This is a genomic window from Devosia sp. (assembly GCF_048261455.1).
Classification (GTDB): Bacteria; Pseudomonadota; Alphaproteobacteria; order Rhizobiales; family Devosiaceae; genus Devosia_A.
The window spans coordinates 1-57,191 of sequence record NZ_JBLXGA010000018.1 but is presented as its reverse complement, the minus strand read 5'-3'; the positions used below and the strand labels follow the sequence as shown (position 1 = coordinate 57,191).

General features: G+C 63.8%; 51 protein-coding genes and 1 pseudogene (1 of these 52 running past the window's edge). 32 read left to right on the top strand and 20 right to left on the bottom strand.

Annotation, left to right across the window (positions count from 1 at the left end; all coding sequences use genetic code 11):
• Positions 1 to 495, bottom strand: the start of a protein-coding gene (gmd, locus tag ACN0TK_RS16120; protein ID WP_417310554.1) for a GDP-mannose 4,6-dehydratase. 567 nt of this gene lie to the left of the window's left edge; only the first 495 of its 1,062 coding nucleotides appear in the window; it begins with the start codon at positions 493 to 495; the stop codon falls past the left edge of the window.
• 185 nt (positions 496 to 680) lie between these two features.
• Here gmd and ACN0TK_RS16115 point away from each other — a divergent pair, with 185 nt between their 5' ends.
• Genes ACN0TK_RS16115 through ACN0TK_RS16105 form a run of 3 tightly spaced genes read left to right on the top strand, consistent with a single transcriptional unit; the run spans position 681 to position 3,999 of the window.
• The gene (locus ACN0TK_RS16115; protein WP_417310553.1) at positions 681 to 2,003 is read left to right on the top strand and encodes a UDP-N-acetylglucosamine 1-carboxyvinyltransferase; all 1,323 of its coding nucleotides are present in this window, start codon (positions 681 to 683) and stop codon (positions 2,001 to 2,003) included.
• 26 nt (positions 2,004 to 2,029) lie between these two features.
• Positions 2,030 to 3,037, top strand: a complete 1,008-nt coding sequence (gene murB, locus ACN0TK_RS16110) for a UDP-N-acetylmuramate dehydrogenase (RefSeq protein ID WP_417310552.1) — start codon at positions 2,030 to 2,032, stop codon at positions 3,035 to 3,037.
• Positions 3,038 to 3,039: 2 nt separating this feature from the next.
• Complete coding sequence (locus ACN0TK_RS16105; RefSeq protein WP_417310551.1) at positions 3,040 to 3,999, top strand: glycosyltransferase family 2 protein; 960 nt, start codon at positions 3,040 to 3,042, stop codon at positions 3,997 to 3,999.
• On the opposite strand, the gene ACN0TK_RS16100 is transcribed toward ACN0TK_RS16105, so the two are convergent.
• The gene (locus ACN0TK_RS16100) at positions 3,973 to 4,983 is read right to left on the bottom strand and encodes a hypothetical protein (RefSeq protein WP_417310550.1); all 1,011 of its coding nucleotides are present in this window, start codon (positions 4,981 to 4,983) and stop codon (positions 3,973 to 3,975) included. The two genes, ACN0TK_RS16105 and ACN0TK_RS16100, sit on opposite strands and share 27 nt — an antisense overlap.
• Before the next feature lie 274 nt (positions 4,984 to 5,257).
• Here ACN0TK_RS16100 and ACN0TK_RS16095 point away from each other — a divergent pair, with 274 nt between their 5' ends.
• Complete coding sequence (locus ACN0TK_RS16095) at positions 5,258 to 6,457, top strand: glycosyltransferase (RefSeq protein WP_417310549.1); 1,200 nt, start codon at positions 5,258 to 5,260, stop codon at positions 6,455 to 6,457.
• Here the strand turns inward: ACN0TK_RS16095 and ACN0TK_RS16090 are convergent.
• Positions 6,441 to 7,235, bottom strand: a complete 795-nt coding sequence (locus ACN0TK_RS16090; protein ID WP_417310548.1) for a hypothetical protein — start codon at positions 7,233 to 7,235, stop codon at positions 6,441 to 6,443. The two genes, ACN0TK_RS16095 and ACN0TK_RS16090, sit on opposite strands and share 17 nt — an antisense overlap.
• Positions 7,236 to 7,444: 209 nt before the next feature.
• On the opposite strand from ACN0TK_RS16090, the gene ACN0TK_RS16085 reads away from it, so the two are divergent.
• The 4 genes from ACN0TK_RS16085 to hpt all read left to right on the top strand — a co-directional run bounded on the left by ACN0TK_RS16085 (position 7,445) and on the right by hpt (position 11,858).
• Positions 7,445 to 9,571, top strand: coding sequence for a GumC family protein (locus tag ACN0TK_RS16085; protein WP_417310547.1), 2,127 nt, complete (start codon positions 7,445 to 7,447; stop codon positions 9,569 to 9,571).
• 65 nt (positions 9,572 to 9,636) lie between these two features.
• Complete coding sequence (locus tag ACN0TK_RS16080) at positions 9,637 to 9,900, top strand: spike base protein, RCAP_Rcc01079 family (RefSeq protein ID WP_417310546.1); 264 nt, start codon at positions 9,637 to 9,639, stop codon at positions 9,898 to 9,900.
• Between the two features lie 238 nt (positions 9,901 to 10,138).
• Complete coding sequence (locus ACN0TK_RS16075) at positions 10,139 to 11,302, top strand: glycosyltransferase (RefSeq protein WP_417310545.1); 1,164 nt, start codon at positions 10,139 to 10,141, stop codon at positions 11,300 to 11,302.
• A 19-nt stretch (positions 11,303 to 11,321) separates the two neighbouring features.
• Positions 11,322 to 11,858 carry a hypoxanthine phosphoribosyltransferase gene (gene hpt / locus ACN0TK_RS16070; protein ID WP_417310544.1) on the top strand — a complete coding sequence of 179 codons (537 nt, stop codon included), beginning with the start codon at positions 11,322 to 11,324 and terminating at the stop codon, positions 11,856 to 11,858.
• A gap of 7 nt (positions 11,859 to 11,865) precedes the next feature.
• On the opposite strand, the gene ACN0TK_RS16065 is transcribed toward hpt, so the two are convergent.
• The 5 genes from ACN0TK_RS16065 to ACN0TK_RS16045 form a co-directional block, all read right to left on the bottom strand.
• Positions 11,866 to 14,046 (bottom strand): ATP-binding protein, encoded by a 2,181-nt coding sequence (locus ACN0TK_RS16065; RefSeq protein WP_417310543.1) that lies wholly within the window; start codon positions 14,044 to 14,046, stop codon positions 11,866 to 11,868.
• 178 nt (positions 14,047 to 14,224) lie between these two features.
• The gene (locus tag ACN0TK_RS16060) at positions 14,225 to 15,298 is read right to left on the bottom strand and encodes an HD domain-containing phosphohydrolase (protein ID WP_417310542.1); all 1,074 of its coding nucleotides are present in this window, start codon (positions 15,296 to 15,298) and stop codon (positions 14,225 to 14,227) included.
• Between the two features lie 76 nt (positions 15,299 to 15,374).
• Entirely contained in the window at positions 15,375 to 16,592 is a 1,218-nt protein-coding gene (locus tag ACN0TK_RS16055; protein ID WP_417310541.1) for an ROK family transcriptional regulator, read from the bottom strand.
• A 136-nt stretch (positions 16,593 to 16,728) separates the two neighbouring features.
• Entirely contained in the window at positions 16,729 to 17,211 is a 483-nt protein-coding gene (locus ACN0TK_RS16050) for a chemotaxis protein CheW (protein WP_417310540.1), read from the bottom strand.
• Complete coding sequence (locus tag ACN0TK_RS16045) at positions 17,211 to 18,998, bottom strand: methyl-accepting chemotaxis protein (RefSeq protein ID WP_417310539.1); 1,788 nt, start codon at positions 18,996 to 18,998, stop codon at positions 17,211 to 17,213. Before ACN0TK_RS16045 ends, ACN0TK_RS16050 begins: the two co-directional genes overlap by 1 nt.
• Before the next feature lie 399 nt (positions 18,999 to 19,397).
• Between ACN0TK_RS16045 and ACN0TK_RS16040 the strand changes: the two genes are divergently transcribed.
• The 6 genes from ACN0TK_RS16040 to recQ all read left to right on the top strand — a co-directional run bounded on the left by ACN0TK_RS16040 (position 19,398) and on the right by recQ (position 26,091).
• Positions 19,398 to 20,729 carry a sensor histidine kinase gene (locus tag ACN0TK_RS16040; protein WP_417310538.1) on the top strand — a complete coding sequence of 444 codons (1,332 nt, stop codon included), beginning with the start codon at positions 19,398 to 19,400 and terminating at the stop codon, positions 20,727 to 20,729.
• A complete protein-coding gene (fixJ, locus tag ACN0TK_RS16035) occupies positions 20,716 to 21,339 on the top strand; it encodes a response regulator FixJ (protein ID WP_417310537.1) in 624 nt (207 codons plus the stop codon). The genes ACN0TK_RS16040 and fixJ overlap by 14 nt, the downstream gene beginning before the upstream one ends.
• Positions 21,340 to 21,461: 122 nt before the next feature.
• Positions 21,462 to 21,821 (top strand): hypothetical protein, encoded by a 360-nt coding sequence (locus ACN0TK_RS16030; protein ID WP_417310536.1) that lies wholly within the window; start codon positions 21,462 to 21,464, stop codon positions 21,819 to 21,821.
• Between the two features lie 59 nt (positions 21,822 to 21,880).
• On the top strand, positions 21,881 to 23,230 hold the full coding sequence (gene hemN, locus ACN0TK_RS16025; RefSeq protein WP_417310535.1) for an oxygen-independent coproporphyrinogen III oxidase: 1,350 nt from the start codon (positions 21,881 to 21,883) through the stop codon (positions 23,228 to 23,230).
• 101 nt (positions 23,231 to 23,331) lie between these two features.
• Complete coding sequence (locus ACN0TK_RS16020) at positions 23,332 to 23,979, top strand: helix-turn-helix domain-containing protein (RefSeq protein WP_417310534.1); 648 nt, start codon at positions 23,332 to 23,334, stop codon at positions 23,977 to 23,979.
• A gap of 297 nt (positions 23,980 to 24,276) precedes the next feature.
• Positions 24,277 to 26,091 (top strand): DNA helicase RecQ, encoded by a 1,815-nt coding sequence (gene recQ / locus ACN0TK_RS16015; RefSeq protein WP_417310533.1) that lies wholly within the window; start codon positions 24,277 to 24,279, stop codon positions 26,089 to 26,091.
• Positions 26,092 to 26,097: 6 nt separating this feature from the next.
• On the opposite strand, the gene hrpB is transcribed toward recQ, so the two are convergent.
• The 6 genes from hrpB to ACN0TK_RS15985 all read right to left on the bottom strand — a co-directional run bounded on the left by hrpB (position 26,098) and on the right by ACN0TK_RS15985 (position 33,665).
• A complete protein-coding gene (hrpB, locus tag ACN0TK_RS16010; protein WP_417310532.1) occupies positions 26,098 to 28,554 on the bottom strand; it encodes an ATP-dependent helicase HrpB in 2,457 nt (818 codons plus the stop codon).
• A gap of 43 nt (positions 28,555 to 28,597) precedes the next feature.
• Complete coding sequence (locus ACN0TK_RS16005) at positions 28,598 to 29,491, bottom strand: PAS domain-containing protein (RefSeq protein WP_417310531.1); 894 nt, start codon at positions 29,489 to 29,491, stop codon at positions 28,598 to 28,600.
• A gap of 188 nt (positions 29,492 to 29,679) precedes the next feature.
• Positions 29,680 to 30,918, bottom strand: coding sequence for an aminopeptidase (locus ACN0TK_RS16000; protein WP_417310530.1), 1,239 nt, complete (start codon positions 30,916 to 30,918; stop codon positions 29,680 to 29,682).
• A gap of 89 nt (positions 30,919 to 31,007) precedes the next feature.
• Positions 31,008 to 32,417: a Si-specific NAD(P)(+) transhydrogenase gene (gene sthA, locus ACN0TK_RS15995; RefSeq protein WP_417310529.1), complete on the bottom strand. Its 1,410-nt coding sequence runs from the start codon at positions 32,415 to 32,417 to the stop codon at positions 31,008 to 31,010.
• Positions 32,418 to 32,531: 114 nt separating this feature from the next.
• Positions 32,532 to 33,164, bottom strand: coding sequence for a cyclic nucleotide-binding domain-containing protein (locus tag ACN0TK_RS15990; RefSeq protein ID WP_417310528.1), 633 nt, complete (start codon positions 33,162 to 33,164; stop codon positions 32,532 to 32,534).
• A gap of 90 nt (positions 33,165 to 33,254) precedes the next feature.
• Positions 33,255 to 33,665, bottom strand: coding sequence for a cupin domain-containing protein (locus ACN0TK_RS15985; protein WP_417310527.1), 411 nt, complete (start codon positions 33,663 to 33,665; stop codon positions 33,255 to 33,257).
• Between the two features lie 566 nt (positions 33,666 to 34,231).
• Here ACN0TK_RS15985 and ACN0TK_RS15980 point away from each other — a divergent pair.
• From ACN0TK_RS15980 to ACN0TK_RS15935, 10 genes are all read left to right on the top strand, one after another.
• Positions 34,232 to 35,545, top strand: coding sequence for an ABC transporter substrate-binding protein (locus ACN0TK_RS15980; RefSeq protein ID WP_417310526.1), 1,314 nt, complete (start codon positions 34,232 to 34,234; stop codon positions 35,543 to 35,545).
• Positions 35,546 to 35,620: 75 nt separating this feature from the next.
• Positions 35,621 to 36,523 (top strand): carbohydrate ABC transporter permease, encoded by a 903-nt coding sequence (locus ACN0TK_RS15975; protein WP_417310525.1) that lies wholly within the window; start codon positions 35,621 to 35,623, stop codon positions 36,521 to 36,523.
• Between the two features lies 1 nt (position 36,524).
• A complete protein-coding gene (locus tag ACN0TK_RS15970) occupies positions 36,525 to 37,484 on the top strand; it encodes a carbohydrate ABC transporter permease (protein WP_417310524.1) in 960 nt (319 codons plus the stop codon).
• Positions 37,481 to 37,735 carry a hypothetical protein gene (locus ACN0TK_RS15965; RefSeq protein ID WP_417310523.1) on the top strand — a complete coding sequence of 85 codons (255 nt, stop codon included), beginning with the start codon at positions 37,481 to 37,483 and terminating at the stop codon, positions 37,733 to 37,735. Before ACN0TK_RS15970 ends, ACN0TK_RS15965 begins: the two co-directional genes overlap by 4 nt.
• A complete protein-coding gene (locus tag ACN0TK_RS15960; protein ID WP_417310522.1) occupies positions 37,728 to 38,834 on the top strand; it encodes an ABC transporter ATP-binding protein in 1,107 nt (368 codons plus the stop codon). Before ACN0TK_RS15965 ends, ACN0TK_RS15960 begins: the two co-directional genes overlap by 8 nt.
• 1 nt (position 38,835) lies before the next feature.
• Positions 38,836 to 39,909 (top strand): ABC transporter ATP-binding protein, encoded by a 1,074-nt coding sequence (locus tag ACN0TK_RS15955; RefSeq protein ID WP_417310521.1) that lies wholly within the window; start codon positions 38,836 to 38,838, stop codon positions 39,907 to 39,909.
• A gap of 177 nt (positions 39,910 to 40,086) precedes the next feature.
• Complete coding sequence (locus ACN0TK_RS15950; protein ID WP_417310520.1) at positions 40,087 to 41,142, top strand: TIM barrel protein; 1,056 nt, start codon at positions 40,087 to 40,089, stop codon at positions 41,140 to 41,142.
• A 132-nt stretch (positions 41,143 to 41,274) separates the two neighbouring features.
• Positions 41,275 to 42,408 (top strand): Gfo/Idh/MocA family protein, encoded by a 1,134-nt coding sequence (locus tag ACN0TK_RS15945; protein ID WP_417310519.1) that lies wholly within the window; start codon positions 41,275 to 41,277, stop codon positions 42,406 to 42,408.
• A 39-nt stretch (positions 42,409 to 42,447) separates the two neighbouring features.
• Complete coding sequence (locus ACN0TK_RS15940) at positions 42,448 to 43,302, top strand: sugar phosphate isomerase/epimerase family protein (protein ID WP_417310518.1); 855 nt, start codon at positions 42,448 to 42,450, stop codon at positions 43,300 to 43,302.
• 110 nt (positions 43,303 to 43,412) lie between these two features.
• Complete coding sequence (locus ACN0TK_RS15935; protein WP_417310517.1) at positions 43,413 to 44,414, top strand: lactonase family protein; 1,002 nt, start codon at positions 43,413 to 43,415, stop codon at positions 44,412 to 44,414.
• Positions 44,415 to 44,484: 70 nt separating this feature from the next.
• On the opposite strand, the gene ACN0TK_RS15930 is transcribed toward ACN0TK_RS15935, so the two are convergent.
• Positions 44,485 to 45,705, bottom strand: coding sequence for an MFS transporter (locus ACN0TK_RS15930; RefSeq protein WP_417310556.1), 1,221 nt, complete (start codon positions 45,703 to 45,705; stop codon positions 44,485 to 44,487).
• A 179-nt stretch (positions 45,706 to 45,884) separates the two neighbouring features.
• Between ACN0TK_RS15930 and ACN0TK_RS15925 the strand changes: the two genes are divergently transcribed.
• The 5 genes from ACN0TK_RS15925 to ACN0TK_RS15905 all read left to right on the top strand — a co-directional run bounded on the left by ACN0TK_RS15925 (position 45,885) and on the right by ACN0TK_RS15905 (position 49,659).
• The gene (locus ACN0TK_RS15925) at positions 45,885 to 46,241 is read left to right on the top strand and encodes a hypothetical protein (protein WP_417310516.1); all 357 of its coding nucleotides are present in this window, start codon (positions 45,885 to 45,887) and stop codon (positions 46,239 to 46,241) included.
• Positions 46,242 to 46,411: 170 nt separating this feature from the next.
• Complete coding sequence (locus ACN0TK_RS15920) at positions 46,412 to 46,771, top strand: GntR family transcriptional regulator (RefSeq protein WP_417310515.1); 360 nt, start codon at positions 46,412 to 46,414, stop codon at positions 46,769 to 46,771.
• Positions 46,764 to 47,645, top strand: coding sequence for an ABC transporter ATP-binding protein (locus ACN0TK_RS15915; protein WP_417310514.1), 882 nt, complete (start codon positions 46,764 to 46,766; stop codon positions 47,643 to 47,645). The genes ACN0TK_RS15920 and ACN0TK_RS15915 overlap by 8 nt, the downstream gene beginning before the upstream one ends.
• Entirely contained in the window at positions 47,642 to 48,526 is an 885-nt protein-coding gene (locus ACN0TK_RS15910; RefSeq protein ID WP_417310513.1) for a hypothetical protein, read from the top strand. Before ACN0TK_RS15915 ends, ACN0TK_RS15910 begins: the two co-directional genes overlap by 4 nt.
• Before the next feature lie 215 nt (positions 48,527 to 48,741).
• A complete protein-coding gene (locus ACN0TK_RS15905; RefSeq protein ID WP_417310512.1) occupies positions 48,742 to 49,659 on the top strand; it encodes a VOC family protein in 918 nt (305 codons plus the stop codon).
• Positions 49,660 to 49,674: 15 nt separating this feature from the next.
• Here ACN0TK_RS15905 and ACN0TK_RS15900 read toward each other — a convergent pair whose 3' ends face one another.
• Both ACN0TK_RS15900 and ACN0TK_RS15895 read right to left on the bottom strand, forming a co-directional pair.
• Positions 49,675 to 50,709, bottom strand: a complete 1,035-nt coding sequence (locus ACN0TK_RS15900) for a threonine aldolase family protein (RefSeq protein WP_417310511.1) — start codon at positions 50,707 to 50,709, stop codon at positions 49,675 to 49,677.
• A 97-nt stretch (positions 50,710 to 50,806) separates the two neighbouring features.
• Positions 50,807 to 51,025 (bottom strand): hypothetical protein, encoded by a 219-nt coding sequence (locus ACN0TK_RS15895; RefSeq protein WP_417310510.1) that lies wholly within the window; start codon positions 51,023 to 51,025, stop codon positions 50,807 to 50,809.
• A 114-nt stretch (positions 51,026 to 51,139) separates the two neighbouring features.
• Between ACN0TK_RS15895 and ACN0TK_RS15890 the strand changes: the two genes are divergently transcribed.
• Positions 51,140 to 51,688, top strand: coding sequence for a DUF924 family protein (locus ACN0TK_RS15890; protein ID WP_417310509.1), 549 nt, complete (start codon positions 51,140 to 51,142; stop codon positions 51,686 to 51,688).
• A gap of 30 nt (positions 51,689 to 51,718) precedes the next feature.
• Positions 51,719 to 52,231, top strand: coding sequence for a hypothetical protein (locus ACN0TK_RS15885; protein ID WP_417310508.1), 513 nt, complete (start codon positions 51,719 to 51,721; stop codon positions 52,229 to 52,231).
• Positions 52,232 to 52,496: 265 nt separating this feature from the next.
• On the opposite strand, the gene ACN0TK_RS15880 is transcribed toward ACN0TK_RS15885, so the two are convergent.
• The 3 genes from ACN0TK_RS15880 to ACN0TK_RS15870 form a co-directional block, all read right to left on the bottom strand.
• Positions 52,497 to 52,934 carry a PACE efflux transporter gene (locus ACN0TK_RS15880; RefSeq protein WP_417310507.1) on the bottom strand — a complete coding sequence of 146 codons (438 nt, stop codon included), beginning with the start codon at positions 52,932 to 52,934 and terminating at the stop codon, positions 52,497 to 52,499.
• 216 nt (positions 52,935 to 53,150) lie between these two features.
• Entirely contained in the window at positions 53,151 to 55,451 is a 2,301-nt protein-coding gene (locus ACN0TK_RS15875; RefSeq protein WP_417310506.1) for a methyl-accepting chemotaxis protein, read from the bottom strand.
• A 269-nt stretch (positions 55,452 to 55,720) separates the two neighbouring features.
• Complete coding sequence (locus ACN0TK_RS15870; RefSeq protein ID WP_417310505.1) at positions 55,721 to 56,881, bottom strand: ferredoxin--NADP reductase; 1,161 nt, start codon at positions 56,879 to 56,881, stop codon at positions 55,721 to 55,723.
• Positions 56,882 to 56,961: 80 nt separating this feature from the next.
• Between ACN0TK_RS15870 and ACN0TK_RS15865 the strand changes: the two are divergent.
• Positions 56,962 to 57,191: pseudogene (locus ACN0TK_RS15865) on the top strand (MarR family transcriptional regulator); the annotation flags it as partial.

Here is a 57,191-nt window from a genome sequence, read left to right as displayed (position 1 = left end):
GTAGGCGTAGAGCTTTGCCGCCGCATAGGGCGAGCGCGGATAGAACGGCGTCGTTTCGCTCTGCGGCACCTCCTGCACGAGGCCGTAGAGCTCGGAGGTCGAGGCCTGGTAGAACCGGGTCTTCTGTTCCAGGCCGAGGATGCGGATCGCTTCCAGCAGACGCAACGCGCCCAAGGCATCTGCATTTGCGGTGTACTCCGGGGTCTCGAAGCTCACCGCCACGTGGCTCTGCGCCGCGAGATTGTAGATCTCGTCCGGCTGGCTCTGCTGCACGATGCGGATCAGATTGGTCGAGTCCGTCATGTCGCCATGATGCAGGATCATGCGCGGATCGTCCTCGTGCGGATCCTGATAGATATCCTCTATCCGGCCGGTATTGAACGAGGACGAGCGCCGCTTGATGCCGTGCACGACATAGCCCTTGTCCAAGAGCAGCCGCGCTAGATAGGCACCGTCCTGTCCGGTGATACCGGTCACCAGCGCAACCTTGCTCATGTCTGCTCTCCTTGTTTGGCCCGCATATAGTATCGATCGTCACGGCAAGACAATGCGGCCTCGCTTGCGATACGACGCGTGAATTGGCGTGACGGCCATAAGGATTTGTGCTTAGTTTGCCCCCTTGCGGCGATAGGCGACGACCAGACGAGACCACCAGCCAGGCAGGCATTGGGGGACGCGACGTGGACGCAGTCATCGAAGGGGGCACCCGCCCATCCGGGAAGGTGCGCGTCAGCGGCGCCAAGAATTCCGCAACCCGGTTGCTTGCAGCGGCGCTGCTCGCCGATGGCCCGGTTGAGCTGAGCAATTTCCCGACGCGACTGGTCGACGTCGCGCACAAGCTCAGGTTCTCCCACCATCTCGGTGCAACGGCAGACCTCGACCACGTCAACGAAGTGCTGACAATCGATGCGAGACGGCTTTCGGCCGCGCCGGCCGATGCCGGTCACTACGATATCCCCGTTCGGACGACCTATCTCCTGGCGGCCGCACAGGTGCTGCGGGCGGGCATTGCGCGCATTCCTTACCCGGGAGGATGTCGTATCGGCAGTGGGGCAGGGGGCAACCGGGGCTACGACCTGCACCTCATGGTCTGGCGCACCCTCGGCGCAGAGGTGTCCGAGACGCGCGACCACATCGAGATCGCAGCGCCGGATGGCTTCAAGGGCAGCACCATCAACTTCCCGATCTCGACTGTAGGCGGCACGGAGAACGCGCTGCTCTGCGCGGCTGTCGCCATCGGTCAGACCCAGATCTTCAATGCCTACATTACCCCCGAGATCGAGGACCTCATCGCGCTACTGCGCCGCATGGGAGCCGAGATCGCCGTCTTTGGAACCAGCCACATCATTGTCGAGGGCCGGGGCGCACCCCTCTCCGGTGCCCACATGCAGGTCATGCCCGATCGCATCGAGGCGCTGACCTGGCTGGTCTACGCCATTCTCGCCCAGGGCGAACTGACCATTACCGGTGTCCCCTTTGACGCCATGACGGTACCGCTGATCCACATCGGCCAGGCCGGCATTGACCTGTTTCGCAATGACACCTCGGTCCATGTCACGCCCGACTGCCTCACCTCGGGCAGCGTGCAGCCGTTCGAGCTCGCCTGCGGCGCCCATCCGGGTGTCATCTCGGACATGCAGTCTGCCTTCGTGCTGCTGGGGCTCGCCGGCGCCGGCACGTCCCGGGTACACGACTATCGATACCCCGAGCGCATTGCCTTTGTCGCTGAACTGAGCAAGCTCGTCGACGGACAACATCTCGCCGCGCAACGGGGTACAATCACCATCAACGGCCCGGCGCGGTTTCGCTCCGGCGAAGCGCGCGCCACGGACCTGCGTGGCGCGATGGCGGTTGTGGTTGCGGCACTCTGTGCGGAGGGTCGCTCGGTAATTCACGATGTCGAGCTGGCGCTCCGCGGCTATAATGATCTGGTCGGCAAGCTCGGCCAACTTGGCGTGGCCATTGCACTGCACGATACCGAACCACAGCGCCTCGAGGCCTGACCAGGGACCTGACCAGGGAAATGACCTTGAAACCCGACTTGCTTGCAGCCCTGCGTCTGACCGGCGCTGCAGTGACCTCTGGTGTTCACCTTGCGCCGCTGTCGCGCTGGAAGATCGGTGGCCGGGCTGCGGCGCTCGTCGAACCCGATACGCCGGAACAGGCTGCTGCAGTGCTCCGCGTGATGGCAAATCGCACCGAACCGCTGTTCGTCATGGGCGATGCTTCGAACGTCCTGTTTGACAGTGCCGGCTTTGCAGGCGTCGTCCTGCGCATCTCCCGCCGCATGTCGGCGCTGCGCATCTCGGGTAGCCGTGTCTGGGCCGAGGCCGGCATATGGATGCCGCAGCTTGCCCGCCGCGCCGGCAGCGCCGGTCTCAGGGGCCTTGAGCATACCATCGGCATTCCCGGCACGTTGGGCGGCCTGATCCTCATGAATGGCGGGAGCCTCCGCAAAGGCATCGGCCTCAATGTTCTCGCCGTGCACTGCGCAGGCGCTGATGGCGAATGCTTCACTCTGGATCAGGCAGCTTGTGGATTTGACTATCGCACCAGTGCGTTGCAGCGGATGCGCGCAGTGGTCCTCGCCGCAGATCTCGAACTCGAACCTGAAGATTCCGCAGCAATTCGGCGCGACATGCTGGCCATCATGCGCGAGCGGCGTGCTAAGTTTCCGCAAAGCCTCGCCAACTGTGGCTCGACCTTTCTTTCGACCTCACAGATGCACGCGACCATCGGACCACCCGGTCGCGCCATTCAAGATGCCGGTCTCAAGGGCATACGCCGCAATGGCGCTCAGATTTCGCCGATGCACGGCAACTTCCTGGTCAACACCGGCGGAGCCACTTCCGATGACATCCTGTGGCTCATCGCGCTGATCCGCCAAACCGTAAAGGCCCGAACCGGCTTCCTGATGGATTGCGAGGTCCGCCATCTCGCGCCTGACGGCCGGTTGCGCCCGGCACAGTTTGCCGCTGATGAACGCTGGGGCGACGCTCGCCTCGCCGAGCTCGCCGACGCAGCTGTCGGAACCTGAGCATGGCGCGCGTCACCGTCGTCACCGTCTATCACAACCGTCGCGACCACGTGCTGAGCTCGCTGCAAAGCCTGCTCGATCAGGATCTGCAAGATCTCCACATTCTGGCCGTCGATGACGGCTCGACTGACGATACGCTCGCGCAACTGCTCAGACTGGCCGGCCCGAACCTCTCGGTGAAAAGCCATGCCAACATCGGCTTCACTGCCGCCATCCGCAGCGCCCTCGAGGGCATCGACAGCGAGTACGTTGCCATCCATGGCAGCGGTGACCTCAGTGCACCAGACCGATTGTCCCACCAACTCAGCTACCTCGAAGCGCACCCGAAGGTGGGTTTTTGTGGCACGGCGTCGGAGACTCGCGATGCGCTGACGGGGGATGTTGTTCGCCGCCGCCGGCGACACACGGGCTCTCTGTCAGCCAACAACTTTCGTCGCGCTCCTCCCTTCACCCATGGGAGCGTCATGTTCCGTCAGTCGATTTACCGACAGGCCGGCGGCTACGAAGCGCGGCTCAGGTTCTGTGCGGACTGGGACCTTTGGTTTCGCATGCTGCACTACGCCCAGGGTCATTTCATCAACGTGCAGCTCTACCAGCAACTCGCCCAGCCGGACGGCGCCAGCTTTCATCCGCTGAAATCGGTCGAACAGTTGCGCTATCGGGCGCTGGTCCTGAAACTGGCGGAACTTCCTGACGCAGCGCGCGAGGCTCGGCTCGAACAGCTCGAACGTGAAAGCATCGTCGAAGCCACGGCAGACCAGACGCCGGCCATTGTCGCTGCGATTGCCCGGCGCCGCGTTAGGCTCGAGCTCATGGGGCGTTCGGCGGATGCAGATCAGTTGACCGAGGTCCTCACCTCCGAATTTGGTCAGGACCCGCCATTGCTTCGTCTCGGCGCCAGCCTGAGTCGTCTGCTAAACAGACGGCCAATGCGCTCAAGCGATCAGCGCCGTCCCGTCTGATCTGAGGTTCTGCTGTGCTTCAACTGGTTTCGCGAAATAGAGCGCCATGAACGCCAGTGGCATAACCGCGCTCAGGTGGCGCGCCAGTGTGCCCAGTTCGGCAACGAATAGCGCAAATGTGCACACGATCCCCAGGAACGCGGAGCCCATAGCCCGGTCTCCGTGCCGAAGCACGGTGCGGCACAAGACAACCGCCAGCACCACATAGAGCTGCATGTAGAATTCCTGCACCCTGACGCCCTGCAACAAGGGCGTCAGGAAGTGAAAGGTCGAGGTCACGTATCCCCCAACCAGATCGATTGCCGTGTGACCGGAGAAATGGCTGGGGATCAGGCTCACCGCCGCCTCCGAGACATTGCGATGGACGAGATAACGCCCATGCAACAGGGCCTCGCGTACCGGCTCGATCAGTCCAGCCGCGACTAGTCCGCAGGCCAACGCAGGCAGGAGCAGCCGCGATGTCCCAAGGAGATAAAAGGTCACCGCGGCGCCCAGTGACACCCAGTAATAGCTGCGAAACACCATCGCCATCAGCGCCAGTCCGCAGAATACCGATATGGCGCGGCCCCATCCCGATGCACTCGCCGCAAACACGGCGAACAGCGCTGCAGCAAAGCTCACCACGACGGACTCCTTGGCGACGAATTGCAGCTGGTAGATCATCGGGAAGCTGAGAAACAGCACCAGCACCAGTTCCCGCATCGACCCCTGGAACGCCAACCGACCAACGACATAGGCGACGAATACCGTGGCAAGCAGATTGGGGAATGGCCCGACACCCAACCACGGTGTCAGCATCGCTACCGCCAGGTCGCCGGCCGAGTCTGTGCCCAGCCGCCCCCCGGTTTCAATCGCCAGTTGCAAGGTCGCCGCGTCACGGCCCCAGCGGCCGATCGAGAGCCCCGAAATCTGAAGCGTCAGACACGCTGTAAGTAAGAAAAAATAGAAGGGCCAGAAACTCCAGTGGCTGAATTTCCGCTGCATGGTCCTCCAGCGCAGAGTCAGCAAGTGCGCTGCAATATTGTTCAGTTCGGTACTTTGGGGCGATGTGGCCTGTGCTTTAAAATCCATTTCTATACTCAGATCAGACGTTTATGGCGGACTCCCGGTGCAGAGGTATTCAATTATTGATTGGAATCAGAATTTAATAGAATGCTCTTGTCAGTTGGTGAAAAGTGTATTTACGATGAGGGATCGTACGTATAAGTCAAGTCAAATAGCGGCAGAGGTATATTGAGTAAGCGGGCTGGGGTCGGCTATGCGTATAGTTCATGTAATGACGCGTTTCATTCGCGGTGGGGCCGACGAGAACACCTTGCTGTCCTGCAACGCCCAGGCCTCCGCAGGTCACGACGTTATCCTGGTGTACGGCGCCGAATACCATCCCGAAATGCTGTCGCGTCTGCATCCAGCCGTCGGCTGCATCTGCCTCAGCAGTCTGGTACGGCCAGTTCGTCCTCTCAGCGATCTACGGGCGATACGGGACATCCGTGCCATCTGCCGCTGGAACCGGCCCGACATTGTTCACACCCACACCAGCAAGGCCGGAATCGTCGGTCGTCTGGGCGCCAGATGGGCAGGGGTACCCATCATTGTTCACGGCGTCCACATCCTGGCGTTCCTCAACGCTCGCGGCTGGCGCCGAGCACTTTACCTCGCCGCTGAACGGCTTGTGGCGCCCCTGACTGACGCCTTCGTCGATGTCAGCGACGGTATGCGCACCGCCTGCGTCACCCATGCCATCGGGGACCCCGGCAGCCATGTGGTGATCCCGAGCGGCATGGATTTGCGGCAGTTCACCGAGGCCAGCCCCATCGGCCCCGACGAGTTTCCGGACCTGCTGCCGCCCGGCCTGTCCAGCTGGGATGACGCCGAGATCGTATTGATGGCGGCAGCTTTCGAGGATCGCAAGCGGCACATCCCTCTCATCGCGGCCTTCGCCGAAGTTGCCCAAGCGCGCCCGAATGCCACCCTCCTTCTCGCGGGGGAGGGCATTTTGCAGCCCGCAATCGAGGCGGCCATTCGCGCCCACGGCCTTCACGACCGTGTGCGGATCATTGGCTTCCGCAGCGATATCGCGCGCTGGATGCGCCGGGCGGATGTCTGCGTATTTACCTCCGAACAGGAGGGCCTCCCAAGGGTCGTCGTTCAATATGCGCTTGCGGGTGCGCCAACTGTGGCGACAAGTCTGCCGGGTATCGATGTCGCGGTGCGCGATGGGCGCACCGGATATCTCGTCGAGACGGTTCCCGAGGTGGCCGAAAAACTGCGCGAACTGCTGGCAGATCCGGCGCGGCGCGACAGCTTTCGCCGTGCCGCGGCCGCTCTCGACTTTTCGCGTTGGGCTGCCGACAGCAGTGCCCTCGATCTGCGCCGCCTTTATGACCGGCTGTATTGGCAGCGCCGCGCGCATGGGCCGCTGCCAACCTCCGCCTCCGTTGTCAGACCGCTCCCATAGCGTCGAGATAGGAGGAAAGTGCCGCATGCATTACGCTCCATTCCATCGCATTCAGCGCTGCGCCGAAATGGCAGGCAGCGATCCGGTTGACGCCAAAATTGCCATCGGCCCGTCCACACACCCAGAAATCCGTGTCTTCGAGCGCCGCCGAGGCGTCGGTGCGCGCGCCGACGCTGAGCCCGTGCGCAAACAGCTCCCAGTTGCTGGTATCGAACCGCGACCAGCCGATAAGCCCTGGAAAATGTGCCGAGGGCGCGCTGCCGATGCCGCTTGCCGTGTTCGGACGAACGACCACTGTGCCACCGGATCCGCTGGATTTGACGATCGTGCAATTGGTGTTGCCGCACTCCTGGCTGGCACTGCCTGCGTTCAGCAGATTGCTCAACGACCATATGCCCATGTGGCAATCATTGCGGGTGAACCGGTCCAGGCCGCCGGCGGTATTGCAACTGAGATAGCTCGTTGCGCCATCACCGGAATAGCCGCGGTCGGCCAGAAAATCCGGCGCCGCCACCTCGCTGAGGTTGTACTGGTCGGCCACCCAATTGCGCAGCGCGGCCTGCCCGTCGTGCGCCGCCAACACATAGAGTGCATCGAGCTTGCTCCAAACGCCGCCGTCGACGAGTGCTTCTATCAGGGCGCCAATGGCCTGTTGCCGCGCCGGATCTGGGGCCGCGGAGAACCGGGCAAAAAGGGCGCTGGCCTGAGGCGGCAATCCGCCACCGGGGCGCACGTTGCGTGCCAGCGAAACGCCAAGCCCGATCATCGGCGCCCCCATCGGGCGTTCTCCGACAGTCCGGCGGCGACGCCCGGCGCGCCTTGCACCCAGTTGCTCATTTCCAGTTCTCCTCTTGGCAGCCCTTTGATCAGGTCGGCACAAGCATCGGGCATCGCGCCACCATGGGGATATCTCAGTGCATTCCGTCGTGCCGGCAAAGGTTTGCGCGCGTGCTACGAACGCGCGTCTCGCCCTTCATGGAGGCGAACATGAACAATGGCATCGATCTGCCGGCGATCTTCGGCACCCTTACGCGGCGCAAATGGCTGGTGCTGGGCTCACTTGGAGCGGGCCTGTTGCTTGCGCTCGTTGCCGCGCTCGTCCTTCGCCCGGTTTACACGGCCACAGCGCTGGTTCTGGTCGACCCCCGCCCGAAGGATCTTCTGGCCAACACCGCGCCAGGCTCCAGCACCTCCGATCTGTTGCGCATCGACAGTGAGGTCGAGCTTGTGGCAAGTGAACCGAACCTCATTTCCGTCATGGAGCAGCTCGAACTGGCGAACGATCCGGACTTCGTCCACGACACATCGGTCCTGGTCGCGATGGCCGAATTCCTGGCGCCCCCTACTTTTGCGGCGCAGATCGACCCCGAGACGGCTCTTGCGCTCAGCCGCCTGCAGTCAGCAGTTCATATCGACCGACGCCCTGCGACCTATCTCATTGCCATTGCCGCAGGCTCTACCGACCCCGAGCGCGCCGCATCCATCGCCAATGCCTTGGCCGAAGTGCATATCGCCGCCCAGCTGCGTTCGAAAATCGCCGGCGTAGAGGCGCAGCGCGATATCATCGAGACGCGGGTCGCCGAGGCGGGCATCGCCGTTGCCCAATCCGAGGCCGCGTTCAGTTCATATATCGCGCGCAACCTGACGGAGATCAGTAGCGAGATCGGACGACCCGATCTGGTCGACCTTCGCCGGCGCAGTGATCGGCTGCTCGCGTCTCGTTCTGCCGCGGCCGAACGGGCGGAAATGGTCGGCGAGGCCTTGGCGCGCCGCGACTGGTCCGCGCTCGCGCTGCGACTCGATTCCGCGGCCGTGAACGATCTCGAGCAGACCCGCAGGCAGCTGTCGACGCTGCTGGCTGAAACCAGCGAGGCGGCCAACCGGGCCGAACTGCAGACCCGCCTCGACGCCATCGAACGCGAGTTCTCCAAATTTGCAAACGGAGCGCTGGCGGACCTGCGCGCCGAGATTGCCGGACTGCAGCGCAGCGCCGCCGAAATCGACGCACGGCTCCGTGCGGAAGTGCTCGACGCCGACCTCCCCGCAGCAACCGTCGCCGCCCTCTATGAACTTCAACAGGCCGCCGCCACCAATCGGCGCCACTATCAGACGCTGCTGTCCCGCCAGGCCGAACTCGATACCCAGGCGGCCTTGCAGGTTGCCGACAGCCGGTTGGCCACGCGTGCCGTGCCGCCCGCCACCCCATCCTTTCCCAACACCCCGGTACTCCTGCTCGTCGGTCTCGCCGCAGGGTTGGCGGCGGGAATCGCTCTGGCCTTGCTGCGGGAGCGGCTGTCCGGAGGCTTTGTCGACGAGACCAGTATGGAGGATGCGCTCGGCCTTCCCTGTCTGGTCAGCATACCAACACGTCCGCCCTGTCGCACCGGAGAAACGATCGCCGATCAGATCGTTACCGCTCCGCTGTCGGCATTTTCCGAAAGCCTCAGCCGGCTTCGCGTCGCGGCCGACCAGCTCTTGCGCGCCCGGCTGCACGTACCCGGCGGCTCGGTCATCGCGATCACCTCGACTGCATCGGGGGAGGGCAAGACCAGTCTCGCCCTGGCGCTGGCGCGCTCCTACGCAGCCGCAGGCCGCGCCACACTGCTCATCGATTGCGATCTGCGCAAACCATCGATCCATCAATACCTGCGTATGGACCCGTTGCTGGGACTGATCGACTTCCTCACACCCTATGGCCGGGTCAACGATTTGCACTACATCCTCAGCCGCGACCCCGAAAGCGGTGCGCAGATCGTGCTCGGCTCGCGACCCAGTGGCCGCCCGACTGACAATCTGCTGACAGGCGAGACCTTCTCAGGCCTCATTGCCGCTGCGCGCGAGCGCTTCGACTGCATTATTCTCGATACGCCGCCCGCCGGCCCCGTCGTCGACGCCTTCGAGCTTGCCGCCGCATCGGATCTGACACTGTTTGTCGTCAAATGGGCTAGCCAGCCGCAGGCGCTGGTCCGCGCGACGCTAAAGGCCCTGCGGGCCGCGACCGGCTCGGTGCCTCTGCGTCTTGTGCTCAACAGCAGGCCCGAAACCAAAGCCGCCTATGCGCCCAGCTACGGTCCCGATTTCGGCGCCTACACAGCGCCCGAGCCTGCCGAATAGCCCCGACTTATCCCCGCTCGCCGCCCGGCATCTAGACTGGTGTCTCCATAAGGGAGAACAGCACAATGCAGGACCGGTATTCTTCACGCGCGGCAGGTTCCGATGGCCCCGCCACCCACGGCTTCGCCATAACGCCTGATGACGGCAGCGACCTCGCCGAAACGACGCGCGCCATCTATGTCGGCACAGCGGGAGATCTGGTCGCCGTCCTGACGTCGGGCGCCGAGCTGACCTTCGCCAGCGTCCCATCCGGTAGCGTCTTGCCGGTACGGGCCGACCGTATTCGCGCAACTGCCACCAGCGCCGGCGACCTGATTGGGCTCGTCTGAGGCGTTGGCCGCGGCCATGTGAGAGACCGGCGGCAACCCTTCTGACACCACAACAATCGATGCGTGCCGGTCACATCCGGCTCGGTTCCGCCGGGGTCATACACAGCAAAGGGGCTTTTGCCCCATGACGCCTGCGTTACCTTGGGCTATAGCCTGCTGCGCATGACCCGGACACGCCGCGCCCGCCCGCACCTGATGCGCCTGGCTTGCGTGAACCGAAGCGAGAAGGCCTGTACCTGTGACTCAAGCTGCTGGCGCCGCCACGACCCCGTCTTCGGCCAATGGCGAAACCCTGACCTGGCAACCGCCACAGCTTGCCGTCGTCGTGCCCAGCTACAACGAGCGCGAAAATGTCGGCCTGCTCTACCAGCGTGTCAGCACCGCGCTGGCCGGCATCCCCTTCGAATTCATTGTCGTCGACGACAATTCGCCCGATGGCACCGCCGACGTCGTGCGCGAGCTGTCGCGCAGCCACGCCAATATCCGCATCATTCACCGTATCGGCCGCCGCGGCCTCAGCTCTGCGGTAATCGAAGGCATGTCGTCCACCGCCGCGCCCTATGTCGCCGTCATCGACGGCGATCTGCAGCATGACGAGTCCATTCTCCCCGAGCTCTATCGCCGGGCCGTTGCTGGCGACGACGTCGTGGTCGGCACCCGCTACTCCGGCACCGGCAGCGCGGGCGATGGTCTGTCCGCGGCGCGTGAGCAGGGCAGTCGGCTCGCGACACGCCTCGCAAACATCCTCACGGGCACGCCGCTCTCCGATCCGATGAGCGGCTTTTTCCTGATGAACCGTGATGTGTTCACCGAGGTCGCACCGCGGCTGAGTAAGGACGGCTTCAAGATCCTGCTCGATATCATCGTGTCGGCCACCCGCTTCCGCGCCCGCGACGATCGTGAACTGCGCCTCTCCGAAGTGCCCTACACCTTCCGCGCCCGCAACGCCGGCGAGAGCAAGATGAGCCCGCTGGTCGTCATCCAGTTTCTTGGCCTGCTCTTGTCCAAGCTGACCCATGGCCTGCTGCCGACGAGCTTCTTGCTGTTCTCGATGGTCGGCGGCACCGGTGTCATTGTCCATCTGGCGGTGCTGGGGATCGCCAAAGATCAGTTCGCACTGCCTTTTGCCTATGCGCAACTGACCGCGACCCTGGTGGCGATGACCACCAATTTCATTTTGAACAACGAGCTTACCTATGCCGACAAGCGCCTGCGCGGCAGGCGTTTTTTCACCGGCTTGCTGATCTTTTATCTTGTCTGTTCGTTCGGCACGCTGGCCAATGTGTCCATCGCGACATGGGTTTATGAGGGCAATCCCAATATCTATCTGGCCGGCATCGCCGGTGCCGTCATGAGCGTTGTCTTCAACTACGCGGTCACCCGCGTCTTCACCTGGCGATAGCCGCAAAGGGCGCCCACCCATGTCTCAGCCGCAATATGTCATCGACGAGCTGATCTCGGCCAAGGCCATCGCGGCCCGCATTGAGGAGCTGGCGCGCGATATCGCCACGCATTACGCCGATACCGACAAGCTGGTCGTCGTCGGCCTGCTGCGCGGCTCTTTCGTCTTCATCGCCGATCTGGTGCGTGAGCTCGACCTGCCGGTCGAGGTCGATTTCCTCGAAGCCTCGTCCTACGGCAATTCGATGGAATCGAGCCGCGAGGTGCGCATCCTCAAGGATCTGCGCGGCGAAATCGAAGGCCGCGACGTGCTGGTGGTCGAGGACATCGTCGATACCGGTCACACGCTACGCCATGTGCTCGATATCCTCGGCACCCGCCACCCACATCGTATCGAAGTCTGCGCCTTGTTGGACAAGCCCTCGCGACGCGAAGTCGACGTCAAGGCGCGCTGGACCGGTTTCGAAATCCCCGACGAGTTCGTCGTCGGCTATGGCATCGACTATGGCCAGCGCGACCGGAACCTGCCGCACATCGGCAAGGTCCGCTTCACCTGATAGCGGCCTAGGCGGCCTCGCTCAGGACGCCGGCTTCCATCTCCGCTACCATTTGCGTCAGCTCATCCAGCTTCGGATCGTTCCCGGCGCGTATCTGGCTCTCGGCGTCGGCGGCAGCCATGCCGATCGCCGTCATGCCCAGGGTCTGGGCCATGCCTTTCAGCGTGTGCAGTGCGCGCACCCGATCCGCTTGCGGGCCGTCCTCGCCGGCGGCTAGCAGCTCGCGCGCATCGACAAAAAAGTGCGTCACCAGCTCCGAGACCTGTTCGGCCCCCAGTTCGTCGACCAGCGCCTGTTGCTGGTCAACATCGACGCCCGCTACGGGCAGACGCAGCCCGCTGGGCAAGGTCTGCACCTCAAGGGAAGGCGGCGCTTCAGCCGGGGTGGAGGAGCTGATCGGCTCGTCAGCGGCGTCGTTTGTTTGATCGGCGACCGCTGGAATCTCCTGTGGCGCTTCGGCTGCGGGCTGCGACTTGCCGGAACCATGTGCGCTGTCGCAAGGCTCAAGGAAGGCACTCAGAGCCTCTTCAAGCCGGGCCCGCGTCAGCGGCTTGGGCAGGAACCAGTTCATGCCCGCCTCGAGGCAGGCGTCCTTGTCGGACTGAAAAGCATTCGCGGTGACACCGATGATCGGCAGGTCGAAACCGGCGGCGCGTATTCGGCGCGTCGCCGTAAGGCCGTCCATCACCGGCATCTGCATATCCATCAGTACCACCGAAAACTGCTCGCGGGAGACGACCTCGACCGCTTCCGCGCCATTGTTCACCACGGTTACGGCCAGGCCCATTTTCGCCAGGAGGCCTGCGACCACCTGTTGGTTGACCCGGTTGTCTTCCACCAAAAGCACATTGCCGGACCGGTTCTCGCTGCGCGGCGTATGCTTGCGGACGGGCATGCTTGCGTCGGCCAGCACTTCGCACGGGAGCGTGACGGTGAAGACGCTGCCCACGCCGAGCTCACTCTCGACGGCGATATGGCCGCCCATTGCGGTAATGACCCGCTTGCAGATCGCGAGGCCAAGTCCGGTGCCGCCGAAGCGGCGGCTGATCGATGGATCGCCCTGAACGAATTCCTGGAACAGGTTTTGCCGGGTGTCCTCCGACATCCCGATGCCACTGTCCGAGATCACGAAGCGCAGGCCCGCCTGGCCGCCGGAGAAATTCACCAACTCGCCGGTGAGCGTGACATGCCCGGCCTCGGTGAACTTTATGGCGTTTCCAACAAAGTTCACCAACACCTGCGTCAGTCGTGCCGGGTCGCTTCTGGCAACGATTTCGGGGCAGGAGATATCGAGCGTGAGTCCCTTGGCCATGGCGCGCGGAGCCATGACCTCACGGACCTTTTCTACCACCTCGCTCAGTTGGAACGGCGCCAATGCCAGATCGACGCTGCCGGATTCGAGCTTGGAGAAATCCAGCACATCGTTGATGACGTCCAGCAACATGTCCCCGGACTGGCGGATGACCTTCAACTGACCGCGCTGTTCCGGTGCCAGGTCGCTGTCCATCATCAAATCGGCCATGCCCAGAATGCCGTTGAGCGGCGTGCGAATCTCGTGGCTCATGGCTGCGAGGAAAGTCGATTTGGCGCGGCTAGCTTCTTCGGCGGCTTCGGCCTCGCGGCGGTTGCGTTCACTCAACTTTCGGATGTGCCGCACCTGCAGCGCCAGCAGGGTGATGAACGCCACGAGCACCGCGGCAAGGCCGACCGCGTCCTGCGCAATCTTGCTGTACTGCTCGGCCACTTCGGCGCGGTCGGCGACTTTGGTGCGGTAGTACAGCGCATTGGCGGCGATGACGAACCGCGACGTAATGGATTCGAGCGCACCGATCTCCTCGGTCAGCGCATCACGCTCGGCACGGCTCAGTGTCCCGGACTCGACAATGGCATCGAAGCGGGGCGCCAGCGAGATGATGCCCGAGCGAACGGTCTCGGCGAGTGGGGCAAGCTCGTTGTCCGCACTGAACCGTTCAGCCAGCTGCCCGTGGGTCAGTGTGCTGGTGCGGCTGTAGAGGATGTCATAGCGCTGCGTAACGTCGTCTACGTCGGTCTTTTGCGGGAAACTCTGCAGCGCATCTCGCAGGCGGGCGGTTTCGCGATCCAGTTGATAGGCGGCCCAGACCGTGTCTTCCCGCGCGGCGTCGATTTGTGCGCGGCTGCGCTCGTTGAGAGTCGAAAACAGGCCCACGAGATTGAGCAGCAGCGCAATGGCGGCAACCGTCAGTATGGCGCCGCCAATCAGCGATGGCCGCAGGAAACGGGCATACCACGGCTGGTCTGCTGGTCCCTCTGCCATCGTCAGAACCCGTAAGTCGCGGTCAGCGCCGGACAGCCCTCAATTCGGACGCGCACCGTCGGGACTTCTGCTATGCCGACAGAACAGCGAGCGCCTTCGCCATCCCATGGTCGGCCGTTGCGGCTTGGCTGTACAGCGCCTCGATCTGCGACCACTGCCGCTCGAATGCGGCCACGCAGGCCGGGTCGAATTGCGTTCCGGCGCTGTTCTGGATCTCCTGGCGTGCATCTGCGATCGGCCAAGCCGGCTTGTACGGGCGTTCCGAGCACAGTGCGTCGAACACATCAGCCACGGCCGTAATCCGGCCTTCGATCGGAATCGCTTCGCCTGCTGTGCGGTTCGGATATCCGGTACCGTCCCAGCGTTCATGGTGCGATGACGCGATCAGCGATGCGACACGCACCAGTTCGCTGTTGGCTCCGGCCAGAATGGCCTCGCCAACGGGGACGTGCATTTTCATCAGGTCCAGCTCTTCGTCGCTCAGCCGGCCCGGCTTGGCCAGCAGGGCGTCGGGCACGGCGACTTTGCCGATGTCGTGCAACGGCGCTGCGAGATAGATGGTGCGGCAAGCCGCTTCGCTCATGCCCAGTGCCTCGGCAATCAGGCGCGCCACATTGGCGACACGCGACGTGTGCTCGCCCGTGTCGCTGTCGCGGTATTCCAGCGCACGCGTCAGCCGCCAGATCACGTCCTCTTCCTGCCGGACAAGGGATCGGGTTGCGCGTTCGACTTCCGAGGCCAGCCACGTCGTCCGGTCTGCCAGTTCGCGCTGCTGCTGGCGCATGACCAGCAGATTGCCGATCCGCGCGCGCAGCTCAACGGGATCCACCGGCTTGTTGAGAAAATCGGTGGCGCCGGAGGTGATGGCCTCGATGCGCGTTTGACGGTTGCCGTCTGCGGTAATCATCACCATCGGGATGTGGCGATAGTCGTCACGCTCGCGCAATCGGCTGATGAAACCACGCCCGTCGAGATTGGGCATCATGTAGTCGACGACGATAAGGTCAAAAAGTTCGGCCTCGGCGCGGGCGATTGCCTCCAGCGGATCGAGGAAGGACTCGACTTCACAGTCCGGGAATTTCTTCAAGATACCAGACAGGACCAGCAGGTTGGTCCGATTGTCTTCCACCACCATCAATCGCATTGTCCAACTCCCTTTGACGCAAGTGGAATACGCCAAAGTTACGAACACAAAATTTAACAGCGACTAAGGAATGTAATCAGTTTGTTCCCGCGGTGGATTTAAGCTTTCGGGCAGAAAAGTCTCTCGAGAAAAACCGCTGATACAAGGGCAGGTAGGCCGCACCGGTCGATGCCGCCGAAGGACCGAGCCGACCCCGCGTCAGCTTCGGAATGTCGATCGCCATTGATGGCAGCAGCGACAGATAGCGTTCAACCGCTTCGACCAGGCGCTCCAGCAGGGGCTCTGGCATGACCCCGTCCAGCACTGCGGTGCGAAACTCGAATACCGCCGCGGTGTTGGCAATGATGCTGGCCAGAGCCGACGCGGAGTCATCGATCCAGTCGCTGACATAGGGCTCCCAGTCTTCCCACGGCCAGTCGAGCGGCGATGTCGCCGGCACATCGATACCGGCACCTGCCAGCCGCTGACTCAGAGCAAACGTCGACGCCACGAGATGCGCGAAATTCACGTCGCCATGGCGGTCATTGATCAGCATGGCGCCCAGATTGGCGGAGTTGCCGGTGGGGCCTTCCCACAGCTTGCCTTCCACCACCACCCCTGCGGCGATGAACGTGCCCAGCATCAGATAGGCGAAGTCGCTGGAGCGCGGCGCGGGCATCGAGACAAACTCGGCCCAGCAGGCGGCATTGCCGTCGTTGAAGACCTGAACCCGCATCCCCGTTGCGGCCTCGGCCGCTTCGGCGATGTCGAGTTCCAACCAGCGCTTGCCGACCGACAGGTCCGCGTCGAGGATCCCGATATTGCGCCCGATATTGCCCGGCGCAGCGATGCCGAAGCCGACCAGCTTGTCCCTGTCGTCTTCACCCAGTTCGTTGCGAAATTGCGTCGCGATCCGGCCGATCTCGTCAAAGATCGAATGGGGATCGGGATAGCTGTAGTCGCGGCGATAGGCGGAAAGCGTCTCGCCGCCGATATTGACCAGCCGGGCCTCGATTCGGCGCCAGCCCAGTTCGATGCCGATCGCGAACGCCCCGCGCGGATTGATGTGATAGGGCGTTGCCGGCTGTCCGCGCCGGCCGCGGCGCACTTCGCCCTTTCGCAACAGTCCGAGCTTGTCGATGTCTTCGAGAATGGCAGAGATCGTTTGCGGCGCCAGATGCGTCAGCCTGGCCAGTTCCGCTGCCGACAGGCCGGAACTGGTCGCAATCAGCGTCAACACGGCGCGGATATTGGTCTGGCGCACGCCAGCGGGCTGCACGCCCAGACCAGCAGTCTCAAAGAAATCGGGTTCCAACGCTGCCACCGGATTCGTACGATATCGTGAGATCAATATTAGACCCGTGCCAGAGAAACGTTAAGCAAAAGGGCGATGCGAGTTCCCCCGCATCGCCCATCGTGTGACCAGTCTGTGTGGAGCCGAGGCGCGTTCTCTACCCGGCCTGTTTCGGAAACAGTGCGTTGAGATCGAGGATCCCCACCATCCGTTCCCCGGTGCTCACCATGAAGCCGACAGGCTCCGTGCTGTGTGCACCCTGTTTCGGCACCGACATCATTTCCTCTGCCGGTGCCTGGATGATGTCGGACACCGAATCGACAAGCAGGCCGATTGTCCGATCATCAAGTGCGAGAACCAGGACGACGCTGCCGGCCGTCGGTTCACGAGTCTGCCCGCCCAGAAGTCCTGCCAGTTCGAACACCTCGACGACGGTGCCTCGGACATCCAGGACGCCCTTGGCGGCGGAGCCGCGCTTGGGCAGGGGGGTGGTCGGCTGCCAGCTCCGGATTTCCCGGACCGCCATGATGCCAACCCCATAGTCCACGCCATCGCTGGCAAAGGTGATGAACTGGTCCTCGGGGGCGCTGTGCCCGCTGAGGTTCGAGCGGTTTTCGACTTCGATCCCAAGGGTGCTCATCAGAACTCACTCCAGTCATGAGCCACCGCGGCATTGCCGTCGCTCAGGTACTGCTGGCTGGCGGCCTTTGCTGCCTTGGCGGCGCGGCGTGGCGCGGTCTCGTGCGACATCTGCAGCACATTGTCCGTTTCTTCCGACACCTGGAATTGGCCGACGATGCTGTCGAGCTCATTGGCCTGGTTCTCGGTCTGCTCGATCGCCGCATTGGTCTCTTCCACCAGAGCGGCATTGTGCTGGGTCGTCTCGTCCATCTGACGCACGGCACCATTGATCTCGGTGATCGCCTGAGCCTGCTCGTTGCTCGCCTGAGAGATGTTCTCCATTGCCTGGGCGCTCTCGCGCACCATCTCGAGCATCGTGCTCAGTTTGGCGGCAGCGTCCTCCACCAGCGAGGAGCCGACCTTCACCTCTTCGCCGCTTTGCTGGATCAGCGCCTTCACCTCGGCGGAGGCGCTGGCCGCACTCTGAGCCAGCCGCCGCACTTCGACCGCGACCACGGCAAAACCCTTGCCCGCTTCACCGGCACGCGCCGCCTCAACGGAGGCGTTCAAGGCCAGCAGGTTGGTCTGGAAGGCGATGTCATCGATCAGACCGATGATGTTGGAGATTTTAGCCGAGGAGGCGGAGATACGGGTCATAGCGCCGGTGGCATTACGCATGACCTCCCCCCCCTCCTCGGCAGCCTGCGCAGCCGTAGTCGCCTTGAGGCTGGCTGTGCCGGCATTCTTTGCGTTGGTGCTGACGGTATTCGAGAGTTGTTCCATCGCAGCCGACGTTTCTTCGATTGTCGCGGCCTGACGCGTCGTGCGCTCGCTCAGGTCGTTGGCACCGGTGAGGATCTCACCCGTGGCGGCCTTCACACCGCGTGACGCCTCGCGAAGCTTGCCCATCGTCTCGGCCATGCGTTCGGTGGTCATGTTCACGGCGTCGCCGATATCCTGCAGTTCGCCCTGCAGAGGTTCCGTGATCCGGTTGCGGAGATTGCCATTGGCGACCTGCTGCAACTGTTCGCCGATCAACTGGGTCGCCCGCTTGCGGGCGGTGATGTCGGTGGCGAACTTCACCACCTTGAACGGATTGCCGTCCAGGTCCCGGATCGGGTTGTATGTCGCCTGGATCCAGACTTCGCGACCGCCCTTGCCGATGCGCTTGTACTCGGCGGCCTGAAACTCGCCGGCCCGCAGCCGCGCCCAGAACTGGGCATACTCGGGCGAGCTGACCTCCTTGGCGTCGACGAAGATGCGATGGTGCTGTCCACGGACCTCTTCGATCCGGTAGCCCAGCGTCATCAGAAAATTCTCGTTGGCATCGAGGATCGTGCCGTCCATGTCGAACGAGATCACTGCCTGCGACTTCGAGATCGCCTCGAGCTGGCCGGCATGATCGGCGGCAGTCAGCCGGGCTTCCGTCACATCGGTCGCGAACTTCACGACCTTGACGATCTGGCCCTTCTTGTCGATGACCGGATTGTAGCTCGCCTGAATCCAGATTTCGCGGCCATCCTTGGTGACCCGCTTGAACACCTTGGAGTGGAACTTGCCCTCCGCCAGATCGGCCCAGAACGCCGCGTACTCATTGCTCGCAGCGTAATTCGGATCGACGAACATGCGGTGGTGCTTGCCTGCGATCTCGCCGAGCTCATAGCCCATTGCAGCCAGGAAGTTGTCGTTTGCCGTAATGATCGTGCCATTGGGCTCGAACTCGATGACAGCCTGAGAACGGGAAACCGCGTCGAGGGTCTCGCTGACGAACGGCTGTGTCCGCCCTGAAAAGAGTGAAGTGATCATTGTGGGTGCCTCCGTTGTATTTCGATGGAGCCACTATACGGGACCGTCAATCGCCAATCGTTTTGCCAATGAGTGCAATTAAATGCACCTTGCGAATGTTATTTGTCCGCGCTACAACGCTATGAAATATATTGAGAAAATTCTCAGACGCTCTTCGGGTCAATCTGCCGCTCGGACTTAAATGACCCTGTCGAACATAATGTCGCGGAGTGAGCCGTTAACGATTTGACCTGCGCTCGATCGCTTGTTCGGGCAATCGCGGTTCTGCACCGCTGCGCGCCATGAGGACCTTTCCGTCAGCTGCCGGAGTGGGGAAGCACTGTTCGTTTTGCGTTCGCTTGGCATTGCTTGAAACCCACCGGTTCGGCAGCTAGACAGGCGGCCAGCCAGGGTGAAGCAGTGACCACAACCAGACGCGCCGGCGATCTTCTCGTATCTGCCACGACCCTCGTGGCCGGCCTCGCGCTGCTGCTTGTCGCCCTTGTGCAGCAAATCCCGTTTCGCCTGCCGCTATTGATCCTGCTTTCAGCGCTCACCCTCGTCGGTATCGGACGGATGGCGTTTCGATTATGGGCTTTGGGGACCCGCGGCGCCGACATCACCGACACGCTGCGCGACCGCGAGGCGCATCTGCAGTCGATTCTCGACAACGTCATGGACGCGACAGTGGTGCTCGACGCCCACGGCATCATTCAGTCGTTCAACCACTCCGCCATTCGCCAGTTTGGCTACCAGCCCGAAGAGGTAATCGGGCGCAATGTGAGCCTGCTCATGCCTGCGCCCTATGCCGGGCATCACGACGACTATCTCGAGCGCTATCTTGCCACCGGCGAAAAGCGCATCATTGGCACCGATCGTGTGGTCGTCGGCCGGCGCAAGGATGGCTCCACCTTCCCGATGAAGCTTGCCGTCGGTGAAATGCGTTCGGGTGACCGAGTGTTTTTTACCGGCTTCATCCGCGATCTGACCGAACGCGAGCAATCCGCCGCCGAGCTCGATCAGGCGCGCAATGAACTCGCCCGGCTCGCCCGTCTCAATGAACTGGGGGAGATGGCGTCGACCCTCGCGCACGAACTGAACCAGCCGCTGTCAGCCATCACCAATTATGTTCAGGGCTGCCGCCGGATGCTCGAAAAACTCGATGACGAAACTGCCAATCGCATGCGGGGAGCCTTGGAGGAAGCCGGCCGCCAGGCGCTGCGGGCCGGCGACATCATCCGTCACCTGCGTGAATTCGTTACCCGCGGCGAAACCGACAAGCACCCCGAGGACATCAAGACGATGATCGAGGAGGCAGCAGGTCTGGCACTTGTCGGTTCGCGCGAACTCGGCATCCGGTCGGTGTTCGATTTCGTCGACATGGAATGTGAGGTCCTCGCCGATCGCGTGCAGATTCAGCAGGTGCTGATCAATCTGATGCGCAACGCGCAGGAAGCCATGCGTGACAGCGATACCCGCATTCTCACCGTGCGCACCCGTCCGCTTGGCGAAGAGATGATGTCGGTCGAAGTCTCTGATACCGGTCCGGGCCTCTCCGAAGAGGTCGCACCGCGCCTGTTCCAGCCTTTCAACACCAGCAAGCCTGGTGGTATGGGCGTAGGACTGTCGATTTCCCGTCGCATCATCGAGGCGCATGGCGGCGAACTCAACCTGACGCGTAACGATGCCGGTGGCGTCACCTTCACCTTCACTCTGCCAATTCTGACCGAGGCCCCCATTGGCGAACACTGACACTGTCGTTCACATCGTCGACGACGAGGAAGCGGTCCGCAATTCGCTGGCCTTCCTGCTGTCGGGCGCCGGCTTTGCTGTCCGCGTGCACGAAAGTGCCACGGCCTTTCTGGCGATCGCCGCCGACATCCAGAACGGCTGCCTGATCACCGATCTGCGCATGCCCGACATCAATGGGGTCGAACTGCTCCGCCGCCTTCGCGAGGACGGCACCTTGTTGCCCGCCGTCGTCATCACCGGTCACGGCGACGTTCAGATGGCCGTCGAGGCGATGAAGAGCGGCGCCCTCGATTTCATCGAGAAGCCCTTCAGCGATGATGTGCTGATTGCCTCCATCTCGCGCGCCGTCGCCACCGCCAGCGAACGCCGGCGCAGCGACGCCATGGCCGAGCAGGTCCGCCAACGAATCGCGTCGCTGTCCGAACGCGAACATCAGGTGCTGCGCGGCGTCGTTGCCGGCCAGCCCAACAAGACCATCGCCTTCGACCTCGGCATCAGCCCCCGCACCGTAGAGGTCTATCGCGCCGGCCTGATGGGCAAGATGCAGGCACATAGCCTCGCCGAACTGGTGCGCATGGTTATGGATATCGACCTCGATCGAGCGGACTGAGCAGAACAACCTATCCTGTTGCGCAGCGTTACGTGCGTTTTGATCTGGCGCAAATCACCCTGCGGCGGATTGTCCTATAAGAGTGCTTCGCCTTCGCGTGCAGCAGCTTTCCGGACGACCAGATGGGTTCCCGCAGACTCCTCGTCATCGCCCCCGACGCAGATTACCGCCAGTCACTGGCCTTTGTGCTGGAAGCAGAAGGCTTCGTGGCCGTCGACTATCCCCAACTGCCGCTGCCGCCGCAACTCGCGAGGGCCCCCTTCGACTGCACCGTGCTCGACCTGAAGGTCATCCGCGGTCTGAGCCCCGACGCGGCGATCCGCTTTTGCGATCAGGCGTGTCCTCTTGTGCTGCTTGGGGCGCGTGCGCCGGACTGGCTTGAGAATACTCACTGCCACCATGTCGAGACCCCGGTCATCGTAGATCGGCTGATCAGCGCGGTGCACGCCGCCATCCAGCACACGCCGTTTTCCGCCATTTGATCCTGCTCAAAACGCGTCCTGCCTGCCTCTGGCAAATCGGCGGGCAAATGAGGTCATCCATGTCCGACGCATTGCTTCGCCGTTTCAGCCGTCCCGTCCCGCGCTACACCAGCTATCCGACCGCGCCGCACTTTCATCCCGGCGTCGACCAGGAGACTTACGCACGCTGGTTGGGCGAGATACCGGCCGACACGGCACTGTCGCTCTATCTGCACGTCCCGTTCTGCGATCGGCTGTGCTGGTTCTGTGGCTGCCACACCAAGCAGGTGGCGCGCTACGCCCCCATCGCTGCCTATCTGCCAATGCTGCGCCGTGAAATGGAAACCGTCGCCGGCCTGCTCGATGGTGCCGGCCGAACCACAGCGCTGCATCTCGGCGGCGGCTCGCCGTCCATGCTGCGCGCCGAGGATCTGCTGGATCTCGTCGCCACCATTCGGCGCAACTTCACCATCGCCGACAATTTCGAGTTCAGCCTCGAGATCGATCCAAACGATGTCAGTGCACCGGACTACGACGGTCTCGCCGCAGCGGGCGTCAGCCGCATCTCGATTGGCGTGCAGGATTTCAACGACAAGGTTCAGCAGGCAATCAACCGCATCCAGACCTTCGACCAGACAAAAGCCGTGGTCGACGGCATGCGTGCCCGCGGCGTCAATTCGGTCAATCTTGATGTGCTCTATGGCCTGCCGCACCAGACGCTCGAAACCATCGGTACCACGGTCGATCAGGCGCTCTCGCTCAATCCCGAACGCATCGCATTGTTCGGCTACGCGCACGTGCCGTGGATGAAGACCCATCAGAAGATGATCGACGAATCCGTACTGCCGGGGCCCGAAGCCCGCTTGGAGCAGTCGCTCGCCGCCGCCAGAAAAATCCTCGACGCCGGCTATATCGCCATCGGCATTGATCACTTTGCGCGTCCCGACGATGGCCTTGCCCGCGCCGCCGCCGCCGGAGAGCTGCATCGCAATTTTCAGGGCTACACCACGGACGCAGCGCCGGCATTGCTAGGCTTTGGTGCATCCTCGGTCGGCAGCCTGCCGCAGGGCTATGTGCAGAACACCGTGCCCACCGGCGACTACATGCGCCAGGTGGCGGTAACCGGCCTTGCCACCGGGCGCGGCGTCGCGCTGAGCGAAGAGGATCGCATGCGCCGCTGGGTCATCGAGCGCCTGATGTGCGATTTCGAGGTGCCCGTCAGCGAGCTCGGAACACGCTTCGGTCCCCTGGCCGATCAGGTCCTTGACCAGATGCAGGCGGCTGCTAGCGCCGACGAGGATGGCGTCGTTGATTTCGATGGCACCACCTTCCGCGTCACCGATACCGGACGGCCGTTTGTCCGCTCGGTCGCAGCAGGATTCGACAGCTATCTCGGCAACGGGGCAGGGCGCCATTCGGCCGGCGTCTGAGCCTCCGGGATTACCCTAAGTAAACCCCCTAAGACTCCGACCGGAATTTCGTTCGCCGCTGCAAAGCGTACATCTCGGTTCAACGAACTGAGGTCTACGCCATGCACATCCAGCCGAATTTTCGCGCACCTGCTCCGGCCAATTGCAATGAGCCAGGAGTCTCGCATCTGCTGCACACCGCCCAGCCAGCCGCCGTCAGCCTCTACCCGGAGAATGCGGTCATTTATGCCCAGGGCGATGCCGCGGGTCCGCTCTACTATGTCGAGTTCGGCACCGTTCGCATCTGCCGCATGTCCGCCGACGGGCGGCGTCAGATCACGGCCTTCCACACCGCCGGTGAGGTTTTCGGCTTCGAGGTCGGCGCAGAGCATCAATCCTATGCCGAAAGCGTCGATGGCGCTGGCATTCGCACCCTGCGGGTCAATCGCAGCGGCGACTTCGATTCGAGCCTGCTGAAGCTCGCGGTGCGCAGCCTCGCCCGCACCCAGGACCATCTGATGGTCCTCGGCCGCCGCAGCGCCAATGAGCGCCTCGCCGCGCTGTTGCTGGATCTCGCGGAGCGCCAGGGCAGCACCGGGCTCGTCCACCTGCCCATGCAGCGCAATGACATCGCCGACTATCTCGGCCTCACCTTCGAGACCGTCTCGCGCATCCTGCGCTGCCTCAAGGACAGCCGGATCATTCGTCTCAGCTCGGTCAGCGAAGTCGAGATCCTCGATTTCGAAGCGCTGCAGGCCATGTGCGACTGAGCCTTCCCCGATCATCAACACGCCAAACCCGACATCAGAGGAGCCACCCAATGCCATTTGAATCGATCGTCTTCGTCGCCACCGTTATCGGCGCCTTCACCGCCTTCGGCATCACCCTTGCATTCGTCCAGCGCGAGACGCGGCGCAACCACGTGAACTGAGGGGCCAGTTCCGCACCTGCGCTGCAGCGGCGTCGGTCGAAAGGCCGACGCCGCAAGCATGTCTGGGGATCGCCTGGCCGCTGTGGCTCTACGCCTTTCCCCTTGACCCAGCGCTGCTTTCGCCGAATCTGGCCCTATGCTTGAGTCGGCTGCCAATACCCCACGCGATCCCGCCGAAATCCTGCGCCATACCTTTGGCCACGCTGCCTTCCGCGGTCAGCAGGAGGACGTCGTTCGCCACGTCACCGCTGGCGGCGACGCCGTCGTGCTTTTTCCGACCGGCGCCGGAAAATCCATGTGTTTCCAGTTGCCGGCGCTGGCGCGTCCCGGCGTTGGCATCGTCGTCTCCCCGCTGATTGCCTTGATGCGCGACCAGGTCGAGGCACTGCGCCAGGCGGGCGTCAACGCGGCGACCCTCAACTCCTCCGTCAGCTCCGAGGAAGCCGCCCAAACCTTCCGCGACCTCAAGGCCGGCACGCTGGACCTGCTGTATGTCGCGCCCGAACGCGTCGTGCTGCCGGGCTTCAAGTCGATGATGCAGGGCGTGAAGATCTCCCTCATCGCCATCGACGAGGCCCACTGCGTCAGCCAGTGGGGTCACGATTTCCGCCCCGAGTATCGTGAGCTCGCCCATCTCGCCGAGGATTATCCCGGCATCCCTCGCGTCGCCCTGACCGCGACCGCGGATCCGACGACCCGCGAAGACATCATCGCGCGCCTCGGCCTTGGCGACGCCCGCGTCTTCGCGTCCAGCTTCGATCGTCCGAACATCGCCTATTCGATCGTCGAGCGCGACAACGCCCGCGCTCAGCTCAAGCGCTTCCTTGCGCGCCACACCGGCAATTCCGGCATTGTTTATTGCCTCTCCCGCCGCAAGGTCGAGGAAATCGCCGACTGGCTGAACCGCGAGGGCATCCGCGCGCTGCCCTACCATGCGGGGATGCCCGCCGAGACGCGCTCGGCCAATCAGGATGCCTTCCTCAAGGAAGACGGGCTCTGCCTGGTCGCCACCGTTGCTTTTGGCATGGGCATCGACAAGCCCGACGTGCGCTATGTCGCCCATATGGATCTGCCATCCTCCATCGAGGCCTACTACCAGGAGACGGGACGTGCCGGCCGCGACGGCCTGCCCTCGGAAGCCTGGATGAGCTACGGCATGAACGATGTGGCCCAGCGCAGCCGCATGATCGACGAAGGCAACGCCCCCGAAGAGGTCAAGCGCGTTGAACGTTCCAAACTCAACGCCTTGCTGGCGCTGTGCGAAACCGTCGAGTGCCGCCGCCGCACCATCCTTGCCCATTTCGGCGAGCAGCATCCCGGCGGCTGCAACAATTGCGACACCTGCATTTCGCCGGTCGAGACCTGGGATGGCTCGGATGCCGCGATCAAGGCCATGGCCGCCGTCTATCGCACCGGCCAGCGCTTCGGCGCCGGCCACATCATCGACGTGCTGACCGGCAAGGAAACCGAGAAGGTCACCCAGTTCTCGCATCAGGATCAGCCGGTCTTCGGCCAGGGCAGGGACCTCGACAGCCGCGTCTGGCGCTCTGTCATCCGCCAGCTCACCGCGCTTGGGCTGATCACCGTCGATCACGCCTATGGCGCCCTGCAGCTCAGCGAAGCGGCGCGCGCCGTCTTCAAGGGCGAACGCAAGATCACTCTGCGCCGTGACCGCCCGCGCAAGGCCACCGAAACCCGGCGTTCGCTGCAGCGCGCTGTCGATCTGCCCGAAACCGCGCAGCCGCTGTTCGACGCCCTGCGCGCCGAACGCGCGGCCCTCGCCAAGTCCCAGGGTGTGCCGCCCTATGTCGTCTTCCACGACACGACGCTGCGCGCCATGGCGCTGGAACGCCCGCAGACCATGGCCGAACTCGGCACCATCGCTGGCATCGGCGAAAGCAAGCTCAAGCGCTACGGCGCCGAATTCCTCGCTGTGCTCAAGGCCGCCTGATCGCGATCAGGTGCCGCGCGGCTTGGCCCGCGCCGTCGCGGCCGCAGCCAGCGGGTTCTCCGGCCAGAAATGCCGCGGATAGCGACCCTTTAGGTCCTTCGCCACATCGGCCCAGCTGCCTCGCCAGAACCCGGGCAGATCGCGCGTCGTCTGGATCGGCCGGTGCGCCGGACTGAGCAGCACCACCAGCAGCGGCACCTTGCCGCCCGCGACGCTCGGATGCCGGTCGAGCCCGAACAGTTCCTGCACCCTAATCTCCAGCGCCGGGCCGTTCTCGGCGCCATAATCGATCGGCACCCGCGAGCCCGAAGGCGCGTCGAAATGGCTTGGCAGCAGCCGGTCGATCTCCTGCCTTCGCCCCCAGGGCAGCAGCCCTTCGAGGGCCCCGCCCAGATCGTCGGCGGTAACCTCGCTCAGCGCCAGCCGCCCGACCAGCTGCGGTGCCAGCCAGCTGACATCGGCGGCCAGCGCCGCGTCTCCGAGGTCGGGCCAGTCGGCACCCAGCGTTGCGTTGAGATAGCTCGCCCGCGCCCGCAGCGCCCGCTGGTCCTTGCTCCACGGCAGGCTGTCGATCCCCAGCCCGGCGATCCCGGCAGCCAGCGCCTCGGCTGCCGCCACCGGGTCGTCGACTGCCACCGGCACATCCTCGAGCTTCAGCGCATCGAGTTGTGTCACCCGCCGGGCCCGAACGCTCCGTGTCGACCTGTCGAAGGCCATCACCGTCTCGCTGACGATCTTGTCGACAAACAGCTCGGTGATCTCCTCGCGCGAGATCCGCGCCGCCGCCCGAATGCGGCCGCTTGCCGCCGCGCCCGTGACGTCGGTCACCACCAGATAGTCCGCACTGGCGAGCGCATCGGTCGCATCGACGCTCGCCCCGCGCCCATTGGCCAGGCGGAACCGGCCGCGCGCCCCTGCCTGCTGCGCCACCCGGTCGGGATAGGCCCGCGCGAGGTGTGTTCCCGCCAGACCCTCGCGTCCCATATTGCCAACCATCTTGGCCCAGCGCCGAGCCAGCCCACGCGCCTCATCCGCCCGCTTGCCGCTTTCGCGCCGGAACCGCTCCAGGCGATGGTCGAGATCGGTGTCCTGGCCGCCGAGGCCCCGTTCGCCCAGCAGCACGGCAAGTTCCGCCGCCGTCAGCCCGGCGTTCTCTGCCGCAGCCCGGTGCACCATATGGCCGAGCCGTGGGTGCAGCGGCAGTTGCGCCAAGGCGCTGCCTTCCGCCGTGATCCGACCCGTTTCATCCACCGCCTCCAGCGCTTTCAGCAGCGCGACGGCCTCCGTCCATGCCGGGCCCGGTGGCGGGTCGAGAAAGCGCAGCTGCTTCGGGTCGCTCACCCCCCATGCGGCAAGGTCGAGCGCCAGCCCGGCGAGGTCCGCATCCAGCATTTCGGGTCGGTCATAGGCTTGCAGCGCCGCCGTCTGGCCCTCGCCCCACATCCGGTAGCACACACCCGGTTCGGTACGGCCGGCGCGTCCCCGGCGCTGGTCCGCCGCGGCGCGCGACACCATCCGCGTTTCCAGCACCGTCAGCCCCGTCGCCGGTTCATAGGCCGGCGCCCGCCGCAATCCCGCGTCGATGACGATCCGGATGCCTTCGATGGTCAGCGAGGTTTCCGCGATCGACGTCGCCAGCACCACCTTGCGTCGCCCTGCCGGGGCGGGGGCAATGGCCCGGTCCTGTGCCTCGGGCGTCATCTGGCCGAACAGTTGCACCACCTCGGTATCGGCGGGAACGCGCCCCGCAAGCCGCTCGGCGACACGCCCAATTTCGGCCTGACCGGGCAGGAACACCAGCGCCGACCCGGCTTCCTCGCGCAGCGCTTCACGCACGATCTGCGCCACCTGGTCTTCCACGCGCATTGTTCCGTCGCGGTCGCGATAGCGCGTTTCGACCGCAAAGGCGCGCCCGGCGCTCTCGATCACCGTCGCACCGTCCATCAGGCGCGCCACCCGTGCCCCATCCAGCGTCGCCGACATCACGATAACCCGCAAGTCGCCGCGCAGCGCCTGCGCATCGAGCGCCAGCGCCAGCCCCAGATCGGCATCCAGGCTGCGTTCGTGGAATTCGTCGAACACCACCGCCGCCACGCCCGCCAGCTCGGGGTCGTCCAGCAGCATGCGGGTGAACACGCCTTCGGTCACCACCTCGATCCGCGTCTTGCGGCTCACCTTGGCGTCGAGCCGCACGCGATAGCCGACGGTCTCACCCACGGTTTCGCCAAGGCTCTGCGCCATGCGATGCGCCGCGGCCCGGGCCGCCAGCCGCCGGGGCTCCAGCATGATGATCTTGCCATCGCCGCGCCATGGGGCCGCTAGCAGCGTCAGCGGCACCCGTGTTGTCTTGCCGGCACCCGGTGGCGCCACCAGCACGGCGCGCGGTCCGGCTGCCAGCGCAGCATCGAGCTGCGGCAGTACAGCGTCGATGGGCAGGGGTGTGAGGTTCGGCGGCACAGGCATGCCGCTACATTTCGGAATTTGCGTCCGTCCGCAAGCGGGCGGCTCAGCCGACCTGTTTGGCGAGATCCAGCAGCGAGCCGTCGAATGTGGGCGCGTTGTCCTGCGGTGCCGGTGCGGGTGCGGAGGCAACCATGCCGAATTCAGACCAGCCGATCATGATCGTCACGCCGCCGATTTTATCGCCTCCGACGAACCATGGAGCAATCACCGCGCTGCAGGTCATGGGCTGCTGGGTCGATCCGCTCACGAGCTTGCGTTTCGTCTGCACCACCTCGCCGCGCAACCCGCGCATGAATTCGGTACGCACTTCAGCTGGTGCGTCCGGAAACAGCTGATTGTAGCTGCGCCCCACCACGTCCTTGCGGTCGATCTGGCGGTGGCACTTCAGCCAGAACTTGTTGCAATCGACAATTCGCAGTTTGTCGTCGAGCACGGCGATCGGCGCCGGCATCTGCGCAATAATGTCCTGCGCCATCCGCGTGCGCGCCAACCCTGCGCTTTCTCGCTCAAGAGTCGCCGTCACATCACGCGTCAGTCCGAACAGTTCGGTCACACGTCCATCATGAATCCGAAGGTCCGCATAGGACTCTGCCATCCGCACCGTGCCGTCCGGCTGCACCACCCGCAGCCGGCAGTGAAAACCGCGGCGGCCTTCTAGCGCCTGTGCGATCAGATAGAGCAGCTTGCCGCGGTCCTCCTCATGGTAGCACTCCACCATTTCCGGCAGCGGCAACGGCGTCTCGCGCGTCGGCAAGCCAAGGATCGCGCAGACGCCCGGCGACAGAACGGCGCTCCCGGGAAAGACGATCTTCCATTGCGCAAAGCCGGCCTGTCGGTGCAACAACTGCAAGGCTAGCGGCGCATCGACGATCGGTGCATCATGCTCAGCCAATGCGACCGACTCCGCCGTTGACGCGATCAGCTGCTTGGCAAACATCGGCTCGGTCCGGGGTAGTCTTGGGGGGCTTTAGGCTACCGCGCGAGGGTTAATCAAAGGATGGCCACTCACCAGTATAAATACGCAAGTTTCGGCCCAAAACGGCGGTTTTTGGTGACGTTGTCAGCCCAAGGGCCAAAAAGGGGCGCCGCACATGGCAGCGCCCCCATCATCACACGGCAGAGACGTCAGGCCCACTCGCCCTTGCGCATCACTGGCACGCGGTCGCCGGACTGGGTGATGCCGTCGATGTCCACCTTGTCCGAACCGATCATCCAGTCGATGTGGATCAGGCTCTGGTTGCCGCCCCGCGAGGCGATCTCTTCGGCACTCATCGCGGTGCCGCCCTCGAAGCAATCGGCATAGCACTGGCCCAGCGCGATATGGCTCGCGGCATTTTCGTCGAACAGCGTGTTGTAGAACAGGATACCGCTCTTCGAGATCGGCGACGAATGCGGCACCAGCGCCACTTCGCCAATCCGGCGCGCGCCCTCGTCGGTGTCCATCACCTTGTTCAGCACGTCCTCGCCCTTGCTGGCCTTGGCCTCGACAACCTTGCCGTCCTTGAAGGTCATCCGGATCTCGTCGATCAGCGAACCCTGATGGCTCAGCGGCTTGGTCGAGCTCACATGCCCGTCGACGCGCTGCGCATGCGGCACGCTGAACACTTCCTCGGTCGGGATGTTCGGGTTGCAGGTGATGCCATTCTTGGCTTCCGACGCGCCGCCCTTCCAGCGATGCCCGTCGGCCAGTCCGATCGTCAGGTCGGTGCCCGGGCCGTTGTAGTGCAGCGAGGCGAAGTTCATCTCCGTCAGCCAGGTCCAGCGATCCTTCAGCTGCGCATTGTGCGCCTTCCAGGCGGCAATCGGGTCCGGCTGATCGACGCGGCTGGCGGCAAAGATCGCCTCTGCCAAACGATGCACCGCCTCGTCCTCGGCCAGATCCGGGAAAACCAGCTTGGCCCACTCCGTATTGGGGTAGGCGACGATGTTCCAGTTGATGTCGAACCCGGTGATCTTTTCCAGCGCCGGCCGATAGGCTTTGGACAGCGCCCGGTTGGCGCGCGAAACCTTGCTCGGGTCCTGGCCGGCCAGCATCATCGGGTTGTCGCCCGAAATCGACAGCCGCGCGGCATTGTTGCCATAGGCCTTGGCCATGCCCTCGAACAGCCAGTCGGCGGCGTGGTCGAAAGCGTCGTCCGGCGCATATTTGTAGCGCGCCAGCGTCATTTCCTCGTCGGAAAAGATCGTCTGCACCAATCCCGCGCCGGCCTTGTAGGCATGCTCGGTGATCCGTCGCACCAGCGGCAGCGCCGACATCGGCGTGGTCATCACCAGATCCTGGCCCGGCTGCAGTTGCAGGCCGACCTTGATGGCGACTTCCGCCAGCTTGTCGAGCTTGATGGGATCGATGGGAGACGTCGTCATAGCGTAGGCCTTTCGAAGTGTTCAAAGACACTTAGCGCGCCCGCGCGGCGGGTTCTAGGCACCACTCGGCAATTGCCTGCGCCACTGGCTCAGATCGGCGCCGCGTCGCGCCCCGGCATCCGGTTGAACGCATCGAGCGCCGCAATCTTGTAGGCTTCGGCCAGGGTCGGGTAGTTGAAGGCGTTCTCGACGAAATAGTCGACCGTGCCTTTGAGGTTCAGCACCGCCTGGCCGATATGAACCAGCTCGGTCGCGCCCTCGCCGATGATATGTGCGCCCAGCAGCCGCCGTGTCTTCAGCGAAAAGATCAGCTTCATCATCCCGCCCTGCAGCCCCATGATGTGGCCGCGCGACGTCTCGCGAAACCGCGCCACGCCGCATTCATAGGGGATCTTTTTCTCCCGCACTTCCTGCTCGGTCAGCCCGACGGTCGAAATCTCCGGCACGGCATAGATGCCGTAGGGGAAGTACTCGGGCACCGGCGGCATCGGCGCCCCGAAAGCATGGCAGGCGGCAATGCGCCCCTGTTCCAGCGACGTCGACGCCAGCGAGGGAAAGCCGATCACGTCGCCCGTCGCATAGATATGCGGCACGCTCGACTGGAAGGTCTTCGGGTCGACCTTCAGCCGGCCCCGGGAATCCGGCTCGATGCCGCAGGTTTCCAGCCCCAACCCGGCCGTGGCGCCGACCCGTCCCGCTGCATACAGCAGCATCTCGGTGCGTATCTTGCGGCCATCGCTCAGCGTCGAGACCGCCCAGCCCTTGTCGTCAATGTCCACCTGATCGACGGTGACGCCCAGCCGCAGCTGCATGCCGCGCTTGCGCAGCTCGCTGACGAACTCTTCGATGATTTCGCGGTCGATGAATTCGAGGAACCGCTCCCGTGGCTCCACCAGCGTCACGGGCACGTCCATGGCCGAAAAGATCGTGGCATATTCGAGCCCGATCACCCCGGCGCCGACCACCGTCAGGCTCTTGGGCACCCGTGGGTCGCTCGCCACATTGTCGCTGTCGAGCACGCTGGTTTCGTTGAACGGAATGTGGCTCGGCCGATAGGGCGTCGTGCCCACGGCAATCACCACATTGTCGGCCTGATAGCGATATTCGCCGTCACCACTCGTCGCGACGGCAATCTCGTGTGGCGAAGTGAACCGGGCCTTGCCCGCCACCACTTCCACCCCGTTGCGCGCGAACTGGTGCTCCAGCACGTCGATCTCGTGGTCCAGCGTCATGCGCAGCCGCGAGCCGAGATCCTGATCGTCGATGTTCTTTTTCACCCGATAGGCGAGCCCGTAAAAGCCACGCTCGCGCCAACCGGACAGGTTCAGCACCGTTTCGCGCAGCGTTTTTGAGGGGATCGTGCCGGTATGCACCGACACCCCGCCGACGCGCAGCCGGTTCTCCACCACCAGCACCGACTTGCCGAGCTTGGCCGCCTGGATCGCGGCGCGCCGCCCCGCCGGACCCGATCCGATGACGATCAGTTCATAATGTTCCATGCGTGCATTCCCCCTTGGGTGCCAAGTCTTGCACGGGATACCCCATCGACCCACAACAACCCTGCATGGCTCCGTTGCGCAGTGTCACGCACCGCACTGCGGGATCGGTCGAGGTCAGGTCGCCGAAGGGTTGGCCGCAGGCGCCCTGTCCTCGTCCAGCTTCGTCACCAGCCGGCGGCCCAGAAGATGCAGCAGGTAGTAGCCGAAGCGCGGGTTCTGAAAGAACAACTGGCGCAGGTCGTCATAGCTGATCCGCCCAGCCTGACCGCCCTCGACGCACTCGAGCGTCATCGTTCTCCGGCGCTCGGGAGAGACGAACCCGATTTCGCCCACCAGATCGCCGGGCCCCAGCTCGATATCCCGCTCCACCAGCCGGTAGCGCCCCGAATGCAGCAACAGCATATGGTCCGCGCTGTCCCCGAGCCGGAAGATGGTCTGTCCGGCGACGAAAGTACGCTGGCTGGCGAACGGGTTCAGCCAGTCCGTCAGGTCGGCGCCGTCCGGTGCCTCGCGCATCTGGCGCAGCAGCTTCATGATCTGGTAGAGCCTGCGGATATTGAGAGGCAGAATGATCAGCTCGGTCACCAGCATCGGCCACGACTGCATCGCCGTGGCATAGATGATGAAAAAGAACGAACTCACGATCCCGGCAATTCGCAGGGGGATAATCGTCCGCATCGAATAGCTGACGACTGTCGCGGCGGTGCCGCAATAGCCGATCGCTTCCAGCCAGAAGTGGTCCAACATGCCTCTCTTTCGGGCGCGCAGATGCGGGGCATCGCATCATGGCACTGCCGCACGCCGCGATTGCTTGAATTCGCCTGACGTCTGAACAGACTAGCCCTTCTTCGGCACGATCCGGAAGTCCGGCAGCTGGCGCAGCAGGTCTTCCGGCCCTGCAGGCGCATAGACCACGAACAGCTGCATCGGCCCGTCGCCGGTGTTCAGTGTCGAGTGAAACCGGTCCTCGGGAATGAAGACCGTGCACCCGGGGCCGACCTTCTGCGTAACGGGCTCGCCGTCAGGCGTCTCGACCATCTGCTCGCCTTCGCCGGAAATGACGAAGATGATCTCTTCGGCGCCCGGATGGTTGTGCCGCGCATGGCCCTGGCCCGGCGGCAGGTCCACCACCCCACCCGAAAATTTCCGTGCCCCGTTGACCTCGGGGCCGACGGTCAATGCCAACTGCCCCCATTCGAACCCATATGCATCGACGTCCGCCGGATAGACGAAATTGTTCTCTGCCATCTGCTTCCTCCCCGAAGTCTTGCGCCCTTTGCCGACTCTGGTCGGCGGTTGTTTGTGGCCGGACTACAGCAGTCCATGTCGTATCGCTGCAATCTAAAAACCGACGCGATCTGTTTCTGGAAGCAGAATTCTCAGGCGCCAGACTGGGTCAGATGCACTGACAGATGCAGCATTCGTGACGTAAAAATGATCACGTTATCAGATACAGACTGCGGGAAGACTCATTATACAAAAGTAAAATGCTGTTTTGAGCAAGTAGATGCTAGCATGTTAGCTTGACGTCTGTGTCATAACAGTGGAATGCTGTGCATAGGCAAGATTTGAGGAGATCGTGCCGAAGGACGCTAGGGGAGGTGTCCGGCAAGGGCTGAGGGCTGCATAGACCGGGAGAACCCGGCGCAGTGCCCGGGCCAAACCTTCCTGACAGTACGACACAGCGAAACCCCGGTCGCAGGCAGATTGCCTGCCTTGGTGGTGCGCTGCTGCAGGCCCCAGGCAGAGGAGGAGGGGCGCTCGGCCGGTGCAAACCGCCGGCTGCGAAATAGGCGCTAAAGGGAGGAACCACTATGCGCATTATTGCGAAGGGCATGCTGGCCGGTGCTGGCCTAATGCTGATGTCGAGCACCTCCGTGCTCGCACAGGAACTGACGATTCTGTGGGCGGAATGGGATCCTGCAAACTACCTGCAGGAGCTCGTGAACGAGTATCAGGCCGAAACCGGCGTGCGCGTTACGGTCGAGACCGTGCCGTGGCCCGATTTCCAGACCAAGCTGTTCACGGAGCTCAACGCTCAGGGTTCCGCTTACGATCTGGTGGTCGGTGACAGCCAGTTTCTCGGCGCGGCGTCCGTCAACGATCACTATGTGAACCTGACCGACTTCATCGCCGAGCATGACCTGACAACCGTGATGGCCCCGGCCACCATGAAATACTATTCCGAATACCCCGGTGGGTCCGGCCAGTACTGGTCCGTGCCGCTCGAGGGTGACGCGCTCGGCTGGGCCTATCGCAAGGACTGGTTCGAAGACCCGACCGAAATGGCCAACTTCAAGGAGAAGTACGGCTACGACCTCGGCGTCCCCGAGACCTTCAAGCAGCTCATCGACATCGCCGAGTTCTTCCATCGTCCGGAAGAGAACCGCTACGGCGCGGCCATATACTCGCAGAACGCCGGCGACGCCATCGTCATGGGGGTCGAAAACTCGGTCTTCGCTTACGGCGGGTCCTTCGGCAACTACGAGACCTTCAAGGTGACCGGCGAGATCAATTCGCCCAAGTCGGTGGAAGCCCTCGAGGATTATCGCAAGCTGTTCACCTACGGGCCTCCGGGCTGGGGCAATGCCTTCTTTGCCGAAGTGAACACCGCGATTGCCCAGGGTCAGGTCGCGATGGGCATGAACTTCTTCGCCTTCTTCCCCTCGCTGGTCAACGAAGCCACCAACCCCTACGCCAAGGACATGGGCTTCTTCGCCAACCCGCCGGGACCCTACGGCGATGACTTCGCCGCACTCGGCGGCCAGGGCATTTCCGTCATCTCCTACACCCAGAACAAAGACGAGGCGATGCGCTTCCTCGAGTGGTTCGTGAAGGACGACACGCAGAAGCGCTGGGCCGAACTTGGTGGCTATACCGCCAGTGCGGCCGTGCTGAACTCAGAGGAGTTCCAGAACGCCACGCCGTTCAACAAAGCCTTCTACGAGACCATGTTCAAGGTGAAGGATTTCTGGGCGTTGCCCGAATATGCCGAGCTGCTCACCGAGGCGGCCGACACCTTCTACCCCTATGTGGTCGATGGTCAGGGCACCGCGCAGGAAACCATGGATGCTCTCGCGGCCAAGTGGGTCGATACGCTCCAGAGTGCCGGCTACCCGGCGGAATAACGTCGACGCAAGCAAGTGCCCGGGGAGGGGAGGGTTTGGCCTCCCCGGGCTGTATGGCAATCGGGGGACTGTGTCTTGACTAACCTGATAACGCCGCTCGATCGGGGATCGCGCGCGGCAACGCGCGGATGGAGCGACATCACCATTCGCAACATGTTCGTCATTCCGACTGTTGCATTTCTCATTATTTTCAACGTTTTCCCGCTGCTCTATTCGCTCGGGTTCTCGTTCACCGATTTCAAGGCCTCCAGCAAGGCGCCGGTCAACTTCGTCGGCTTCAAGAACTACGCGGACGTCCTGGCCGATCCGGTCATCTGGCGCACCTTTTCGACCACGCTTTGGTATGTGATCGTCTCGGTCGCCGGCCAGTTCATCGTCGGCTTCGGCCTTGCCCTGCTGCTCAACCGCCCGATCCCGGCAAAGGGGCTGCTGACCACGCTACTCATGCTGCCGATGATGCTGTCGCCGGTCGTCGTGGGCCTGTTCTGGAAGCTGATCTACGATCCGTCCTGGGGCATCTTGAACTACGCGCTAGGTCTCGGGCCCGTCGCCTGGCTCACCAGCCCCGATCTGGCGCTCTACGCCGTCGCCATCACCGATATCTGGATGTGGTCGCCCTTCGTCATGCTGCTGTCGCTCGCCGGCCTCAGCGCTGTGCCCAAACATCTGTACGAGGCGGCATCCATCGACCGCGCCGGCAAGCTCTACACCTTCTTCCGCATCACCCTGCCGCTGGTCGCGCCGATCCTGCTCATCGCGGTGATCTTTCGCACCATGGAGGCCTTCAAGACCTTTGACGTCGCCTTCGTGATGACCGGCCAGCCGGCCGCCGAACTCATCTCGTCACGGCTGTACAAGATGGCCTTCCAGCAGTGGCAGACGGGTCCGTCGTCGGCCCTCGCCTACGTCATCCTGATCATGGTGCTGTGCATCACCAACATCTACGTCAAATACCTCAACAAGGCTAAGGAGCGCTGAGATGGCCACCGTTTCAACGCGCCAGGGACGCCTTGGCAATCGGCTTGTGATCGCGCTCGTCTTCGTCATCACCCTGATCTTCCTGTCCCCGATCTACTGGATCGCCTCCACGGCCTTTAAACCGCTGGTGCTCGCCACCTCGGTGCCACCGACCATTGTCTTCGAGCCCGAGGTCACGCCCTTCGTGAAGCTCTTCACCAAGCGCGCCCAGCTCACGACGCCGGTCGAACCGGAAGTCTACGAAGCGGCGCCTTGGTGGGAAAAGCTCGTCCTCGATGGCGGTGAGCGGCTCTCCCGCGACGGACTGGGCGAGGTAGTGTTCTCGGCCTATGGCGATCGCTTCGTCAATTCGCTGATCATCGCCATCACCTCCACCGTGCTGGCGGTCAGTATGGGCACCATCACCGCCTATGGCTTCTCGCGGTTCAGGGTGAAGGGCGAAGCGGATCTGCTGTTTTTCATCCTGTCGACGCGCATGCTGCCACCCATCGTCGTCGCCATTCCGATGTTCCTGATGTACCGGACCTTCGGGCTCAACGACACGCATCTGGGCCTCATCATCCTCTACACCGCGTTCAACGTCAGCTTCGCGGTCTGGCTGATGAAGGGCTTCATCGACGAGATCCCGAAGGAATACGAGGAGGCGGCGCTGGTCGATGGCTATACGCGCATGCAGGCCTTTTTCCGCATCGTTCTGCCCGAAGCCGCAACCGGCATGGCCGCCACCGCCGTCTTCTGCTTCATCACGGCCTGGAATGAATACGCCTTCGCGCTGATCCTCACCAACCGTCGGGCCCAGACCGCGCCGCCCTTCATTCCCAGCCAGGTCGGCACCGGCCTGCAGGACTGGACGGTGATCGCCGCCGGCACGCTGCTGTTCCTGCTGCCCGTCGCCATCTTCACCTTCCTGCTGCGCAATCACCTGCTGCGTGGCATGAGCTTCGGAGCGATCCGCAAATGAACCTGCGCGTTTTCAACCAGCGTTTCCTCGAGCCCATCACCATGGCGCTCATGGTCATCGGCATCCTCTTTCTGTGCCAGCCCTGGATCGCGGTGCTGCATCAGTGGTCGGTTCTGGTCATGCTCATCGGGCTGATCGGCTTCAACGTCGCCGTCCACATCAAGCCCCCCGATGCCAACCCGCAGGACGAGCCCGAGCCGGGCCCGGTCTCCGTCTCCTGCACCGTGCGTGAGGGGACCGACAATGGCTGAGATCGAACTGCGCAACGTCAACAAATGGTTCGGTGCGCTGCAGGTCATCAAGGACGTCAGCCTCACCGTCGCCGACCGCGAGTTCGTCGTCTTCCTCGGCCCGTCCGGCTGCGGCAAGACCACGACCCTGCGCGCCATCGCCGGGCTCGAGGATATCGGCTCGGGCGAAATCCTGCTCGACGGCAAGCCGATCCACGATCTGCGCGCGCCCGATCGCGACATCGCCTTCGTTTTCCAGAACTACGCGCTCTATCCGCATTTCACCGTCTACGAAAACCTCGCCTTTCCGCTGCGCGCCGTCGGCACCTCCAAATCCGAGGTCGACAGCACGGTGAAATCGGTCGCCAACTCGCTCGGCATCACCCACATGCTGAAAACCCGCCCCTCGGCTCTGTCGGGTGGCGACATGCAGCGGGTCGCCATCGGCCGCGCGCTGGTCCGTCGCCCCAAGGCGCTGCTGCTCGACGAACCCATCGGCTCGCTCGATGCCAAGATGCGCGAGCAGATGCGCATCGAACTGAAGCGCCTGCACTACGAAAACGGGTCGACCTCCATTTACGTGACCCATGACCAGGTCGAGGCCATGTCGCTGGCCGACCGGATCGTCGTCATGCACGATGGCGTGCTGCAGCAGGTCGGCACCCCGACCGAGGTGTATCTGCACCCGGCCAACCTCTTCGTCGCCCAGTTCATCGGCTCGCCGGTGATGAACATCACCCCGACCAAAATCACCGATGCGGGCGGCAAGGCGCAGATCAATCTCGACCGTGAGCAGTTCGAACTGCCCGGCGAACTGCTCGGCCAGTTGCAGAGCAAGCAAGCCGGCAATGATCTGTCGCTCGGCGTGCGGCCCGAGGGCGTGCTCGTCAGCCATGACGATCAGCCCGGCTACCGCCCGGTCGAAGCCCATATCATCCAACCCTTCGGCGGTTTCGACATCGTCGATCTCAAGATCGGCGACGAGGTGCTCCGGGCCCGCACCCAGTCGGGCTTCGTGCCCAAACCCGGCACCCGCGTCTTCGCCCGCATCGATCCATCGCAGGCGCATTTCTTCGACAGCACATCGGGCCAGTCGCTCGATATCCGTTTGGGCGAGTGACATGGCACGTATCCGCTTCGAAAACGTCTCGAAATCCTTCGGCAACGTCGCTGCGGTCAAGGATCTCGATCTCGATATCGCCGACGGCGAATTCTTCGTGCTGCTCGGCCCCACCGGCGCCGGCAAGACCACCATCCTGCGCATGATCGCCGGGCTCGAAAAGCCCACCACCGGCACGCTTCACATCAACGACGCCGAGGTAAACGAGTGGGGGCCGGCCGAGCGCGACGTAGCGCTGGTGCTGCAGCAGTATTCGCTCTATCCGCGCTTGACGGTGCGCGACAATCTCGCCTTCCCGCTGCGCTCGCGCATCCGCCGCATGAGCGAGTCCGATATCGAACAGCGCATCGATTATGCCGCGAAAACACTGCGTATCGGGCACCTGCTCGATCGCAAGACCGACAAGCTCTCGGGCGGCGAGATGCAGCGCGTCTCCATTGGCCGCGCCATCGTGCGCGAGCCCCAGGTCTTCTTGATGGACGAGCCGCTGTCGGCCCTCGACGCCAAGCTGCGCGAGGCCCTGCGCACCGAGCTCAAGGACCTGCAGATGCGGCTGAGCGGCACCTTCATCTTCGTCACCCACGATCAGGTCGAGGCCATGACCATGGGCGACCGCATCGGCATCCTCAACCATGGCAGGCTGGTGCAGGTCGGCACCCCGCAGGAGGTCTATTCCAACCCCCGCGACACCTTTGTGGCCAGTTTTGTCGGGTCTCCCGCCATCAACCTGCTGCGCGGCAATCGCTCCGGCAATCTGGCTGTCGTCGCGCCGAAAACCTTTGAGCTGCCGCTCGGCGCCGCCACCGCCGGCACTGGCCCGGTCACCTTCGGCATAAGGCCCGAAGACGTCGAGGTCGCCTCCGGCGCGCCGGTCGAGGGCCGCGTCCACGACGTCGAAAATCACGGCATCGAAAAGGTCGTCACCCTGCGCGTCGGCGACAACTTCCTGCGCGCCAACGTGCCGGCCCGCGTCGAGGTCAAGGTCGAAGACGCACTGCGCTTCGGCTGGAACCCCGACAAGGTCATTCTGTTTGATGCAGATACCGGTCTCAACCTCACGCACAAGGCGGCCTGACACCAAAGGGACACACGAGCCATAAAGGACTACGATGAACTGGCAGTCGGCCCTTCTCCGCGTGGGAGGGGCAGGGGAGACGGCAGGTAACGCGCACCACCTCCCCGGAAACCACGAGCGGGATCAACCCGCCGCGCGCTAGGCGAACACAGTCGACCCTCGGGGAGGAGGGACATCATGGCGGAACACACCAACACTTATCCAAAGCTGCATAACGCTGCCTGGCCCGGCGTCGTCGGCAAGGGCGCGCCCGACAGCGAACCGATCATCGCACTCGATACGCTGCTCGAACTCACCGCCAATGCCGAAGTCGATGGCGTCAAGTTCGACGGCATCGACCTGTTCGTCACCGCACCGCATTTCGACATCGATTCCAGCGCCGATGACGTCGCGCGCATGAGCGACCATATCGCCGGCTACGGTCTCAAGGTCGGTTCCTTCGTCGCCCCCATCTGGGGTGGCGCCGGGGGCGGCTCGGCCATGGGCGATGCCGACGAGATCAAGCGCTTCCTCTCGCAGGTCCGCAAGGCCTGCAAGATCGGCAAACAGATGCGCGACAACGGCATCCGCCCCACCGGCGGCATTCGCATCGACAGTTCCACCACCGTCGAAGCCTGGGATGCCGATCCGGAAGGCAACACACGCAAGATTGCCGACACCTTCAACGAAGCCGGTCGCATCGCCAAGGACCACGGCGAGTTCATCGTCATCGAAGGCGAAATCTGCTGGGGCGGCATGCACTCCTGGCGCGAAAACCTCAATCTGCTCGAAATGGTCGGCATGCCCGGCACCGTCGGCTACCAGGCCGACATGGCCCACTCGATGCTGTTCGTGCTTGGCGCCAATGCCGAAAAGGATCGCATCCTGCCGACCGAGTTCGAATGGTCCGACAAGGCCGCACTGGACGCCGCCTACAAGAAGGTCGCCGACGCGCTGCGTCCCTGGACCCTCGATTTCCACGTCGCCCAGAACGACGGCACGACCTTCGGCTCCGGCGACCACGAAAAGACCGGTCGGCACTGCCAGATCGACGATCCCAACGGCCGGCTGGATGTGGTCAAGCACGCCGGCTACTGGCTGCGAAACGACAACGGCACGCTCACCCGCATGATGCGCCACATCTGCTGGGACGGCTGCATGTTCCCCAATGAGGTAATGGAGCGTCAGGAGACCTGGAACAAGGTCCTCGCCGCCATGCTCGCCGTCCGCGATGCCCACGGCTGGGTGGAATAGCCGCCAGCCCCGTGCCCGGACCTCGTCCTTCGACCCGCTCAGGAGGAGGTCCTCCGGCAGCGCCAGTCCAGTAGACCTCATGGTGAGCCTGTCGAACCACGAGGTCGTGCCACCGATCCAAGGAAGACTGCGATGACCAAACACCTCAACATCGGCATGGTCGGCTACGGCTTCATGGCCCGCGCCCATTCCCACGCCTGGGCATCCGTCGCCCACTTCTTCGAAACCGGCTACCGCCCGGTGCTCAAGGCCGTTGCCGCCCGCAATGAATCCAAGGTCCGGCGCTTTGCCGACATGTGGGGCTATGAGAGCGTAGAGACCGACTGGCGCGCCTTGGTCGAGCGCAAGGATATCGACGCCATCGATATCTGCGTGCCCAACGACATGCATGCCGAAATCGCCATCGCCGCCGCCAAGGCCGGCAAGATGGTGCTCAGCGAAAAGCCGCTGGCCCGCACCGAAGCCGAGGCCAAGCCCATGGTCGAGGCCGTCGAGGCGGCCGGCGTCGCGAATATGGTCTGGTACAACTACCGACGCATCCCCGCCGTCACCCTCATCCGCCAGATGGTCGCCGATGGCCGGCTGGGGAAAATCTTCCACTACCGTGCCCAGTTCCTGCAGGATTGGACCATCTCGCCCGACGTGCCCCAGGGCGGCGCTGCCACCTGGCGTCTCGATGTCGATGCGGCCGGCTCCGGCGTCACCGGCGATCTCCTCGCCCATTGCCTCGATACCGCCATCTGGATCAACGGCGACATCTCCTCGCTGACGGCAATGACCGAGACCTTCGTCAAGGAGCGCGTCCACGCCGACACCGGCAAACCGCAGCCCGTCGGCATTGACGATGCGGCCGCCGTCCTCGCCCGTTTCGCCAATGGCTCGCTCGGTACCTTCGAGTCCACCCGCTACGCCCGCGGCCACAAGGCCGGCTACACGCTCGAAATCAACGGCGAAAAAGGCTCGCTGAGCTGGGATCTGCACGATCTCAATCGCCTGCAATATTTCGATCATTCGGTCGAAGGCGCCCAGCGCGGCTGGACCAATATCCTCGTCACCGATGGCGAGCATCCCTATCTCGGCAACTGGTGGGTCCCCGGCCTCACCATCGGCTACGAGCATTCCTTCACCCATCAGGTTGCCGACTTCCTCGAAGGCCTGAAGACCGGCAAGCCCGCAGCCCCCACCTTCCGCGATGCGCTCGAAACCAACCGCATCTGCGACGCCATCCTTGCCTCCGGCAAATCCGGCCAATGGGTCGATCTTTAGGCGAACAGGAGCGGGAGCGGTCGTTCCAAGGAGCAAAACATGAAACTCGGCTTCAACCTGCTGCTGTGGACCAGCCACGTCACCGACGCGCATTGGCCCATCATCGAGCGCCTCAAGGCAACCGGATATGACGGCGTCGAAATCCCGCTGTTCGAGGGCGAAGTCAGCCACTACGAGGCGCTCGGCAAGCGTCTCGCCGCCGCCGGCATCGCCACCAGCGGCATCGGCGTCATGCCCGGCGATGGCAAATCCGCCGTCTCGTCCGACGCCGCCGAACGCGCCGCCGCGCTCGAACACCTCAAATGGCTGATCGATTGCACCGCGGCCATCGGGGGCGACATCTGCGCCGGCCCCTTCCACCAGCCATTGGGCGAATTCACCGGCGCCGGCCCGACCGAGGACGAACTCGCCTACTGCGCCGATGTCCATCGCGCCGCCGCAGAGCATGCCCGCCAATACGACATCACGCTCGCCGTCGAACCGCTCAACCGCTTCGAGTGCTACGTGCTCAACACCGCCACCCAGGCCGCCGATCTCGTCCGTCGCGTCGGCGCCGACAACTACGGCTATCTCTACGACACCTTCCATTTCAACATCGAGGAAAACGACATCGCGGGCGTCATCCCAAAAACCATCGCCGAGATCAGCCACGTCCACATTTCCGAAAACAATCGCGGCGTACCCGGCGCTGGTCACATCCAGTTCCAGCCGGTCTTCGACGCGTTGAAATCTGCCGGCTACGACGGCTGGCTCACCATCGAGGCCTTCGGCTCCGCCCTGCCGGATCTCGCTGCCGCCACCCGCATCTGGCGCCCGCTCTTTACCGATCCAACCGATGTCTACGAAAAGGGCTTTGCCCTCATGCGCGACGGCTGGGACAATGCCCGCGCCTGACGCACCGGCGCACAAGCGTGGCACCTGAAGGCGCACCGTCCGCGCTGCCCTTTCACATTCGGCCCTAATCCCTTAAACCCCCTCCCACGATACGGAGGAGATTGACGTTTATGGCCAAGACCACGCTGCTTTCGGGCTCTTACACCGGTGAAGGCCTCGCCGTGCTGACCCTCGACACCCAGACCGGTAGCCTCGAGCATCTGCGCAGCTTCCCCGAGACGCCCGATGCGTCCTGGGTCGTGTTCAATCCGGCGACCCGCACCGTCTACATCACCGACGAAATGGCCGGTCGCGTCGGCGCTTTCCGCCTCAGCGAAGATGCCACCGAACTCACCCCGCTCGGCTACCGCTCGACCGGCGCAAAATATCCCTGCTACCTGGCGCTGAGCCCTGACGGCAAGCACCTCGCCGTCGGCAATTACGGCGACGATTCCGTGCCCGTCTTCCCGCTCGCTGACGATGGTAGCCTCGGCGAGCCTCAGGTGCTGCATGGGACCCAGCCGGCCGAAACCGGCCATGCCCATTGGGCCCAGTGGACGCCCGAGGGCGACAGCCTGCATGTCGTCGATCTCGGCCATGATGAAGTGCGCGCCTATGCCTGGGACGCCGCCACCGCCAGCTTCGGTCCGCCCAAGACGGTCTACGGTGCGCCCAAGGGCGCCGGCCCCCGCCACCTGGCCTTCCATCCCAACGGCAAGCACGCCTATATCTTCACCGAATATGCCGAGACCCTCGCCGCCCTGCGCCGCGACCCCGATGGCGATCTGGTGGAGATCGAGACCCTTTCGGCTCTGCCGGTCAGCTTCAACGGCGAGTCGACGGGCGCCCATATCCAGCTCAATCCGGCCGGCACCGTCGCCTATGTCTCGAACCGCGGTCACAACTCGATTTCGGTCTTTGCCATCGCCGATGATGGCGGCATCTCGCTGCAGCAGGTCGTCGATTGCGGCGGCAACTGGCCGCGCTTCTTCCTGCTCATCGGCGACCACCTGATCGTCGCCAATCAGGAAAGCGAAGACCTGATCTGCTTCTCGGTGGATTCCGACGGCACGCTCAACCAGTCCGGCGCCCCGTTCCCGCTGCCCAAGCCCGTCTGCCTCCTGCCGATCTGACGCTGGACCGTCGTCACCGCGCCCTCATGGTGAGGTGAGCCTGTCGAACCATGGGGCGCGGCGCAGTCTGCTACGCCCGCTCCATCTTCGGCAACAGAACCGTCAGCAGTCCGGCAAACGGTAGGAACGAGCACAGCCAGAAGACGAACTGGATGCCGCGCACATCGGCCAGCGCGCCCAGCGCCGCCGCGGCAATGCCGCCTGCGCCGAAGGCGAAGCCGAAGAAGATCCCGGCGATCATCCCGATCCGCCCCGGCATGAGTTCCTGCGCGAACACCACGATCGCCGAGAAGGCGGACGAAAAGATCAGCCCGATCACCACGCTCAGCACCACCGTCCAGGTGAAGTCGGCATAGGGCAGGGCGAGCGTGAACGGCAGCACCCCCAGGATCGAAAACCAGATCACGAACTTCGGCCCGAACTTGTCGCCGATGGGCCCGCCGATGAACACCCCGAGCGCCGACGCCCCGAGATAGACGAACAGCAGCACCTGGCTGTCCTGCACGGCCACCCCGAACTTGTCGATCAGATAGAAGGTGTAATAGCTCGAAACGCTGGCCATATAGGTGTTCTTGGTCAGCGTCAGGACTGCGAGCACGGTGAGTGCAATCGCCGTGGTCCGCCGGTCAAAGAGCAGCGCAGTGCTCGCCGCCGGCCGGCCCGCGCTGGCCCGCCGGTGCGCCGCGTACCAGCCGCCGACCCGGGTCAGGATCACGATCCCCACCAGCGAACCCAGCGCAAACCAGCTGACGCTCGCCTGTCCGCGCGGCAGCACGACAAAGGCTGCCAGCAGCGGCCCGATCGCCGAGCCGAAATTGCCGCCCACCTGAAACAGCGATTGCGCAAAGCCGTGTCGCCCGCCCGAGGCGAGCCGCGCCACCCGGCTCGACTCCGGATGAAAGATCGCCGATCCCAGCCCCACGAAGGCCGAGCCGACCAGCAGCATCCAGTAGTCCTGCGCCAGCCCGAGAACGATCAGCCCGACAAGGCTGGAGCCCATCCCCACCGGCAGCGAATAGGGCATCGGCCGCTTGTCGGTATACATGCCGATGGCCGGCTGCAGCAGCGACGCCGTCACCTGAAAGGTGAAGGTCAACAGCCCGATCTGCACGAAATCCAGACCGTAATTGGCCTTGAGGATCGGATAGATCGCCGACAGCAGCGATTGCATGATGTCGTTGATCATGTGGCAGCTGGAGACCGCCAGGATCACCCACAGGGTGGTCTTGCTGGCCACGGCGGGCTGGGGCGCGCGCGTCGGCGCCGGGGCAAGTTCGGTCACGACAGATATCCGATGGAAAGGGCTAAACGCGGTCGGTCCAGCGCAAAGGCAGACGCTGACGCTAACATGTCAGTGCGGACGCCGCCAATATGCCCTTGGTTGCAGACCCGCCCGGGTTCTCAACACTTTGACCACCCGTTTGTCACTTCGTGCTACGCCGGCGTCGCAAACGGTTCTATGAGGTGGCTATGACAACCCTCATCCGCGTCGCGGCTGTCCTCGTAACGCTGCTCGTCGCCTTCCTCACCCTCGGGCCGGTCGGCATCCGGTCGCTTAGCCCAATCGATCCGGCCTACGACCGGGCGCTCGCCTTTGCGCTCATCGGTTTTCTCGGCACGCTCTCGGCGCCCCGCCGCCCCTGGCTCGCCCTGCTGCTCGTCATCGGCGTCATCGTCGGACTTGAACTGAGCCAGTATCTCTTCCCCGGCCGCCACGGCCGCCTCATCGATGGTGTCGAAAAGCTCGTCGGCGCCTTTGCCGGCGCCGCCTGCGCCTTCGTGATCCTCAGGCTCACCCGCCGCCGCACCTCCACCGCCGCCGAATAGCGCCTCGCCGCACGGCGCTCGCGGAACCCGCCCACCTGCCGTGATGTCTGCAGTGCTCTCCCCGTTGGGGAAGGGCCGCGCTTGCGCGTCTTAACGTCCAACCGCCCACCCCCCCTTGCACGTACTGCATCGGTGTGTTAGTGAACTATCACACTATCAAGGCAACACGGATGAACCAGTTCCATGACAACCAGCCCATCTTCGTGCAGATCACGGGGAGGTTGGTCGAGATGATCCTCTCCCGCACCGTCGGCGAGGGCGATCCACTCCCCTCGGTCCGCCAGATCGCCGCCGATCTGTCGGTCAACCCGCTCACCGTCACCCGCGCCTTCCAGGCGCTGGTCGATCTCGATGTCGTCGAGTCGAAACGCGGCATGGGCATGTTCGTGCGCGATGGCGCCCGGCAGCGTCTGCTCGAGCACGAGCGAACCCAGTTTCTTGAGGCCGAATGGCCCCGCATCCGCGCCCGCATGGCGGCGCTGGAAATCGATCCCGCAACTCTCTTCAACCAGGGCAGTGAAGATGAATGATCTGGCTCAACCCTCTGCTGCTCCGATCGTCTCGGCGCGCGGCCTCCGTAAGCACTTCGGCAAAACCGAAATTCTCCACGGCCTCGACTTCGACATCCCGCCGGGCCGCATCTACGGCCTCGTCGGCCACAACGGCGCCGGCAAGACCACCACGCTGAATGCCATCCTCGGGCTCACCAGCTACGAAGGCACGGTGCGCGTTCTCGGCGAGGACCCGTTCGAAAAACGCGCCCGACTGATGGAAAACGTCGCCTTCATTTCCGATGTCGCCAGCCTGCCGCGCTTCTTGCGGGTGCGCGAACTCTTCGCACTGCTCACCAACATCCATCCCAACTTCTCGGCCGAAAAAGCCCACGGCTTTCTCGAAGGCACCGACGTCAGGATGGATGCCAGGATCAAGAACCTCTCGAAGGGCATGATTGCCCAGCTCCATCTCGCGGTGGTCATGGCCATCGACGCGAAACTGCTGGTGCTCGACGAGCCGACGCTCGGTCTCGACATCACCTATCGCAAGCGGTTCTACCGGCGCCTGCTCGAAGACTACATGACCGAGGAGCGCACGCTGCTCATCACCACCCACCAGGTGGACGAGATCGAGTTCATGCTCTCTGACATCATGTTCATTCGCGATGGCGATCTGATCCTGCATATGCAGATGGAGACCGTCTCCACCCGCTACAGCCAGCTCATCGTCGATCCCGCCAATCTTGCCGCGGCCCAGGCCCTCGGACCCGTTTACGAGGAAACCCGCTTCGGCCAGACCGCCATGGTCTTCGATGGCGTCGATCGCGAACAGCTCGCCCCGCTCGGCCAGCTCTCTACGCCCACCCTCAGCGATCTCTTCGTCGCTCTCATGCAGCGCGGTGCAAAATGACCTCACTTCTTGCCATGCTGAAACGCGAATATATCGAGCATCGTGGCGCCTTCTTCTATGGGCCGCTGCTCGTCCTCGCGCTTATCCTGCTCATCATCATTTCCGGCCTCGCCTCCAACCGGCTCGAAATGCAGGCCGAACTGGGCCTTGTCTCATCTCTCACCCTGTTCGAAATCGGCTTTCTCGGCGCCGGCCTCCTGTGGTTCGCCTATCTGATGGTGACGCTGTTCTTTTACTACGCCGATGCCTTCTCGGCTGACCGGCGCAACAACGCCATGCTGTTCTGGAAATCCATGCCGCTTACCGACTTCAAGGTGCTCGGCTCCAAGATGCTGGCCGGCACGCTGGTCTTCCCGGCGCTCATCTTCGTCGCCTTTCTGGCGACCGGCGTGCTCGTCCTCCTCGGCATCGTCACCGCCAGCGCCATGCTGCCGGGTCTGATCGTCAGTAGCCCGGGCGGCTATCTTGGGGCCGCGGTGCAGGTCGTGCTGTTCCAGCTCGTTTATCTGTTCCTCGCCATGCTGTGGTACGCGCCCTTCTTCGCCTGGGTCGGCATGCTGTCCACCGCCTTCGGCCGCTGGGCCATTCCGCTGGCCTTGCTGGCGCCGGCCCTGCTCGGCCTCGCCGAAAAGCTGCTGCTCAACTTCGGCGGCTCGATGTTCGGCTATGTCGCCGATTATCTCGGCTGGCGCCTGCAGTTCGGCCTCGAGGAAGAGGCGGTCTTTGTGAAACTGGTCTCCGGCACCCGCTTCGACGCGGTTGAGATGCTCGGCCAGCTGGTCGCCAGCATCGACTTCGCCCAGCTCGCCGGCGGGCTCGCCGTCGCCGCGCTCTTTGTCTACGCCGGCAGCGAATACCGTCGCCGCAGCAACGCGACGTGAACACCGTCACCTGATCCTTCGGCGTTCGGGGATCGGTGACGTATCGGAGGGGGTGCGGGGGTGACTGGGACCCTGCGCCCCCTCTGTCATTTGCGGCGCACTGTTGCGCTGGGGTGAACGCTGTCTTCGTTTTGGCGCCCATTCAGCTTGCTCCGCTAAACGGCTATATCCGGTCCAACAGTTCACGACGCAGCCCGCCTGCCGGAGACGCCACCATGATCAGCCTCGAATCTCAGACCGAAGTCCGCTCGGACCCGCTTCTGCCCCTCACCACCCGGTTCGGTGCCGTACGCATCGCCGTCACCGATCGCGATCGTGCCCTCGCCATCTGGCGCGACACGGTGGGGCTCGAGCTGATCGGCGAAGATCCCGAGGCGCTGCATCTTGGTGTCGGCACCACCGAACTCATCACCCTCGAACTCGGCGCGGCCCGCCCCGTCGCCGAGCACACTCTGGGGCTCTACCACGTCGCCATTCACGTCCCCACCCGTGCCGATCTCGCCCAGATGGCCGTCCGCGCCCTGAAAAACCGCGTGCGCATCTCGCCCACCGATCATCTGGTCTCCGAGGCCATCTATCTATGGGACTATGACAACAACGGCATCGAGATCACCTTCGAAACGCCCGAGCGCGGCCGCATCGGCGGGCCGGAGGAGGGCGCCTATGCCGTCGCCCATGACGGCACCAGCCATTCCGGCCGCGAACCCATCGATCTCGACGACCTGCTGGGCGAACTCGGACCGGCCCCCGTGCTGCAACCCGCAATGCCCGCCGGCACCCGCATCGGCCACGTGCACCTGCATGTCACCGATCTCGAACAGGCCATGCACTATTATCGCGACGGCATCGGCTTCGGCGGGCTGTTCATCATGCGCCGCTTCGGCATGGGCGACACCGGGCTCGACTACATGCCCCACGCCCTGGCCTTCAACATCTGGGCCGGCCCCAGTGCCGCCCAGCCCCCGGCCGGTTCGGCGGGCTTGCGCTACCTGCAGATCGTCCTGCCCGATCAGGCGGCCCTCGACGCAGCCCGCACCCGGCTCCAATCCGTTGGCGCGCCCGTCACCGATACCAACGAAGGCCTCACCTCAAAGGACCCCGCCGGCAACGAAGTCAGGCTCACCGTCGCCTGATGGCTCGGCTGGTCCTCAGACCAGCTTCAGAAACCGGTCAACATCCTCTGGCGTCGTCGCCCAGCTCGTCACCAGTCGCACCAGCACCTCGCCTGCGGCCGGTGTCACCGTTTCCGATGGCCACTCATGTGCCGTGCCGCCCGCGGCGCGAACCGCATCCAGCGCCTCCGCCGAAATCACCGCGAACACCTCGTTCGCCGTGTTGTCCCATCCCAGCCGTGCCGTCTCGCGCTGGCGCAGGCCCGCGCGCAGCCGCTCGGCCATCGCATTGGCATGCCCGGCCCATGCCAGCCAGTTGCCGTCGCTCAGATAGGCTTCGAACTGCGCCGCGACGAACCGCGCCTTGGAGAACGTGTGTCCGGCCCGCTGCCGCCGCGCCATCACGTCGTGCAGCTTTTCGGGCGCAAACACCACCACCGCCTCGGCCGCCCAGCAGCCGTTCTTGGTGCCGCCAAAGCTCATGAAGTCCACCCCGGCACGCCAGGTCAGCTCGGCCGGTGTGGCACCGCTCGCGGCCACCGCATTGGCAAAGCGGGCGCCGTCGAGATGCACCGCCAGCCCGCGGGCCCGCGCCGGCGCGGTCAGCGCCGCCAATGCGTCCGGCCCATAGACCGTGCCGAGCTCCGTCGCATTGGTCAGGCTCAGCGCCACCAGCTGTCCGAGCCGATTGCCCTCGGGGTAGCGCGCCAGCATCGCCTCCAGTGCGTCGCCAAGCACCAGCCCATCGCGATGCGCCATCGGCATCAGCTTCATGCCGCCGCTGGCGTACTCCGTCGCACCCCATTCGTCATTGTGAATATGCGCCTCGGCCGAGCACAGCACCATGCCGCCCGGGCGGCTCACCGCCGAAAGCCCCAGCGCGTTCGATGCGGTGCCGGTCGGGGTGAACCACACCTCCACATCCCGCTCGAACACCTCGCAGAACATCCCGCGCACTTTTTCGGTCAGCGCGTCGCTGCCATAGCCCGGGGCAAAGCCCTCATTATGCCGGCCAAGCGCCGCCATCACCTCCGGCGTGGCGCCGGCCCAGTTATCGCTCGCAAAATTCAAGGCTGTAGATCCCCAGGCACATCAATCCCGTGCTCACTAGCACCGGCCAGACCCGCCCGTCACCCGTCCTCAGATCGCTGCGAGCAGGCGGCCGAACTCAGTCGTCGCCCTTCCAGCCAACGGCGCGCGGCGTCACATCCAGCGAGATCTCTTCCATGCCCAGCAGCCGTGCCACGACTTCGGGCGTATCCTTGACCACATGCATGCCGGATACCGTGTCGATCTTGGTGTCGCGCAGCCCCTTCACCACGGCCACCACGTGTTCGGGGTTGATGTAAATGATCCCGTCGGGCGTATCGAGCTTCACCAGCCGCATTGCAAATATCCTGTCCTGTTCCACCGGCGACAACATCTGCGGCCCGCCGGACGTGACATTCCTACGCGCGGATGTGAAAAGAAGAGTGAAAATCAAAGCCCAGGGAGACCGAACATGCTGACATCCCCCGAGGATGTGCTGAACTTCTGGTTCGTCGAACATGGCGAGGAAGACTGGTTCGGCGGTAAACCCGAATTCGATGCCGCGCTGGCAGAGCGTTTTACCGAAACCCATGCTGCCGTCGCGGCGGGCGAGGCCGCGCACTGGCGCGCCACCCCCGATGGGCGCCTCGCCGAAATTCTCGTGCTCGATCAGTTCTCGCGCCAGCTGTTCCGTGACGAGGCCAAGGCTTTCGCCACCGATCCCATGGCGCTCGACCTGGCCCGCGCTGCCGTCGCGGTCGAAGACGATCACCTGCTCGAGCCGCGCCGCCGCATGTTCTGTTACATGCCCTACATGCACTCCGAGAGCCTCGAGGTGCATAACACCGAGTCCATCCCGCTCTTCACCGAGCTGGGCGACGAAAACGCCCTGAAGTTCGAGATCGCCCACCGCGATCTCCTCGCCCGCTTCGGCCGCTACCCCAAGCGCAACGAGGCCCTCGGCCGCGAGTCGACCCCCGAAGAGCAGGCCTACATCGAAGACAGCGACGGAATGTTCTGAGGGCGCAGACGGCGCGATCTGGAATTGAATATGCAACGAGGATCCGCTGCAGATGAACGCGAAGTAGTCGAGAAGAACCGCATTGTTACCGCTGTTGTCGCGGTGCTGTGGGTTGGTGTGCTGGTCTTTTCGCTGACAACTTGCGCGTTCAACCGGGCAGAGATGATGGCTCTGTTGCGCCGCACCCCAGAGCACCAGTGCCTCGTGAGGACGGGGTGGCACAACCCTCACATCGTATGGGCCGGCATTCGCCATCTGCGGCCCAAACTGGTGTATCTTGTCGACGAGGCAGCACCAAGTGCAACGCTGAAGGAGCGGCAGGGCTCGGATTGCATCGCGGGGGGCGATGAAATCACCTATATTTTGCTGCCAACAACAGCCGCTGGCGATAAGCGCCTCGTTCCAGTACCAGGTAGTCGTGTGGAGACAGGTAACCGTGGACTTGACAAGTGGGTCGACGTCCTCAGCCAAGATCGACAGGTTCGCTATCGAAACGATGGGCAGGGCTACCGCCTGTTGCCACCCGACAAACAGTCTCGTTGAAGTCTCTCTTTGCGACATTGAGCACCAGAACGTTCCTCCTCGAAAAAGCAACTCGGAGGGCGTCTCTCGCTACGTTTGCCGAGCAACGGAGTGTTCTTGGCGGCGACGCATCGCGGCCACAACCGGGCTTATCGCCGTCCATAGACCCCGCTATACGCTCCAGCGTCGCGCTGACAGCGACCACGTCCGCCCCGAAGCCCCCATTGCAGCGTGGGTCTTCCGTCAGGAGCTCAATCGGCGCGGTCCGTGCGCCGCAACTGCGCGGTCAGGTCGAGGCCCTGTCTGCCGCCCATTCTGGCAACGGAAAAATCCGGTCATAGGCCAGGTTGAAGACAAAGGCATAGCCCATGTAGAACAGGGCAAACGACGCATCCATGACGAAGGCCGTCCACAGCGACACGCCCAGATACCAGGCGATGAACGGCATCAGGGCCGCCAGCAAACCGGCCTCGAACAGAATGGCATGCACAATGCGGACCGGAAGGGACTTCTCGGTGGTCCCGGCGCGGCGCTGCAGCACGCGATCGAAAAGGTAATTGAAGACGAAATTCCACACCGTCGCGATCGTCGCGCTGACCAGCCCGACGACGCCGATGTCGTGCATCGGCACGTGAAAGGCCCATGCCCCCAGGGGCGTGATCAGGGCGAGCCCCACAAGTTCAAAGCTGATGGCGTGGCGGATACGGTCACCGAGTGAGCGCATGACGGACCTCGAAAATGCCCGGGTCGTCCCGGCGAACAGAACCCATCAAAGGGGAGGTCGTCCTCTAACGCCGCTGAGATAGGCAAAAGATACAAGGAATTCAATCTGTCCTGAGCCGGCAGGACCACCGGCGAGCCGACCGGAGGTCGTTCTCGAAAACAGAACCGGACCGCAGGCATCCCGCGGCCCGGCTCTCAGACATAAGCTCAGCGCGAGTTACGCGGCGCTGGCCACAACGCGGGGCCGCGACGCGCTTCCACCCTGTGCGGCAAGCTTGAAGACCGAGACGACATCGTCGAGTTCGCTCGTCTGCGCTTCGGTCTGTTCGATCGCCGCATTGGTCTCCTCGACCAGGGCCGCATTATGCTGCGTCGCCTCATCGAGCTGACGCACCGCCACGTTGACCTCGTCGATCGAGGAGGCCTGCATCCTCGATTCCGTGGCGATCTCGCGCATCAGCGTGGAGTTTTCTTCCACCGCCTTGAGCATCGCCTGCAGCTTGGTCGCCGCATCGGCCACCAGCCGCGTGCCATTGCCGACTTCCTTGGCGCTTTGCTCGATCAGCTCTTTGACCTCGGACGAGGCTTCAGCGGCCGACTGTGCGAGGCGCCTGACCTCGATCGCGACGACGGCGAAGCCCTTGCCCGCCTCGCCGGCACGCGCCGCCTCAACCGAAGCGTTCAGCGCCAGCAGGTTGGTCTGAAAGGCGATATCGTCGATCATGCCGATGATGTTCGAGATCTTTTCCGAAGACCGCGAGATCTGGCCCATCGCGCCATTTGCCTGTGTCATCACCGCGCCGCCTTCTTCGGCCATATGCGCGGCGTGCGCGGCTTTCTCGGTCGCAGCCTCGGCCTTGGCGGCGTTCTGCACCACCGTGGTGGCAAGCTGTTCCATGGTAGCGCTGGTCTCTTCGATCGCCGCCGCCTGATGGGTGGTGCGCTCGCTCAGGTCATTTGCACCGGCCAGGATCTCGCCGGTCGCAATGCGCAGCGATCCCGAAGTTTCGCGCAACCGGCCGATGATCTCGGTCAGCTTTTCCGCGACGGCATTGGTGTTTTCCTTCAGCTCATGGAAGGCGCCGCTATAGTCGCCGCTCACCCGGTGGCTGAGATTGGCGTCGGCCAGTGCCGCCAGCACCTGGCCGGTCTCGCCGAGGCCACGATCGACCGTCGAGACCAGCTGGTTCACCGACTGTCCGAGCGCGTTGAGCTCGGGGTCGGGGAATTCCGTCGTCACGCGGTTGGAAAAGTCCCCCGCAACCGCGGCATCTACCACGCGACCGAACGCGCCCTGCAACTCCGCCATCATCTCGGCGCGCTCCCGGGCGGTGCGGGCAAGCCGTTCGGCCTCAGCCTCGCTCAGGTCCCGCACCTTGACCGCATTCTCCTTGAACACTTGAACGCTCTGCGCCATGGCGCCGATTTCATCGCGGCGGTTGGCGCCGGAAATCGTCACGTCCACACTACCGCTGGCCAGCGTGTTCATGGTCGCCGAGAGCTTCTTGATCGGGTTGTTCACGATGAACTGCGAGGACAGCCACACCGCTAGCAGCGTGCCTGCGAGGATCAGCACGCCACCGATCACGGTGAACAGCGTCTGCAACATGATGGGGCCGGAAATCACCGCTGCCGGCACGTCGAGCACCGCCGCCCAGTTCGAGTTCATCCCGGGCGCGCTGAACGGATAGACCAGCCGCAGCCCGCCATCGGGCATGTCACTGATGATCTTCATCTCGCCGTCGGCCAGCGCCTGCTGCACCAGCTCGGCGCCCTTGTCCGCATAGGGGGTCATCAACAGCGACCGGTCCGGGTTGGACGCCCATGCGCCGGTGCTGGTCACCAGCATCACCCGGCCACCCTCGAAGGGGCGCAGCTCCGAAATCATCGCTTCGATATCGTCGATCGTGAGGTCGACGCCCGCAATGCCGACGATCTCGCCATCCATGCGCACCGGCAGCGCCACCGACATGATGAGCTGGTCGCCGTTGCTCAGATAGGGCGAGGTGACGATGGGCCCGTCCGCAGCAAGCGGGGCAGTGTAGTACTCGCTTTCCGGGTCGATTTCCCAGGTCGAGAACCCCATCTCGCCTTCCGCATCCTTGGTCCAGTAGGCGGCGAACACACCCTGTTCGTTTCGGCCCGCCTGTCCGAGGATCGGGCGCGGCGAACCTGGCGGCAGCAGCTCTTCCATCCACGAACCAAACATGTTCGGGTAGTGCGGTGCCACGTTCTGCAACATGGCGATGATGTCGCGGCCGCGGGCATTGCCTTGCGCCAGATAGCCCTCGATCGTCGCGGTCACGGTCTTGCCGGCAGAGGTGGCCTCCGCCATCTGCGCCACAACCTTCTGGGCGGCCAGTCCAGCCTTTGCCTCGGCCAGTTCGAGCACATTGCGCTCCGTCTGGTCGCGGGCATTCAGCGTATTTGCGATGGTGAAAGCGATGAGAACAGCGGAAATCGTCAGACCGGCTGACAACAGCAGCTTGCCTGAAACGGAATGAAAGATGCGCTTCATGTCTTGGGTCCTGGAGCGAGGCGGGAGAAAAACCTCGCTCCGACCGATAAATTCTCAGCTCTAAGATAACGATAACATTCCGCTCAGTAGAGGAGCCGTACGCGGTATGGTGATTCTGCGTAGTTGGTCCGCCCGTGCGCCGCAAAAGCCCCGGATCCGCGGCGTCACCGCCCGTACGAGGATCAGCCGATCGCAGCCGCCAACCCGCCGCGCGTCAGATATGCGCCTGTTGCAGACCTGCTGCGCAGCGCCGCAAGCCACCTCGCGGCTCAGTATCCCGTAAACGCCTCCACCCGGATGTCGCGGCGTGTCACGCCCGAGCTCAGCAGCATCGTCTCCATGTCCTCCACCATGGCCGGCGGGCCGGCGACGTAATAAACCGCGTCGACATCCTGGCCCACATGCCGGGCCAGAAGCGCCGGGCTGACCCGGCCCTGCGCCCAGCCATCGGGCACGGTGCCGTCTCCGCTGATCGTGGGCACGAACGAAAAGCGCGGATGACGCTTGGCAAGCGCGGTCAGCTCGTCGGCAAACGCCGCCTGGGTAGCGCTGCTGACGCTATAGAACAGCGCCAGCTCTTGCGCACGTCCGCGCGCCAAGGCGTCCCGAACCATGCTGCGAAAGGGCGTGATGCCGATCCCGCCCGCCAGCAGGATAGCCGGACGGTCCGGGGCCAGGGTCAAGTCGCCGTAGGGCCCCTCCAGCTCCACCTCCGCGCCGATGGGCAAGGTCGCGAGGCTTCGCTTGAAGGCGCTGCCTCCGAGGCGCGTCGTGATCTCCAGCGTACTCTCGTTCGGCGCACCAGAGAGCGAAAACACCCTCATCCGGCCTCTGGCATCGGCCTCCGCCAGCCGCAGCAGCGTCAGATAGGCGGCTTGTCCGGCGGTGAACTCAAACCCAGGAGGGCGCTCGAAACGGAAGCTGCTGATGCCATCGGCCCGGTCCTCCCGGGCGACCAAAGCGCTCCGATGTGTCCGGCCGGGTTTCAGCAGGCTGCCGCGCCGCCAGCGCGTCAGGCGCAACCCGTCCCGCAGGCTCAGGCCAAGCAGCGTCAGATTGATCGCGCCTGCCACCAGTTCCAGCGCCTGGACGCCATAGAACCAGACGTCGAACGTGCCGGCGCTGGCCCGCGCTGCGAGGAAAAAGGCCGAGGGCATGAGCACCAACAGCCCGTTGGCCGCGATGAAGGGCATGCGCAACAGTTTCGCGCCGACGCGCCCGCTGCGATCGCCTCTGGACCAGAGCAGCCCGGACCCGCCCACCGCTGCGAGGCTGGGGACGAGGATGAGGAATCCCCACGGCAGCATGGTTTTCACCGCGACGACGGCCGCCTGCGACCCCGACAGTTCACTGATGACGGTCGAGAGCCAGAAAATGGCGATGGTCAGGATCGCCAGCCCGCCGGCGATCGGGTGAACGAGCTTTATCATGGCTTTGGCTCCCGGGTTGCGGTATTGTCACCTAGCACCACAATTGACATCATAGTGTCAAGTTAGAAAGATGATGACAAATGACGGCACCCGTCGACCCGCAGGCGAAAGCGGCGTCCTTGACCGATCTGATCCTGACGATGTTTCGCACCAACAACCTGATGCTGGCCTGGGGAGATCGCCTGGTTGCGCCCCTAGGTCTCACCAGCGCTCGCTGGCAGATCCTCGGCGCCATTGCGCTGGCCGACCGCCCGCAACCCGTGGCCTGGCTGGCGCGCGACATGGGCGCCAACCGCCAGAACGTGCAGCG

Excerpts from the sequence above, each read along its gene's own strand:
- ACN0TK_RS16105 (WP_417310551.1), top strand. The coding sequence starts at position 3,040 with ATGGCGCGCGTCACCGTCGTCACCGTCTATCACAACCGTCGCGACCAC.
- ACN0TK_RS16100 (WP_417310550.1), bottom strand. The coding sequence starts at position 4,983 with ATGCAGCGGAAATTCAGCCACTGGAGTTTCTGGCCCTTCTATTTTTTC.
- ACN0TK_RS16095 (WP_417310549.1), top strand. The coding sequence starts at position 5,258 with ATGCGTATAGTTCATGTAATGACGCGTTTCATTCGCGGTGGGGCCGAC.
- ACN0TK_RS16090 (WP_417310548.1), bottom strand. The coding sequence starts at position 7,235 with ATGGGGGCGCCGATGATCGGGCTTGGCGTTTCGCTGGCACGCAACGTG.
- ACN0TK_RS16085 (WP_417310547.1), top strand. The coding sequence starts at position 7,445 with ATGAACAATGGCATCGATCTGCCGGCGATCTTCGGCACCCTTACGCGG.
- ACN0TK_RS16080 (WP_417310546.1), top strand. The coding sequence starts at position 9,637 with ATGCAGGACCGGTATTCTTCACGCGCGGCAGGTTCCGATGGCCCCGCC.
- hpt (WP_417310544.1), top strand. The coding sequence starts at position 11,322 with ATGTCTCAGCCGCAATATGTCATCGACGAGCTGATCTCGGCCAAGGCC.
- ACN0TK_RS16060 (WP_417310542.1), bottom strand. The coding sequence starts at position 15,298 with ATGCGATTGATGGTGGTGGAAGACAATCGGACCAACCTGCTGGTCCTG.
- ACN0TK_RS16050 (WP_417310540.1), bottom strand. The coding sequence starts at position 17,211 with ATGAGCACCCTTGGGATCGAAGTCGAAAACCGCTCGAACCTCAGCGGG.
- ACN0TK_RS16045 (WP_417310539.1), bottom strand. The coding sequence starts at position 18,998 with ATGATCACTTCACTCTTTTCAGGGCGGACACAGCCGTTCGTCAGCGAG.
- ACN0TK_RS16030 (WP_417310536.1), top strand. The coding sequence starts at position 21,462 with ATGGGTTCCCGCAGACTCCTCGTCATCGCCCCCGACGCAGATTACCGC.
- hemN (WP_417310535.1), top strand. The coding sequence starts at position 21,881 with ATGTCCGACGCATTGCTTCGCCGTTTCAGCCGTCCCGTCCCGCGCTAC.
- ACN0TK_RS16020 (WP_417310534.1), top strand. The coding sequence starts at position 23,332 with ATGCACATCCAGCCGAATTTTCGCGCACCTGCTCCGGCCAATTGCAAT.
- recQ (WP_417310533.1), top strand. The coding sequence starts at position 24,277 with ATGCTTGAGTCGGCTGCCAATACCCCACGCGATCCCGCCGAAATCCTG.
- hrpB (WP_417310532.1), bottom strand. The coding sequence starts at position 28,554 with ATGCCTGTGCCGCCGAACCTCACACCCCTGCCCATCGACGCTGTACTG.
- ACN0TK_RS16005 (WP_417310531.1), bottom strand. The coding sequence starts at position 29,491 with ATGTTTGCCAAGCAGCTGATCGCGTCAACGGCGGAGTCGGTCGCATTG.
- ACN0TK_RS16000 (WP_417310530.1), bottom strand. The coding sequence starts at position 30,918 with ATGACGACGTCTCCCATCGATCCCATCAAGCTCGACAAGCTGGCGGAA.
- sthA (WP_417310529.1), bottom strand. The coding sequence starts at position 32,417 with ATGGAACATTATGAACTGATCGTCATCGGATCGGGTCCGGCGGGGCGG.
- ACN0TK_RS15990 (WP_417310528.1), bottom strand. The coding sequence starts at position 33,164 with ATGTTGGACCACTTCTGGCTGGAAGCGATCGGCTATTGCGGCACCGCC.
- ACN0TK_RS15985 (WP_417310527.1), bottom strand. The coding sequence starts at position 33,665 with ATGGCAGAGAACAATTTCGTCTATCCGGCGGACGTCGATGCATATGGG.
- ACN0TK_RS15980 (WP_417310526.1), top strand. The coding sequence starts at position 34,232 with ATGCGCATTATTGCGAAGGGCATGCTGGCCGGTGCTGGCCTAATGCTG.
- ACN0TK_RS15970 (WP_417310524.1), top strand. The coding sequence starts at position 36,525 with ATGGCCACCGTTTCAACGCGCCAGGGACGCCTTGGCAATCGGCTTGTG.
- ACN0TK_RS15965 (WP_417310523.1), top strand. The coding sequence starts at position 37,481 with ATGAACCTGCGCGTTTTCAACCAGCGTTTCCTCGAGCCCATCACCATG.
- ACN0TK_RS15960 (WP_417310522.1), top strand. The coding sequence starts at position 37,728 with ATGGCTGAGATCGAACTGCGCAACGTCAACAAATGGTTCGGTGCGCTG.
- ACN0TK_RS15955 (WP_417310521.1), top strand. The coding sequence starts at position 38,836 with ATGGCACGTATCCGCTTCGAAAACGTCTCGAAATCCTTCGGCAACGTC.
- ACN0TK_RS15950 (WP_417310520.1), top strand. The coding sequence starts at position 40,087 with ATGGCGGAACACACCAACACTTATCCAAAGCTGCATAACGCTGCCTGG.
- ACN0TK_RS15945 (WP_417310519.1), top strand. The coding sequence starts at position 41,275 with ATGACCAAACACCTCAACATCGGCATGGTCGGCTACGGCTTCATGGCC.
- ACN0TK_RS15940 (WP_417310518.1), top strand. The coding sequence starts at position 42,448 with ATGAAACTCGGCTTCAACCTGCTGCTGTGGACCAGCCACGTCACCGAC.
- ACN0TK_RS15935 (WP_417310517.1), top strand. The coding sequence starts at position 43,413 with ATGGCCAAGACCACGCTGCTTTCGGGCTCTTACACCGGTGAAGGCCTC.
- ACN0TK_RS15925 (WP_417310516.1), top strand. The coding sequence starts at position 45,885 with ATGACAACCCTCATCCGCGTCGCGGCTGTCCTCGTAACGCTGCTCGTC.
- ACN0TK_RS15920 (WP_417310515.1), top strand. The coding sequence starts at position 46,412 with ATGAACCAGTTCCATGACAACCAGCCCATCTTCGTGCAGATCACGGGG.
- ACN0TK_RS15915 (WP_417310514.1), top strand. The coding sequence starts at position 46,764 with ATGAATGATCTGGCTCAACCCTCTGCTGCTCCGATCGTCTCGGCGCGC.
- ACN0TK_RS15910 (WP_417310513.1), top strand. The coding sequence starts at position 47,642 with ATGACCTCACTTCTTGCCATGCTGAAACGCGAATATATCGAGCATCGT.
- ACN0TK_RS15905 (WP_417310512.1), top strand. The coding sequence starts at position 48,742 with ATGATCAGCCTCGAATCTCAGACCGAAGTCCGCTCGGACCCGCTTCTG.
- ACN0TK_RS15895 (WP_417310510.1), bottom strand. The coding sequence starts at position 51,025 with ATGCGGCTGGTGAAGCTCGATACGCCCGACGGGATCATTTACATCAAC.
- ACN0TK_RS15890 (WP_417310509.1), top strand. The coding sequence starts at position 51,140 with ATGCTGACATCCCCCGAGGATGTGCTGAACTTCTGGTTCGTCGAACAT.
- ACN0TK_RS15885 (WP_417310508.1), top strand. The coding sequence starts at position 51,719 with ATGCAACGAGGATCCGCTGCAGATGAACGCGAAGTAGTCGAGAAGAAC.
- ACN0TK_RS15880 (WP_417310507.1), bottom strand. The coding sequence starts at position 52,934 with ATGCGCTCACTCGGTGACCGTATCCGCCACGCCATCAGCTTTGAACTT.
- ACN0TK_RS15875 (WP_417310506.1), bottom strand. The coding sequence starts at position 55,451 with ATGAAGCGCATCTTTCATTCCGTTTCAGGCAAGCTGCTGTTGTCAGCC.
- ACN0TK_RS15870 (WP_417310505.1), bottom strand. The coding sequence starts at position 56,881 with ATGATAAAGCTCGTTCACCCGATCGCCGGCGGGCTGGCGATCCTGACC.